57 protein-coding genes (2 of these 57 only partly in view) are annotated in these 55,859 nt (G+C 64.7%); 24 read left to right on the top strand and 33 right to left on the bottom strand.

The genetic code is table 11. The features are described from left to right. The 4 genes from EV669_RS04880 to EV669_RS04865 form a co-directional block, all read left to right on the top strand. Positions 1-285, top strand: the 3' portion of a protein-coding gene (locus EV669_RS04880) for a TonB-dependent receptor (protein ID WP_054285628.1). It extends 1,926 nt beyond the left edge of the window; only the last 285 of its 2,211 coding nucleotides appear in the window; its start codon lies off the left edge, out of view; the stop codon is at positions 283-285. Positions 286-411: 126 nt separating this feature from the next. Further along, positions 412-1,092, top strand: coding sequence for a Fe2+-dependent dioxygenase (locus tag EV669_RS04875; protein WP_054285627.1), 681 nt, complete (start codon positions 412-414; stop codon positions 1,090-1,092). A 139-nt stretch (positions 1,093-1,231) separates the two neighbouring features. Continuing rightward, positions 1,232-1,783, top strand: coding sequence for a PAS domain-containing protein (locus tag EV669_RS04870; RefSeq protein WP_132098031.1), 552 nt, complete (start codon positions 1,232-1,234; stop codon positions 1,781-1,783). Further along, a complete protein-coding gene (locus tag EV669_RS04865; protein ID WP_132098030.1) occupies positions 1,780-3,231 on the top strand; it encodes a methyl-accepting chemotaxis protein in 1,452 nt (483 codons plus the stop codon). The genes EV669_RS04870 and EV669_RS04865 overlap by 4 nt, the downstream gene beginning before the upstream one ends. An 813-nt stretch (positions 3,232-4,044) precedes the next feature. On the opposite strand, the gene EV669_RS04860 is transcribed toward EV669_RS04865, so the two are convergent. Genes EV669_RS04860 through EV669_RS04845 form a run of 4 tightly spaced genes read right to left on the bottom strand, consistent with a single transcriptional unit; the run spans position 4,045 to position 7,972 of the window. After that, a complete protein-coding gene (locus EV669_RS04860) occupies positions 4,045-5,121 on the bottom strand; it encodes a sulfate/molybdate ABC transporter ATP-binding protein (protein WP_132098029.1) in 1,077 nt (358 codons plus the stop codon). 48 nt (positions 5,122-5,169) lie between these two features. Further along, entirely contained in the window at positions 5,170-6,054 is an 885-nt protein-coding gene (gene cysW, locus EV669_RS04855; RefSeq protein WP_055433807.1) for a sulfate ABC transporter permease subunit CysW, read from the bottom strand. 22 nt (positions 6,055-6,076) lie between these two features. Further along, entirely contained in the window at positions 6,077-6,916 is an 840-nt protein-coding gene (gene cysT / locus EV669_RS04850; protein WP_132098028.1) for a sulfate ABC transporter permease subunit CysT, read from the bottom strand. 57 nt (positions 6,917-6,973) lie between these two features. After that, complete coding sequence (locus tag EV669_RS04845; RefSeq protein WP_054285621.1) at positions 6,974-7,972, bottom strand: sulfate ABC transporter substrate-binding protein; 999 nt, start codon at positions 7,970-7,972, stop codon at positions 6,974-6,976. A 183-nt stretch (positions 7,973-8,155) separates the two neighbouring features. On the opposite strand from EV669_RS04845, the gene EV669_RS04840 reads away from it, so the two are divergent. Continuing rightward, on the top strand, positions 8,156-9,454 hold the full coding sequence (locus tag EV669_RS04840) for a DUF3422 family protein (protein WP_132098027.1): 1,299 nt from the start codon (positions 8,156-8,158) through the stop codon (positions 9,452-9,454). Positions 9,455-9,484: 30 nt separating this feature from the next. Here EV669_RS04840 and EV669_RS04835 read toward each other — a convergent pair whose 3' ends face one another. After that, a complete protein-coding gene (locus tag EV669_RS04835) occupies positions 9,485-11,407 on the bottom strand; it encodes a propionate--CoA ligase (protein WP_132098026.1) in 1,923 nt (640 codons plus the stop codon). 273 nt (positions 11,408-11,680) lie between these two features. On the opposite strand from EV669_RS04835, the gene EV669_RS04830 reads away from it, so the two are divergent. Beyond that, the gene (locus tag EV669_RS04830) at positions 11,681-12,940 is read left to right on the top strand and encodes a glutamate-5-semialdehyde dehydrogenase (protein WP_132098025.1); all 1,260 of its coding nucleotides are present in this window, start codon (positions 11,681-11,683) and stop codon (positions 12,938-12,940) included. Between the two features lie 67 nt (positions 12,941-13,007). Here the strand turns inward: EV669_RS04830 and argH are convergent, their stop codons facing one another. Beyond that, complete coding sequence (gene argH, locus EV669_RS04825) at positions 13,008-14,390, bottom strand: argininosuccinate lyase (protein WP_132098024.1); 1,383 nt, start codon at positions 14,388-14,390, stop codon at positions 13,008-13,010. A gap of 149 nt (positions 14,391-14,539) precedes the next feature. On the opposite strand from argH, the gene EV669_RS04820 reads away from it, so the two are divergent. From EV669_RS04820 to EV669_RS04810, 3 genes are read left to right on the top strand one after another with little or no spacing between them, the layout of a single operon-like run. Further along, entirely contained in the window at positions 14,540-15,553 is a 1,014-nt protein-coding gene (locus EV669_RS04820) for a sensor histidine kinase (protein ID WP_132098023.1), read from the top strand. Positions 15,554-15,578: 25 nt separating this feature from the next. After that, positions 15,579-16,184 (top strand): molybdenum cofactor guanylyltransferase MobA, encoded by a 606-nt coding sequence (gene mobA / locus EV669_RS04815; RefSeq protein ID WP_132098022.1) that lies wholly within the window; start codon positions 15,579-15,581, stop codon positions 16,182-16,184. A 28-nt stretch (positions 16,185-16,212) separates the two neighbouring features. After that, positions 16,213-17,007: a TIGR00266 family protein gene (locus EV669_RS04810; RefSeq protein ID WP_054285615.1), complete on the top strand. Its 795-nt coding sequence runs from the start codon at positions 16,213-16,215 to the stop codon at positions 17,005-17,007. Between the two features lie 64 nt (positions 17,008-17,071). Here EV669_RS04810 and aroG read toward each other — a convergent pair whose 3' ends face one another. The 7 genes from aroG to EV669_RS04775 form a co-directional block, all read right to left on the bottom strand. Then, positions 17,072-18,139 (bottom strand): 3-deoxy-7-phosphoheptulonate synthase AroG, encoded by a 1,068-nt coding sequence (gene aroG / locus EV669_RS04805; protein WP_054285614.1) that lies wholly within the window; start codon positions 18,137-18,139, stop codon positions 17,072-17,074. Between the two features lie 139 nt (positions 18,140-18,278). Next, entirely contained in the window at positions 18,279-19,910 is a 1,632-nt protein-coding gene (locus EV669_RS04800; protein ID WP_132098021.1) for a methyl-accepting chemotaxis protein, read from the bottom strand. Between the two features lie 151 nt (positions 19,911-20,061). Beyond that, complete coding sequence (gene dksA, locus EV669_RS04795) at positions 20,062-20,472, bottom strand: RNA polymerase-binding protein DksA (protein ID WP_054285612.1); 411 nt, start codon at positions 20,470-20,472, stop codon at positions 20,062-20,064. Positions 20,473-20,669: 197 nt separating this feature from the next. After that, positions 20,670-20,975, bottom strand: a complete 306-nt coding sequence (locus tag EV669_RS04790) for a c-type cytochrome (RefSeq protein ID WP_054285611.1) — start codon at positions 20,973-20,975, stop codon at positions 20,670-20,672. 71 nt (positions 20,976-21,046) lie between these two features. Then, positions 21,047-21,628 (bottom strand): YggT family protein, encoded by a 582-nt coding sequence (locus EV669_RS04785; RefSeq protein ID WP_054285610.1) that lies wholly within the window; start codon positions 21,626-21,628, stop codon positions 21,047-21,049. A gap of 14 nt (positions 21,629-21,642) precedes the next feature. Further along, positions 21,643-22,485 (bottom strand): pyrroline-5-carboxylate reductase, encoded by an 843-nt coding sequence (gene proC, locus EV669_RS04780; RefSeq protein ID WP_281174906.1) that lies wholly within the window; start codon positions 22,483-22,485, stop codon positions 21,643-21,645. 4 nt (positions 22,486-22,489) lie between these two features. Next, on the bottom strand, positions 22,490-23,185 hold the full coding sequence (locus EV669_RS04775; protein ID WP_054285608.1) for a YggS family pyridoxal phosphate-dependent enzyme: 696 nt from the start codon (positions 23,183-23,185) through the stop codon (positions 22,490-22,492). Between the two features lie 132 nt (positions 23,186-23,317). Here EV669_RS04775 and EV669_RS04770 point away from each other — a divergent pair, with 132 nt between their 5' ends. Genes EV669_RS04770 through thpR form a run of 3 tightly spaced genes read left to right on the top strand, consistent with a single transcriptional unit; the run spans position 23,318 to position 26,083 of the window. Continuing rightward, positions 23,318-24,355, top strand: coding sequence for a type IV pilus twitching motility protein PilT (locus tag EV669_RS04770; protein ID WP_132098020.1), 1,038 nt, complete (start codon positions 23,318-23,320; stop codon positions 24,353-24,355). Between the two features lie 52 nt (positions 24,356-24,407). Then, positions 24,408-25,544 carry a PilT/PilU family type 4a pilus ATPase gene (locus EV669_RS04765; RefSeq protein WP_054285606.1) on the top strand — a complete coding sequence of 379 codons (1,137 nt, stop codon included), beginning with the start codon at positions 24,408-24,410 and terminating at the stop codon, positions 25,542-25,544. Between the two features lie 8 nt (positions 25,545-25,552). Further along, positions 25,553-26,083 carry an RNA 2',3'-cyclic phosphodiesterase gene (gene thpR / locus EV669_RS04760; RefSeq protein ID WP_132098019.1) on the top strand — a complete coding sequence of 177 codons (531 nt, stop codon included), beginning with the start codon at positions 25,553-25,555 and terminating at the stop codon, positions 26,081-26,083. 71 nt (positions 26,084-26,154) lie between these two features. Here thpR and EV669_RS04755 read toward each other — a convergent pair whose 3' ends face one another. The 10 genes from EV669_RS04755 to cyaY all read right to left on the bottom strand — a co-directional run bounded on the left by EV669_RS04755 (position 26,155) and on the right by cyaY (position 33,320). Next, complete coding sequence (locus tag EV669_RS04755) at positions 26,155-26,883, bottom strand: amino acid ABC transporter ATP-binding protein (protein ID WP_054285604.1); 729 nt, start codon at positions 26,881-26,883, stop codon at positions 26,155-26,157. Positions 26,884-26,888: 5 nt separating this feature from the next. Beyond that, complete coding sequence (locus EV669_RS04750) at positions 26,889-27,554, bottom strand: amino acid ABC transporter permease (RefSeq protein WP_054285603.1); 666 nt, start codon at positions 27,552-27,554, stop codon at positions 26,889-26,891. Next, positions 27,554-28,297 (bottom strand): amino acid ABC transporter permease, encoded by a 744-nt coding sequence (locus tag EV669_RS04745; protein WP_054285602.1) that lies wholly within the window; start codon positions 28,295-28,297, stop codon positions 27,554-27,556. The genes EV669_RS04750 and EV669_RS04745 overlap by 1 nt, the downstream gene beginning before the upstream one ends. A 59-nt stretch (positions 28,298-28,356) precedes the next feature. Next, positions 28,357-29,256: a transporter substrate-binding domain-containing protein gene (locus EV669_RS04740; RefSeq protein ID WP_054285601.1), complete on the bottom strand. Its 900-nt coding sequence runs from the start codon at positions 29,254-29,256 to the stop codon at positions 28,357-28,359. 292 nt (positions 29,257-29,548) lie between these two features. Beyond that, on the bottom strand, positions 29,549-30,454 hold the full coding sequence (locus tag EV669_RS04735) for a glutamate/aspartate ABC transporter substrate-binding protein (RefSeq protein ID WP_054285600.1): 906 nt from the start codon (positions 30,452-30,454) through the stop codon (positions 29,549-29,551). A 100-nt stretch (positions 30,455-30,554) separates the two neighbouring features. Then, a complete protein-coding gene (locus tag EV669_RS04730) occupies positions 30,555-31,289 on the bottom strand; it encodes an amino acid ABC transporter ATP-binding protein (RefSeq protein WP_054285599.1) in 735 nt (244 codons plus the stop codon). Between the two features lie 130 nt (positions 31,290-31,419). Beyond that, positions 31,420-32,214, bottom strand: coding sequence for a 16S rRNA (adenine(1518)-N(6)/adenine(1519)-N(6))-dimethyltransferase RsmA (gene rsmA, locus EV669_RS04725; protein WP_132098017.1), 795 nt, complete (start codon positions 32,212-32,214; stop codon positions 31,420-31,422). A gap of 116 nt (positions 32,215-32,330) precedes the next feature. Continuing rightward, a complete protein-coding gene (locus EV669_RS04720) occupies positions 32,331-32,732 on the bottom strand; it encodes a YqaA family protein (RefSeq protein ID WP_162838297.1) in 402 nt (133 codons plus the stop codon). A 26-nt stretch (positions 32,733-32,758) separates the two neighbouring features. Further along, entirely contained in the window at positions 32,759-32,965 is a 207-nt protein-coding gene (locus tag EV669_RS04715; RefSeq protein WP_132098016.1) for a hypothetical protein, read from the bottom strand. Positions 32,966-33,002: 37 nt separating this feature from the next. Then, positions 33,003-33,320: an iron donor protein CyaY gene (gene cyaY / locus EV669_RS04710; RefSeq protein ID WP_054285595.1), complete on the bottom strand. Its 318-nt coding sequence runs from the start codon at positions 33,318-33,320 to the stop codon at positions 33,003-33,005. Positions 33,321-33,414: 94 nt separating this feature from the next. Here cyaY and lptM point away from each other — a divergent pair, with 94 nt between their 5' ends. From lptM to EV669_RS04690, 4 genes are all read left to right on the top strand, one after another. Then, positions 33,415-33,543: an LPS translocon maturation chaperone LptM gene (gene lptM, locus EV669_RS04705; protein ID WP_132098015.1), complete on the top strand. Its 129-nt coding sequence runs from the start codon at positions 33,415-33,417 to the stop codon at positions 33,541-33,543. Next, positions 33,540-34,799 (top strand): diaminopimelate decarboxylase, encoded by a 1,260-nt coding sequence (gene lysA, locus EV669_RS04700; RefSeq protein WP_132098014.1) that lies wholly within the window; start codon positions 33,540-33,542, stop codon positions 34,797-34,799. The genes lptM and lysA overlap by 4 nt, the downstream gene beginning before the upstream one ends. Continuing rightward, complete coding sequence (locus EV669_RS04695; RefSeq protein WP_054285593.1) at positions 34,799-35,305, top strand: GNAT family N-acetyltransferase; 507 nt, start codon at positions 34,799-34,801, stop codon at positions 35,303-35,305. Before lysA ends, EV669_RS04695 begins: the two co-directional genes overlap by 1 nt. A 114-nt stretch (positions 35,306-35,419) precedes the next feature. Next, on the top strand, positions 35,420-36,517 hold the full coding sequence (locus EV669_RS04690) for an aminotransferase class I/II-fold pyridoxal phosphate-dependent enzyme (RefSeq protein ID WP_132098013.1): 1,098 nt from the start codon (positions 35,420-35,422) through the stop codon (positions 36,515-36,517). Between the two features lie 69 nt (positions 36,518-36,586). On the opposite strand, the gene EV669_RS14025 is transcribed toward EV669_RS04690, so the two are convergent. The 7 genes from EV669_RS14025 to tkt form a co-directional block, all read right to left on the bottom strand. Further along, positions 36,587-36,727: a hypothetical protein gene (locus EV669_RS14025; protein WP_162838296.1), complete on the bottom strand. Its 141-nt coding sequence runs from the start codon at positions 36,725-36,727 to the stop codon at positions 36,587-36,589. 147 nt (positions 36,728-36,874) lie between these two features. Further along, positions 36,875-37,939: a class II fructose-bisphosphate aldolase gene (fba, locus tag EV669_RS04685; RefSeq protein ID WP_054285591.1), complete on the bottom strand. Its 1,065-nt coding sequence runs from the start codon at positions 37,937-37,939 to the stop codon at positions 36,875-36,877. Between the two features lie 67 nt (positions 37,940-38,006). Continuing rightward, positions 38,007-38,645, bottom strand: a complete 639-nt coding sequence (locus EV669_RS04680) for a LysE family translocator (protein ID WP_054285590.1) — start codon at positions 38,643-38,645, stop codon at positions 38,007-38,009. Positions 38,646-38,718: 73 nt separating this feature from the next. After that, the gene (locus EV669_RS04675; protein ID WP_055433820.1) at positions 38,719-39,897 is read right to left on the bottom strand and encodes a phosphoglycerate kinase; all 1,179 of its coding nucleotides are present in this window, start codon (positions 39,895-39,897) and stop codon (positions 38,719-38,721) included. A 4-nt stretch (positions 39,898-39,901) separates the two neighbouring features. After that, entirely contained in the window at positions 39,902-40,231 is a 330-nt protein-coding gene (locus tag EV669_RS04670; protein WP_054285588.1) for a YkvA family protein, read from the bottom strand. 84 nt (positions 40,232-40,315) lie between these two features. Continuing rightward, positions 40,316-41,326, bottom strand: a complete 1,011-nt coding sequence (gene gap / locus EV669_RS04665; protein ID WP_055433821.1) for a type I glyceraldehyde-3-phosphate dehydrogenase — start codon at positions 41,324-41,326, stop codon at positions 40,316-40,318. Positions 41,327-41,430: 104 nt separating this feature from the next. Then, entirely contained in the window at positions 41,431-43,419 is a 1,989-nt protein-coding gene (tkt, locus tag EV669_RS04660) for a transketolase (RefSeq protein ID WP_054285586.1), read from the bottom strand. 200 nt (positions 43,420-43,619) lie between these two features. On the opposite strand from tkt, the gene EV669_RS04655 reads away from it, so the two are divergent. Next, the gene (locus tag EV669_RS04655) at positions 43,620-44,363 is read left to right on the top strand and encodes a BPSS1780 family membrane protein (RefSeq protein ID WP_054285585.1); all 744 of its coding nucleotides are present in this window, start codon (positions 43,620-43,622) and stop codon (positions 44,361-44,363) included. A 32-nt stretch (positions 44,364-44,395) separates the two neighbouring features. Here EV669_RS04655 and EV669_RS04650 read toward each other — a convergent pair whose 3' ends face one another. Further along, complete coding sequence (locus EV669_RS04650; protein WP_132098012.1) at positions 44,396-44,866, bottom strand: GNAT family N-acetyltransferase; 471 nt, start codon at positions 44,864-44,866, stop codon at positions 44,396-44,398. Positions 44,867-44,939: 73 nt separating this feature from the next. Between EV669_RS04650 and parC the strand changes: the two genes are divergently transcribed. The 4 genes from parC (at position 44,940) to EV669_RS04630 (ending at position 51,352) form a co-directional block, all read left to right on the top strand. Continuing rightward, positions 44,940-47,261: a DNA topoisomerase IV subunit A gene (gene parC / locus EV669_RS04645; protein ID WP_132098011.1), complete on the top strand. Its 2,322-nt coding sequence runs from the start codon at positions 44,940-44,942 to the stop codon at positions 47,259-47,261. Then, a complete protein-coding gene (locus EV669_RS04640; protein ID WP_318271317.1) occupies positions 47,258-48,799 on the top strand; it encodes a two-component system sensor histidine kinase NtrB in 1,542 nt (513 codons plus the stop codon). The genes parC and EV669_RS04640 overlap by 4 nt, the downstream gene beginning before the upstream one ends. Further along, positions 48,796-50,130, top strand: a complete 1,335-nt coding sequence (locus tag EV669_RS04635) for a sigma-54-dependent transcriptional regulator (RefSeq protein WP_132098010.1) — start codon at positions 48,796-48,798, stop codon at positions 50,128-50,130. The genes EV669_RS04640 and EV669_RS04635 overlap by 4 nt, the downstream gene beginning before the upstream one ends. A gap of 121 nt (positions 50,131-50,251) precedes the next feature. Then, on the top strand, positions 50,252-51,352 hold the full coding sequence (locus EV669_RS04630; protein WP_054285581.1) for an alpha-hydroxy acid oxidase: 1,101 nt from the start codon (positions 50,252-50,254) through the stop codon (positions 51,350-51,352). 3 nt (positions 51,353-51,355) lie between these two features. On the opposite strand, the gene pdxH is transcribed toward EV669_RS04630, so the two are convergent. After that, entirely contained in the window at positions 51,356-51,994 is a 639-nt protein-coding gene (gene pdxH, locus EV669_RS04625; protein ID WP_055433826.1) for a pyridoxamine 5'-phosphate oxidase, read from the bottom strand. Between the two features lie 106 nt (positions 51,995-52,100). Here pdxH and hemA point away from each other — a divergent pair, with 106 nt between their 5' ends. The 3 genes from hemA (at position 52,101) to EV669_RS04610 (ending at position 55,808) form a co-directional block, all read left to right on the top strand. After that, positions 52,101-53,357 (top strand): glutamyl-tRNA reductase, encoded by a 1,257-nt coding sequence (gene hemA / locus EV669_RS04620; RefSeq protein WP_054285579.1) that lies wholly within the window; start codon positions 52,101-52,103, stop codon positions 53,355-53,357. After that, entirely contained in the window at positions 53,354-54,430 is a 1,077-nt protein-coding gene (gene prfA, locus EV669_RS04615; protein WP_054285578.1) for a peptide chain release factor 1, read from the top strand. The genes hemA and prfA overlap by 4 nt, the downstream gene beginning before the upstream one ends. 163 nt (positions 54,431-54,593) lie before the next feature. Continuing rightward, complete coding sequence (locus tag EV669_RS04610; protein WP_054285577.1) at positions 54,594-55,808, top strand: HD-GYP domain-containing protein; 1,215 nt, start codon at positions 54,594-54,596, stop codon at positions 55,806-55,808. A 4-nt stretch (positions 55,809-55,812) separates the two neighbouring features. Here EV669_RS04610 and EV669_RS04605 read toward each other — a convergent pair whose 3' ends face one another. Beyond that, positions 55,813-55,859 carry the final stretch of a TIGR02450 family Trp-rich protein gene (locus EV669_RS04605; RefSeq protein ID WP_054285576.1) on the bottom strand. Its footprint extends 172 nt past the window's final position, so only the last 47 of its 219 coding nucleotides appear in the window; the start codon falls outside the window, past its right edge; the stop codon is at positions 55,813-55,815.

The following is a 55,859-nucleotide window of genomic DNA, read 5'->3' as shown; positions in this document are numbered from 1 at the left end:
CTGTGGACGACCTACAAGCTGACCGACAAGATCACGGCAGGGCTCGGTGCCTACTACACCGGCAAGCGTTACTCGGCCGACGGTGACCGCGACCAGTCCAAGACCCGCTACTTGCCCGGCTACGTCCGCATGGATGCGATGCTCTCCTACGAGGAGCGCAACTATGCGGTACGGCTGAACGTGAACAACCTGGCCAACAAGAAGTTCTACGACAGCCAGTACGGCGGCCACGCCGCAGCCGGCATCCCGCGTGAAGCCCAGCTGACCGTATCCTACAAGTATTGATGCACCCTGCCCGGCCCGTGCCGGGTCCTTCGGCCAACCTTCCGGGGTTGGCCGAAGGCTTGTCTTTCACCCGACCCGCTGCACCGACCGCCCCACCCGGCCGCGCCGCACCGAACCGGAGGCCCCATGCTTCTCCATATTCCCGAAGTGCTGACTGCCGACGAACTGGCCCACGGGCGCATGCTGCTCGAACACGCCGACTGGACTGACGGTCGGCTGACCGCAGGCAGCCAGTCCGCCGAAGTAAAACGCAACCTGCAACTGCCGCAGCACAGCGAGGTGGCACGCGAACTGTCGGCGCTGGTCGAACAGGCCCTGCGCCGCAACGCGCTGTTCTTTTCCGCCGCGCTGCCCAACAAGATCTTTCCGCCGATGTTCAACCGCTACGAAGGCGGCATGACCTTCGGCAATCATGTGGACAATGCCATTCGCACCGATCCGTTCACCGGCGCACTGGTGCGTACCGATGTTTCCTGCACCCTGTTCTTCACCAGCCCGGACGAATACGAGGGGGGCGAACTGATCATCGAGGATACGTATGGCCTGCATGAAGCCAAGCTGCCCGCCGGCGACATGATCCTCTACCCCTCCACCAGCCTGCACCGGGTGATGCCGGTCACGCGCGGAACGCGCCTGGCCTCGTTCTTCTGGACGCAGAGCATGATCCGCGATGATGGCAAGCGCGGCCTGCTGTTCGATATGGACATGGCCATTACCCGCCTGCGCCAGGAACAGGGGGAAACCGAACCGCTGGTCAGCCTGACGGCCAGCTACCACAACCTGTTGCGGATGTGGTCCGAAGTCTGATTGGAATCGCGCGGCCGCTGCCGCGCCCCCTTGCCCCCCAGGCCAGGAAAAATGTAGGAAACCCGCTTTACCGTCGGGGCTTTTCGTATATATCCTCTCAGCATCGCAATCGGGAGATTGCTTGCCCCAGGAGTGCCGCATGGCCCCCCCCAACCCAGCCCACAGCACCGAGGTCTCCCTGCAACCGGGAGAGCTCATCATCACCAAGGCCGACCCCAAGGGGCTGATCACTTACGCCAACCGGGTCTTCATGCGCATCTCCGGTTATGCCGAGCACCAGCTGCTCGGACAGCCGCACAACATCATCCGCCATCCCGACATGCCGCGCGGCGTGTACCGCATGATGTGGAAAGCCCTGCAGGCTGGTGAGGAGTTCTTCGGGGTGGTGAAGAACTACACCATCGACGGCAACTACTACTGGGTGCTGGCCAACATCACCCCCGACTACGACCGCAAGGGCCAGCTGCAGGGCTATTACTCGGTCCGGCGCCGTCCAAGCCGCGAAGCGGTCGAGGCAGCCAGCCGGCTGTACGCGGAAATGCGCGCCATCGAAGCCCGCACCAGCAAACCCGCCGCACCCGACGCCTCGGCCGCCTGGCTGACGGAGGAAGTGGCCCGGACCGGGCAGGACTACACCAGCTACATCCTTTCGCTGAACGCCGGCGCACTAGGCCGGGGAGAACGAGCATGAGTCAGCCACGTCACAAGTCCCCCTTCCTGCAAACCAAGCTGCTGATCTATCTGGCCGCGCTCAACGTACTGGTGCTTCTGGCCGGCATCGCCCACCCCCTGCTGCCTGACAGCTATGCCTGGATTACCGTGGTGGTGGGCATCGTCGTCACCCTTGCGCTTAGTCTGCTGGTGTGGCGGACTGCGGGCCGCGCCTTCCAGGTGCTGGCACTGATGGAGGACGTAATGGGTCGCGCCCGGCAGGGCGAACTGCACCACCGGGCACTGCGCACGCCCAACCTCGGCGAGGTGGGCAAGGTGGCCTGGGAGATGAACGACTTCCTCGACCTCGTGGAAACCTACTTCAAGGAAATCAATACCTGCTTTGCCCGAGTGAGCAAGGGTGACTACCGTCGCTTTCCGCTGGCCGAGGGGCTTCCGGGGGTGTTTGCGGTCTCGCTCACCAACATCGAGCGCGCCATCCGGGCGATGGAGGAGAACGACCACTTCGTCCGCCGCAACAGTCTGTCCTCGCAGCTCAACCAGCTCAACGCCCCGCACCTGCGGCAGAATCTGGCCGATAACCAGGCCGATCTGGCGCAGATCAGCCAGGCCATGACGCAGGTTTCCAGCGTCACCAGCGAGAATGCCGCCGGGGCGCGCGAAAGCCTGGACAGCGCCAACCGCCTCTCGGGCACGCTCGACACCATCGCCGAAAGCGTGAGCAGCATGAACCTGGCCGCCACCGCGCTCGGCAAGGAGTGGGGCGGTATCGAGAGCTCGCTGCAGGATATCTCGGCCATTGCCGACCAGACCAACCTGCTGGCGCTCAATGCCGCCATCGAAGCAGCCCGTGCCGGCGAGCAGGGCCGGGGCTTCGCGGTGGTGGCCGATGAGGTGCGCAAGTTGGCCGAACGCAGCAAGGATACCGCCAACCGGGTACAGACGGTGCTGTCCACACTCTCGAGCCGTATTGCGGACATGCAGGACAAGGCGGGCGAAGCTGGCACGGTGGCCGACGACGTGAAGGTGTCGGTGGAAGCCTTCCGTGGCCGCTTCGAGCGGTTGGCACAGACCTCGGACGAGGTGACCAGCGCCGTCGAGCGCGTGCGCGACCAGTCCCAAGTGTCACTCCTGAAGGTGGCGCATATCATGCAGAAGCAGCGCGCCTACCAGGCGATTGAGGAAGGGCAGGCTCCAGAAGGCGGGATTGCGGCCGGACTGGAACAGTGGCACGCCGGCGAAGGTGCCGAACATTTCGGCAACACCGGCGCCTACCGACAACTGGCCAGTCCGCTGCGCGACTTCGGGGAAGTGGTGGCCGCCGCCCTGGACGCCTCGCAACAGACGGGTACCCTAGACGAACAGCGCATTGTGGACCTGATGAAACAGGTGGAGCAGCGCAGCGATCAGCTGCTCGACCTGATCAGCCGCATGGTGGCTGAAAAGCATACCCAACCGGCCCTCTGACACCCTGTCGCCCCGGCCTCGAACCAAGCCCCGCCCTGCGGGGCTTTTTCATGAGCGCTTGGGGGAAAATCCATTCGGCACAGCTTGGCTGGGGATACAACCTAGCCCTTTGGCCGTAAAGGGGGCGGGGAAAAGACAGCCAGTTAAGCGGCACAGGTTCGAATGGATACGCCCGGGCGGGTAAAGGGACAGACCATGCCTAAAAAATTATTAAGAAATTGGTTTTAAATGTGGGAAATATCGTGCCGATTTAAAACACTTTCTTATAAAATAGGGATGGGGTGTAATAAATAATTTATGTATTTAATGTTTTTACACACAAAAACACTTGGGATCGATTTAATTTCTCTGCCACCCAAAGAAGCTGCCCAAAAATAAGCTGTTTAAGCGTGAAGCCTTGGGGGAACCTACCTGTGCCTTGCTGGAAACATGCAGCCCTTCCCAAGCCGTCTCCCCCTCCGTAGCCCGCCTTTCCAGAAGGTTGGTCTTTGAGCAAAAAGATAGAATTTCCCTAATTTAAACAACTACTTAGCATATCATTCCCGCTGAGAGGGCGGGGGGATTTATCTGGCCACCAAGGGCGGAGTTGGTCAGTCCTTCGTCCCAGCGCATGCAAGGAGCACGGACAGCCGCAACCAGCAGCCCTTTAACGCCGCGGCTTGAGTGGCCGACTTGGCCAGCCCACGCTTACCACAGGGAACCGCGTCAGCAAGAGGTGCGGCCAGCCTGCTGCCAATGGGACGAGAAAGGCATGAAAAAGACCGGCCGGGCAACGCCCAGGCCGGTCACAGGAGAAGAAGGGGACTACCGTCGCTAGATGACGTAGTCCTGTGCGTCCCCCGCCGGGAAAACGGACACCCGCGTCGGGCGGACATACACGCGGTCGCCCAGCATTAGCGCGAGCTCCCGATAGCGTTCCCGGGTAAGAACGGCCTCCAAAGGCTTGCCGCTGCTTTCGGCCGCCACTTCCACCCGTACGATCGGGCCTACAGCGTGGATGTGCTCCACCACCCCGTGGGCCAGCGCGCCTTCTGCGGCGCGGCTGATTTCCAGATCGTGCGGACGGACAAAGGCCACCGCTTGGCCGCCGGCGGCCGGGGCCTCGGCAAGCGGCTGGGCAAAGTCGCCCAGGGTGAAGTGGCCCTGGTCCACCCGGCCGTGGAACAGGTTGACGTCCCCGAGGAACTGCGTGACAAAGGGGGTGGCCGGCCGATCGTAGATCTCGTCGGGCGTGCCCACCTGTTCAATGTGGCCGTGATCCATCACCACCACCCGGTCGGACACTTCCAGCGCCTCTTCCTGGTCGTGCGTCACGAACACGCTGGTGATGTGCATGTCGTTGTGCAGGCTGCGCAGCCAGCGGCGCAGGTCCTTACGCACCTTGGCGTCCAATGCACCGAAGGGCTCGTCCAGCAGCAGCACTTTGGGCTCCACCGCAAGACTGCGCGCCAGCGCAATGCGCTGCCGCTGCCCGCCCGAGAGCTGGGCGGGATAGGCATCGGCCAGCCAGTCCAGTTGCACCAGCTTGAGAAGCCTCATCACCCGCTCGCGCACTTCCTCGCGGCCGGGGCGCACGCTGCGCGGACGCACGGTGAGGCCGAAGGCCACATTGTCGAACACCGTCATGTGCCGGAAGAGCGCGTAGTGCTGGAAGACGAAACCGACCTGACGCTCCGAGACATGGGTATGCGTCGCATCCTTGCCGGCGAACAGCACCTGCCCCGCATCCGGCGTCTCCAGCCCAGCGATGATGCGCAGCAGCGTCGTCTTGCCACAGCCGGAGGGGCCCAGCAGGGCAAGCAGCTCGCCGGACTCGACCGTGAGGCTGACGTTGTCCAGGGCGGTGAACTCCCCGAAACGCTTCTGGATGTTGCGGATCTCGATACTCATTTCATTCCTTCCGGCCGGCATTCGGCCAACCTTGCAATGACCCCGGGTTCAGGCGGCGGCCCGGGCTTCGGCGGTACGGGTACGGGCCGCGGCATGCTGACGCGTCATGCGCCACTCCACGAAAGTCTTGGCCGCGAGCGTCACCAGTGCCAGCAGGGCGAGGATGGATGCGCTGGCAAAGGCCCCGACGAAGTTGTACTCGTTGTAAAGAATCTCTACATGCAGCGGAATGGTGTTGGTCTCCCCGCGGATGTGCCCGGAGACCACGCTGACCGCGCCGAATTCGCCCATGGCGCGGGCATTGGTGAGGATCACGCCGTACAACAGCCCCCATTTGATGTTGGGTAGGGTCACACGCCGAAAGGTCTGCCAGCCGGAAGCGCCCAGCACCAGCGCGGCCTGTTCCTCGTCCGCCCCCTGCGCCTGCATCAGCGGAATCAGCTCCCGGGCCACGAAAGGGAAGGTGACGAACACCGTGGCCAGCACGATGCCGGGCACCGCGAAGATCACCTTGAAGCCGTTTGCGTCCAGCCAGGCCCCCACCGGCGTGTTAATGCCGAACAGCAGCACGTACATCATGCCGGCTACCACCGGCGACACCGAGAACGGCAGGTCGATCAGTGTGGTCAGCAGGCTTTTGCCGCGGAACTCGAAGCGGGCGATGGCCCAGGCCGCCGCCACACCGAACACCACGTTGAACGGGACGGCGATCAGCGCGGTCAGCAGCGTCAGGCGGATGGCAGACAGGGCCTCTGGCTCGACGAGGGCCTCACGGTAGAGCCCCCAGCCCTTGGAGAAGGCTTCCCAGAACACCGACACCAGCGGAATAACCAGAAACAGCACCACGAAGGCGAGCGCAAGCGCGGTCAGGGCATAGCGCACCGGACGCGATTCGGTGGTGGTGCGCAGCGAAGCGGGGTTGGCCGAAGACATGGAGGATACCTTGCGCCGGGGATCAGCGACCTGCGCCGTGGCGGCGGGCGGCCCACCATTGCAGCGCGTTGATCGCGAACAGGAAGAGAAAGGAGATCGCCAGCATCACTACGGCCACGGCGGTAGCGCCGGCCTGGTCGTACTGGTCGAGCTTGGAAATGATGATCAGCGGGGCGATCTCCGACACCAGCGGAATATTGCCAGCGATGAAGATCACCGAGCCGAACTCGCCGGTGGCCCGGGCAAACGCCATGGTGGCCCCGGTGATCAGAGCCGGCAGCACGGCGGGGAACAGCACGCGGCGGAAGATCTGCCAGCGGCCTGCGCCCAGGCAGGTGGCCGCCTCCTCCAGCTCCTGCTCCATGTCTTCCAGCACCGGCTGGACAGTACGCACCACGAAAGGCAGCCCGATGAATACCAGCGCCACCACGATGCCCAGCGGCGTGAAGGCCACCTTCAGCCCCAAGGGCTCAAGGAAGCGGCCGATCCAGCCGTTGGGCGCGTACAGCGTGGTCAGCGCGATGCCGGCCACCGCGGTGGGCAGCGCGAAGGGCAGGTCTACCAGTGCGTCCACGAAGCGACGGCCAGGGAAGGGATAGCGTACCAACACCCAGGCCAGCAGGAAGCCGAACACCGCATTGATCACCGAGGCGGCCGCGGCGGCCCCGAAGGAGAGACGGATCGACGCCACCACCCGCTCGGCGGTGACGGTGCCGACGAAGTCGGCCCAGCTCATGCCACCCGCGGTATACACCAGCGCGGCAAACGGCAGCAGCACGATCAGCCCCAGCCAGAATAGGCTGACGCCGAAGGCAAGGCCAAAGCCGGGCAGTACGCTATGTCGCTTGGAAATCAGATTCATTCGGCCAACCTTGCCGGCTGCGGGCCCTGCCCGCACCGGCGCAACGGAGAGAAACGGTTATTTCTTGGTGTAGATCTGGTCGAAGACGCCACCGTCGGCGAAGTGCGTCTTCATCGCGGCGCGCCACGAGCCGAACACCCCCTCGACGGTGAACGTCTTCACAGGTGGGAACTGACCGTTGAATTTCTGCGCGACCGCCTTGTCCTGCGGGCGCAGGTAGTTCTGGGCTGCGATCGTCTGGCCTTCCGGGCTCCACAGGTACTTGAGGTACTCCTCGGCCACCTTGCGCGAGCCCTTTTTGTCGACCACCTTGTCCACCACCGAGACCGGCGGCTCCACCAGCACGGTGGCGCTGGGGTACACCAGCTCGAAGCTGCCACGGCCAAACTCGCGCGCGATCATTTCCGCCTCGTTCTCGAAGGTCACCAGCACATCACCGATCTGGCGCTGCATGAAGGTGGTGGTAGCGGCCCGCCCGCCGGCGTCCAGCACCGGCACGTTGCGGAACAAGCGGGCCACATAGTCGCGTGCACGGGCATCGCTGCCGCCCGGCTGTGTCTTGGAAAAGCCCCAGGCGGCCAGATAGGTGTAGCGGCCGTTGCCGGTGGTCTTGGGGTTGGGAATGATCACCTGCACACCCGGCTTCACCAGGTCGTTCCAGTCGCGCACGCCCTTGGGGTTACCCTTGCGTACGATGAACACCGTGACCGAGGTGAACGGCGCACTGCGGTTGGCCAGACGCGTCTGCCAGTTGGCCGGCACCAGACCCTTGTCGGCCAGGAGATCGATGTCCGAGGCCTGGTTCATGGTGATCACGTCAGCCTCCAGGCCGTTCACCACCGAGAGCGCCTGCTTGCTGGAGCCGCCATGCGACTGCTGAATGGTGACCGTCTCGCCGGTACGCGCCTTGTAAGCCTTCTGGAAAGCCGGGTTGTAGTCCTTGTAGAAATCGCGCATCACGTCGTAGGAAACGTTCAGCAGCGACACATCCGCCCAAGCCGGAGCGGCCAGTGCAAACGCCACGGCAACTGCAGAGAAGGAAAGGGTTTTCTTCATGGCATGACTCCGGTGGAAGATACGATGGAGCCGACTATACGGAAAACCCTATATGACCAGAAATAATATTAAGAAATACATTTATTCTTTTTAGGCAATCTCGCACAATAATTACCCAAGCTTACTGCCGCGAGCGGTTTGACCGATGGCGCCATCGGTGAACCCGTTTTCGAGAAAGCCTTCATGCAACCCCTGCAATCCCATCCGCTCCGGCGCGTCCTCATCGACGAGGCACACGCCCGGCCCCATGCCGCCATCGCCACTCCGTCACGCATCACCTCGCTGTCGCTGGTCTTCGACCGCAACGGCGCCAGCGCCCAGTTCGATGCCCTCTGTCAGCTGGCCGCGGCACTGGGCCTGCCCCCACCGGAAGCCGGCTGTGCCTTCTACTGTGCCGAGCACGACGGGCTACAGGTGCGCTGGCTGCTGCACACCGAATTCGCCCGCTATACCTTCATTGTGGCCGGCCCGAGCGCCGATCCGTTCGAAATGCCGGCGCTGGCGCGCATCCCGGACGACTGGCTGGGCAGCCTGCCGGGCTCGCTGCTGACCGCGCTGCATGCCGCCGTGCTGGCCGGGCAGGACGATGAGGCGCCGGCCGCAGAGATCGCCCGTCGCTGGTTTGCCGGCAACGAACTGATCGGCGCCGAGATCGGGGAAGGCCAGGCGCTGGCCTATACCGATCTCAAGCTGCACCCCGACCCGAGGTTGGCCGAAGGCTTCTCCCGCTACCTGGTCATCAACCGTGGCATGGGCCCTAACCAGACCGGGCGGATGCTGCAGCGGCTGTTCGAGGTGGAAACCTACCGCATGCTGGCCCTGCTGGCGCTGCCGATCGCCAAGCGGCAGATGGGCGAGCTGGACACCCTCGGCACCGCGCTGCGCGGTATCACCGGCGAGATGGCAGGCGAAGGCGGACGCAGCGATGGTGCACTGCTGGGCGAACTGACCCGGCTGGCGATGCAGGTGGAGACACTGGTGGCCGAAAGCCAATACCGCTTTACCGCGGCGCGTGCCTACTACCAGCTGGTGGAGCGGCGGATCACCGAGCTGCGTGAGAGTCGGCTGCCCGGACTGCAGCCCTTCCGCGAGTTCATGGAGCGGCGGCTTGCGCCGGCCATGGCCACCTGCGACACGGTAGCGCAGCGGCAGGACCGGCTGACCGGCCGGCTACAACGCGCCACCCTGCTGCTGCGCACGCGGGTGGAAGTGCAGCACGAGGAGCAGAACCGTGCCCTGCTGGCCAGCATGGACCGGCGGGCCGGCCTGCAGCTACGACTGCAGGAAACGGTGGAAGGCCTCTCGGTCGGGGTGCTCACCTATTACCTGGTGGGCCTGCTGGGCTACCTGCTCAAGGCGGCCAAGGCGGCCGGCCTCCACCTCAACGTGGAACTGGCCACGGGGGTGGCCATTCCGGTGGTGGCGGTCGGCGTATGGTGGGGGGTGGAGCGGCTACGCCGCTCGCTGGCCGGCCACGGCTGAGCCTGGGGCACGACCGGTTCCGGTGCAGACTTAAGGCTGGGAAGCGGCCACGTCCGACAGCGCCTGACGGATCTGGTCAAGGCCGGCCGGGTCGTCCAGCGTAGTCAGGTCACCGGGATCCCGCCCTTCGGCCAAGGCCTGGATCGAGCGGCGCAGCACCTTGCCCGACCGGGTCTTCGGCAGCTGGCTGACAAAGTACACCCGCGCCGGGTTGGCAATCGCGCCCAGCTGTGCCGCTACCTGGGCCATGACCTCGGCCTCCAGCCGGGCGCGGCTGGCCGGGTCTGCCAGTACACTGGCGTCGCGAACCACGGCGAAGGCCTGTGGCACCTGGCCTTTGAGCGTGTCGGCCACCCCGACCACCGCCACCTCGGCAATCGCCCCGTGGCTGCTGACGGCCTCCTCGATCTCGCGTGTGCCCAGCCGGTGCCCCGCTACATTGATCACGTCGTCGGTACGGCCCAGGATGGTGAAGTAGCCGTCTTCGTCGCGGATGCCCCAGTCAAAGCTGGAGTACACCAGCCGATCGGGGAACAGGCTGAAATAGGTATCGAGGAAGCGCTGGTCCTGCCCCCATACGGTGCTCATGCAGCCGGGCGGCAGGGGCGGTAGCACGCCGATTACGCCCTTCTGCCCTGGCCCCACCTCCTCGCCAGTGCGCTCGTCGAAAAGCCGCACATCGTAACCGTAGACCGGCAGACCTGGGCTGCCGTACTTCACCGGCAGGTCGGCCACCCCGCGACAGAGGGTCAGCATCGGCCACCCGGTCTCGGTCTGCCAGTAGTTGTCGATCACCGGTACACCCAGCTCATCGGCGATCCAGCGGGCCGTGGGTTCGTCCAGCGGCTCGCCAGCGAGGAAGAGCGCACGCAGGCTGGAAAGGTCGTGGCGGTGCAGCCAGTCCGGGTCCTGCTTGCGGAGTACCCGCACCGCAGTGGGCGCGGAGAACATCACCGTCACCCGGTATCGTTCCACCAGCTGCCACCAAATGCCCGGGTCCGGCCGGGTGGGCAGCCCTTCGTACACCAGCGTGCTCATGCCGGCAATCAGCGGTCCATAAACGATGTAGGAATGCCCCACCACCCAGCCGATATCGGAGGTGGAGAAGAAGCATTCGCCGGGGCGCCCGCCATAGATGTATTCCATACTGGCGGCCAAAGCCACCGCATAGCCGCCGGTATCCCGCTCCACTCCCTTGGGCTTGCCAGTGGTGCCGGAGGTGTAAAGGATGTAACTCGGATGCGAGGATTCTACCCACTCCACGGCAGCCCGGTCGTCGAGGTGGGCCTGGCGCAGGGTGGCGTAGTCCAGATCCCGTCCCGGCTTCATCATCGGTGCTTCGGCCAACCCACGGTTGACCACGATGACCCGGGCGGGCGCCCGTGTCCCGGCCAGCCGTAGTGCCTCGTCCACCAGCGGCTTGTACGGGATGACCCGGCTGCCGCGCACGCCGGCATCGGCCGTCACCATTACCACTGGCGCAGCATCCTCGATGCGCGCGGCCAGGCTGGCGGAGGCAAAGCCACCGAACACCACCGAATGCACTGCACCAAGCCGCACCGTGGCCAGCATGGCAAACACCGCCTCCGGGAGCATCGGCATATAGATCAACACCCGGTCGCCTTTCTTCACCCCCTGTGCCTGCAGGATGGCGGCAAAGCGCGCCACCTCCTCATACAGCATGCGGTAGCTGTAAACCTGCTCGGCGCCGGTCTCGCTGGAGACATACACCAGCGCCGGCTGATCGGCACGGTTAGCCAAATGCCGGTCCACCGCGTTGTGGCAGAGGTTGGTGTGACCCCCGGCAAACCACTGGCGGAACGGAGGTGCCTCGTAGGCCAGTACACGTTCATAGGGAACATGCCAGTCGATGCGTGCGGCCTCCCGGCCCCAGAAGGTCTCAGGGGCCTCAATGGAGGCGCGGTGAAAGGCAGCATAGGCAGTATCGTTCATGAAGTCTCCTCCGGCGGCCCTGACGGGCTCTTGCATGACCAAGCATCTGCTTGTCGGACAAAGTTAGAGAGGGTTGAAGATGGGGTCAACCATGCAGGCCCACCGGATGGCGCCCAGTGCCGCGCACGTTGCAAAAAAGCTGTCGCAACAAATGCTTGGCACCGGTCGTGGGTGGCCCGCTCCGGCATCGGCTGGCGCGATACGCTGGCCGGCGGCGCGCCTATTGCGTTAACCTCGTGCGACCGATTCAGCCGTTTTGCACAGGATGCAGCCATGAACGTGAAGGAATATATGGAGCGGGTGGGCCGCCAGGCACGCAAGGCCAGCCGCGTGCTGGCCCGGGCCGACACCCGCAGCAAGAATGCCGCCCTGCAGGCCATGGCAGATGCCATCGAGCGCGACAGCGATGCCCTGATCGCGGCCAACATGGAAGACCTCAACGCCGCCCGCAAGGCAGGGTTGGCCGAAGCATTGATCGACCGGCTGACGCTGACCGGAAAGACCGTGCGCGGCATGGCCGACGGGCTACGCCAGATCGCGGCCCTGCCGGACCCGGTGGGCGAGATGGACGGATTCAGCTACCGCCCCTCGGGCATCCAGCTGGGCAAGATGCGGGTACCGCTGGGCGTGGTCGGTATCATCTACGAGGCGCGCCCCAACGTGACCGCGGATGCGGCCGGCTTGTGCCTGAAGTCGGGCAACGCCACCATCCTGCGTGGCGGGTCCGAGGCCTTCCACAGCAATCAGGCGATCGCCCGCTGCGTGCAGGAAGGGCTGCGCGCGGCAGGCTTGCCGGCCGAAGCCGTCCAAGTGGTGGAAACCACCGACCGGGCGGCCGTGGGCGAGCTGATCACCCTGACCGAACATGTGGACGTGGTGGTGCCGCGCGGCGGCAAGGGCCTGATCGAGCGCATCAGCCGCGAGGCGCGCGTGCCGGTGATCAAGCATCTGGACGGCAACTGCCATGTCTACATCGACGACACTGCCAACCCGGACAAGGCCTTCGATATCGCCCTCAACGCCAAGACCCACCGCTACGGCACCTGCAACACCATGGAGACTCTGCTGGTGCATGCTGCTTTTGCCGAGTTCATCCTGCCGCGCCTGGCCGAAGCCTACTGGGAAAAAGGAGTGGAACTGCGGGGGTGCGAACGCACCCGGGCCATCCTGGGGGACCGGGTGGTGCCGGCCACCGAGGACGACTGGGCCACCGAGTATCTGGCGCCCATCCTGGCCATCCGCGTGGTGAAGGACCTGGACGAAGCCATCGAGCACATCAATCAGTTCGGCAGCCACCACACCGACGCCATCGTCAGCGAGGACTACGGCCGCACGCGGCGCTTCCTGCGCGAGGTGGACTCGGCCAGCGTAATGGTCAACGCCAGCACCCGCTTCGCCGACGGCTTCGAGTATGGCCTGGGAGCCGAGATCGGCATCTCCACCGACAAGATCCATGCCCGTGGCCCGGTAGGACTCGAGGGTCTCACCAGCCAGAAGTGGATCGTGCTGGGCGATGGGCAGATCCGCAGCTGAGCTGCTCCACCCGCTTGGCGGCAACAAAAAACCGGCGCACGCGCCGGTTTTTCTTTAAGGACGGGGCTCAGCCAGCCAACCGAGCCCGGTGGCGGGCAATCTGCGCACGCACTTGGCTGGGCGCGGTGCCTCCCACATGGTCACGCTGGGCCAGGCTGCCTTCCGGTGTCAGCACGGCATACACCTCCTCGTCGATCAGCGGACTGAACTGACGCAGGGTCTCCAGTTCCAGATCGGCCAGATCCACGCCCTGGCTTTCGGCATGACGTACTGCCAGCGCCACCACTTCGTGGCTGTCGCGGAAGGGCACACCCTTTTTCACCAGGTAGTCGGCCAGGTCGGTGGCGGTGGCGAAACCCTGCAGCACCGCGGCACGCATCGCTTCGGGCTTTACCGTCACACCGCGCATCATGTCGGCGTAGATCCGCAGGGTGTCGATCAGTGTGTCGGCGGTATCGAACAGCGGCTCTTTGTCTTCCTGATTGTCCTTGTTGTAGGCCAGCGGCTGTGCCTTCATCAGGGTGACCAGCGCGATCAGGTGCCCCACCACACGGCCGGATTTGCCACGTACCAGCTCCGGCACGTCCGGGTTTTTCTTCTGCGGCATGATCGAGCTGCCGGTGCAGAAGCGGTCGGCGATGTCGATGAAGCCGACACGCGGGCTCATCCACAGGATCAGCTCTTCGGACAGCCGGCTCAAATGCACCATCACCAGGCTGGCGGCGGCGGTGAATTCGATGGCGAAGTCCCGGTCGGACACTGCGTCCAGCGAGTTGTGGCAAACGTCGTCAAAGCCCAGCAGCTGCGCGGTGTGGAAGCGGTCGATGGGGAAGGTGGTGCCTGCCAGCGCGGCGGCGCCCAGCGGCAGGCGATTCACGCGCTTGCGACAGTCGGTCATGCGCTCGGCGTCGCGGCCCAGCATTTCCACGTAGGCCAGCATGTGGTGGCCGAAGGTGACCGGCTGTGCCACCTGCAGGTGGGTGAAGCCTGGCATCACGGTGTCAGCGTGCTGCTCGGCCAGGTCCAGCAGGCTGGTTTGCAGCTCGGCAATCAGCGTCACGATGGCGTCGATCTGCGCGCGCAACCACAGGCGGATGTCGGTGGCCACCTGGTCGTTACGGCTGCGGCCGGTGTGCAGGCGCTTGCCGGCGTCGCCGATCTTGTCGGTGAGGCGGCGCTCGACGTTCATGTGCACGTCTTCCAGGTCCACGCTCCATTCGAAGCGCCCAGACCGGATATCCTCCAGCACCTCTGCCATGCCTCGGCGGATGGCCGCCACATCGTCGTCGGAGAGCACGCCCGCCTTGTTGAGCATGGTGGCGTGGGCCAGCGAGCCCTCGATGTCGAACTCGGCCAGTCGTTTGTCGAAGTCGACTGAGGCGGTATATTTCTTGACGAGCTCCGAAACCGGCTCGGAAAAGCGGCCGGACCAGGCATGTTGGTCTTGCATGGCGAGTGTTCCTGCTTGAAGCGTTGGGGAAGTCCCAACTATGCCACCGCACGTTGCGGGCGGCCAGTAGGGGTTTGCCTGCGCGGGGCACGCCGGCCGGCGGCAGTCTTGGTATGATGCCGTTCGTATAGTGCCCGGGCGTCCTGCCGATGAAACCTGCCCTGCTGCCCCCTGCCCCCGACCTGCGCAACCTGGGGGTGATGATGAAGATCCTGCTTGCCGTGGCGGCACTGGTGCTGGCCTCGCTGCTGGTGAGGACGGACGGGGCCGGCACCGTGGATACCCTGGCCGAAACGGCGGCCTGGAGCATCCCTGCCGCCTTCGCCACCTTGGCACTGGGGGCCGCCCTGCAGCCGTGGTGGAGCCGCGCCCGCTGGCCATCGGCCACGCTGGCCGCATTGGCGGCCGCGAGCACCGGCCTGCTTGCACCGCTGTTGCAGCACAATGCCGGCACCGCGCTCCGGCACACGCTGCTGGCGGCGGCCGTGTCCGGTCTGATCGCCCATTACTTTTCCCTGCGGGCGCGGGTGCTGTCACCAGTGCTGGCTGAGGCGCGGCTGACCGCTCTCAATGCCCGCATCCGCCCGCACTTCCTGTTCAACAGCCTCAATGCTGCCATCGCCCTGATGCGCAGCCAGCCCGAAGAGGCCGAACGGGTGCTGGAGAACCTGGCCCACCTCTTCCGCGCGCATCTGGCCGAGCCCCGGCGCTGGTCCACCTTGGCCGAAGAACGGGCGCTGGCACGGATGTATCTGGACATCGAACAGGCACGCCTGGGGGAGCGGCTGCAGGTGCAATGGCAGGACACTGCCCCGGAAGCGGCCCGGCTGCCCCCCCTGCTGCTGCAGCCCCTGGTGGAAAATGCGGTCCATCATGGCGTCGAACCCACACCGCATCCGGGGCCGCTGACCATCGCGTTGGGGACGTTGAAGGGACAGCTGCGGCTGGAAGTGCGCAATCCCCTGCCCCCACCCGGCACCCCACCACGGCCGGGGCTGGGCATCGCGCTGGACAACCTGCGGGAACGGCTGGCGCTGCTCTATGATGCCGAAGCCCGTCTGACGATCGAAGAGCGTGCGGACGAACGCATCACCTGCATCACCCTGCCGCTGGACACAGGCCCGGATGCGTCTGGCGCCACGCCGGCCCGGCCACCAAAGTGAACCCACGGCTTCCGGGAGACCCATCATGACCACGACCGAATACACTGCGCTGATCCTTGCCGGCGGCGAGGGGCGGCGCATGGGCGGCGTCGACAAGGGCTGGGTAATGCTGGAGGGCCGGCCGCTGGTGCAGCATGTGCTGGCGGCCCTGTCCACACAGTCGCACCCCCCGTCCGGCATCCTGATTTCGGCCAACCGCACGCTGGAGGCATACCGGGCCTTGGGCCATCCGGTACTGTGTGACGCAGGACGTGATGCGATCGGCCCGCTGGCCGGGCTGGAGCGGGGCTTGGCCGAGGCGGCGGGTCGGCCTCTGCTGATGGTACCTTGCGATGCGGTCAGCCTTCCGCCGGACTTGGCCACCCGGTTGCTCGCGCCGCTGTCCGAAGGCTGGGATGTGGCCAGCGCCGAGGACACCCAGGGCTGGCAACCTGCCTTCCTCGCCGTGCGCCCTGGGCTGCACGCCAGCCTGGTCCGCTATCTTGAAAACGGCGGCCGTTCGATCCGTGGGTGGCTGGAGGGCCTGCGCCATTGCCGTGTGGCGGTCAGCCCGCCACTACCCAACCTCAACACCCCGGAGGCCTTGGCCGCCCATGAGCGCGCCCGTCAGGCTTCCGACCAATCACCTTGAACCGGCAGATACACCTAGGAGCAACACGATGGGAATGGATGTCATCGATTACGAAATCTTCGGCGACGACATGCAGTATGTGGAAGTCGAACTCGACCCGGGCGAAGCAGCCGTGGGCGAGGCCGGCGCGATGTACTACATGGAAGACGGCATCAGCATGGATACGGTCTTCGGGGATGGGTCGAACAGCGGCGGCGGGCTGATGGGTAAGTTGCTGGGCGCCGGCAAGCGGCTGGTGACCGGCGAGTCGCTGTTCACCACGGTCTTCGTCAACCAGGCGCGCGGCAAGCGGCGCGTAGCCTTTGCAGCCTCCTATCCTGGCAAGATCGTGCCGGTGCACCTTCTGGAACTGGGAGGCACCCTGTACGCGCAGAAGGACAGCTTTCTGGCGGCCGCCAAGGGCGTCAGCCTCGGCATCGCCTTCCAACGCAAGATCGGCACCGGCCTGTTCGGCGGTGAGGGCTTTATCATGCAAAAGCTGGAAGGGGACGGCTACGCCTTCCTGCATGCGGGCGGCACGCTCACCAGCCGGCAGCTGGCGCCCGGCGAAGTGCTGCGGGTGGACACCGGCTGCGTCGTGGCTTACCAGCCGACGGTGGACTTCGACATCGAATACGTGGGCAAGCTCAAGAGCGCGCTCTTCGGCGGAGAGGGCTTGTTCTTCGCCAAACTGACCGGACCGGGCCATGTATGGCTGCAGTCGCTGCCGCTCTCCCGGCTGGCCGACCGCATCGTGGCCGCCAGCCCGCGCGCAGGGGGCGGTTCGAGCGAACAGGGCTCGGTGCTCGGCTCGCTGGGCAACCTGCTCGACGGACGGGACTGAGCCGTGCCCGAATGCACAACGCCCGGTCTGGCCGGGCGTTGTGTCAGGAGCGGGGTAACTCGCTTCAGGCGGCACCGCTGCGCGCGCGTCGCGCCTTCACCGCTTCGGCCAAGGTAGCCAGGGCATCGAGTGTGGCATCCCAGCCGATGCAGGCGTCGGTGATGCTCTGGCCGTAGGCCAGTGCCGCACCGGGCTTCAGATCCTGCCGGCCCTCGACCAGGTGGCTCTCGATCATCACGCCGAAAATGGAAGTATCGCCCCCCGCGATCTGGCCGGCCACGTCGGTGGTAACCTCCATCTGGCGTCGGTAGTCTTTGCGGCTGTTGGCGTGACTGAAATCCACCATCACCTTGGGCGCCAGCCCCACCGAGGTCAGCTCGGCAGCAGCAGCCTTCACGTGTTCGGCCGAGTAGTTGGGCTCCTTGCCGCCGCGCAGGATGACGTGACAGTCCGGGTTGCCGCCCGTGGCCACGATCGCCGAATGTCCGGTCTTGGTCACCGACAGGAAGTGGTGGGGCTGGCTGGCTGCGCGGATCGCGTCCACGGCAATCTTCAGGTTGCCATCCGTACCGTTCTTGAACCCGACCGGGCAGGACAGGCCCGAGGCCAACTCGCGATGCACCTGGCTTTCGGTAGTGCGCGCGCCGATTGCGCCCCACGAGATCAGGTCGGCAAAGTACTGCGGCGTGATCATGTCCAGAAATTCGGTGGCTGCCGGCACGCCCAGCGTATTGAGCGACAGCAGCAGGCGCCGCGCCATACGCAGCCCGGCATTGATGTCGTAGCTCTCGTTCAGGTGCGGATCGTTGATCAGGCCCTTCCAGCCGACCGTAGTGCGCGGCTTCTCAAAGTACACACGCATCACCACCACCAGTTCGCCGGCATGGCGCTGCCGTTCGGCCAGCAGGCGCCGCGCATACTCTTCCGCCGCCGCCGGATCGTGAATCGAACAGGGGCCCACCACCACCAGCAGGCGGTCGTCTTCCCCATGCAACAGGGCCGAGATGTCGCGGCGGGTGCTGTAGATCAGTTCGGAGGCGGCCTCGTTGATCGGCAGTTCGTAGAGGTGGGCAATCGGGGGCAAGAGTTCTTTGATTTCCCGGATGCGTACGTCGTCGGTCTGGCGCTGCATGGCGAATCGTCCTGTCGTTTTCGGTTTTGGCGTCCGGTCTAGACTAACCGCATTGAAGCGCATGCGACAAGCCCTGCTGTGGCGCAGCAAAAACGCCCTCGCAGGAGGGCGTTGGCAGGGTCAGGGTTGGCCGAAGCACTCAGACGCGGAACTGCGACACCGCCTCCTGCAAGCGCCCCGCCAGTTCGGTCTGCCGCTTGGCGGCCGCGAGGGCGCCGTCCACCGTGGAGGCGTTCTCCTCGGCCATGTTGGCGATCTGCTCGACGTTGGCGGCGATCACCGTGCTGGCTTCCGACTGCTCACGCAGGGCGACGGTGATGTCGTTCACCATGCGCACCACCTCCAGTGCACTCTGCTGGATGGAGTCCACCGCGCGCTGCGCCTTGTGGGCCTGCTCCACGTCCTCGTTCACCAACGCCACTTCGCTGCCCATGCGCTCCACCACCGAGCGGGTGAGCGTCTGGATCTGGGTGATCATGCCAGCAATGTCAGCCGTGGAAGCGGCGGTGCGCTCGGCCAGCTTGCGCACCTCGTCGGCCACCACCGCGAAGCCCCGGCCCTGCTCGCCGGCCCGTGCAGCCTCAATGGCGGCATTGAGCGCCAGCAGGTTGGTCTGGTCTGCGATGTCGCGGATCACCCCCACCACCGAGGAGATGCGCTGCGACTGCGCGCTGAGCGTCTCGATCTCGCCTGCGGCACCCTTTACCGCCTCGGCCACCCGCAGAATGCCGCTAACCGCATGGCCGATCACCTCGCCGCTCTCACGCGACAGCTCGCCGGAGTGTTGCGACACCTGCTGCGCCTGGGTGGCATTGTCCGACACATGGGTGATGCTGACGGTGACTTCCTCCACCGAGGCCGCCATCGACGAGGCCGCCCGCGATTGGGTGTCGCTGGCACGCACGATGTCCTCTGCGGTGCGGGTAATCTCATGCGAGGCTTGGCTGATCTCGCCTGCGGACTGCTGGATGGCATGCACCATCGACGACAGGCGCTGCTGCATGGTGGCGAACGCCCCCAGCACCGCGCCGATCTCGTCATCCTGCCCCCGCTCCACCTGCACGCGCAGGTTGCCTGCGGCCACTTCTTCGGCCAACTGCACGGTATAGTGCAGCCGCGCCGCGATCTTGCGTCCCAGCAGGGTGGCGATCACCAGGCCCAGGACCGCAGCCAGCAGGCCGCCCCCCAGAAGTACCATTTGCGTACGCTGCTGCTGGGCATCGGCCGCGGCCTGGCGCGCCTCCAGCAGACGCTGCTCTTCTGAAACGATCTTCGCGAACAGGGCGCGCATGCCGTCCACCTTGGCCTTGCCATGTCCCTGGTTGATGATTTCCTGCAGTGCCGGCAGCGTCACCGCTTCGGCTGGCAGTGCACGCCGGGCGGCGATCGACTGCTTGATGGAGTTTTCAAGCCAGTCGCGGTAGGCATTGTCCACCTGTTGCAGGTAGCCCTGCACTGTAGGGTTGTCTGCGGTCAGCGTACGGGCGCGGTCGGAAAAGAGCTGGAAGTTCTTTTGACCGTTCTCGAAGGGCTCCAGATAGGTATCCTGCCCTTGCAGCAGGAAGCCGCGCTGGCCGGTCTCGATGTTGACGATGGCTTCCAGCATGCCATCGATGGTGGTGATTACCTGGTAGGAATGGATGTTCTGCCCGTTGGCGGCGTTCTGCTCGCGCAGGGCGGTCCAGCTGGACATCACCATGGCCGCCACCACCAGTAGCACCAGGACAAAGCCCAGATACAGCCGTGCAACGATCGATAGCCCTGTTCTCATTATGTCTCCCTCTTGCCCACGTATTCATGCGAAGTGAAGACGCTATATTACTCGGACAAAAGGGGGAAGAGCCGCCGGCAACCTGAATGTTTTCTCCAAAAGCGAACGCCCCGCAAGCGGGGCGTCCTCAGGTGTGGGAAGCGGATGCGGATCAGTCTGCGTACTGGCGCTTCATCCGTTCCCGGCGCTCCTGCGCTTCCACCGACAGGGTGGCCGTCGGGCGGGCGAGAAGACGCTTAAGGCCGATCGGCTCGCCAGTGTCCTCGCAGTAGCCGTAGCTGCCGTCCTCGATCTGGCGCAGGGAGGCCTGAATCTTCTGCAAAAGCTTGCGCTCACGGTCGCGCGTACGCAGTTCCAGTGCGTATTCTTCTTCAAGGGTGGCACGGTCGGCCGGGTCCGGGGTCGCCTCCTGCTCCTGCAGGTGGTTGGCGGTGGCGTCGGCATTACTCAGCAACTCTTGCTGCATTTGCAACAACCGTTCCTTGAAGAATTCAAGGTGGTCGGCGCTCATGTAGTCGTCGCCTTCCCAGTTGATGATGTCTTGTTCGGTCAGCTTGGCCATGGGGTGCTTCCAGCATAGAGTTGGCAACAGGCGGAGAAGATTACCGACGGCCCCGCCTTTACGCAACTGTATTGCGCAGGGCCCGTAAATCCTTGCCGTTCGGGTTGCAAAAAACCTGTAACGAACGATAGCAAGCCCGATGCCCATCCGCAAAAAAGGGCGGCCAGAAGCCGCCCCGTCTCACTGCCATCCGGTGCTTACTTCAGCGACAGGACCCACTTCACCAAGGTGTGCAGGTCGGCATCGCTCACTTGCGGGTTCGGCGGCATCGGGATGGCACCCCAGTTGCCCGAACCACCGGCTTTCACCTTGGCCACCAGCTTGGCTTCGGCGCCCTTGTCACCCGCATATTTCTTGGCAACATCCTTGTAGGCCGGGCCGACCAGTTTCTTGTCCACGGCGTGACAGGTCGTACAGTTGTACTTCTGTGCCAGTTGCAGGTTGGCCATGGCCGGGGCGGTGGCCAGGCCCAGCAGCAGTGCGGCGAGCAGGGTTTTTTTCATCAGGTTTCTCCTAGTGGCAAAATTTGTCTGCCCGGTCAGGCAGGCAAAACCGTGAAACATAAACACCTTTGTTACAGCGACACCTTGAGTTGGGTCAAGAAAGTCGCTTCCAGCATCCGCACAGGCAGCATCAGGATCACCTGCACGATCAGGAACAGCACCAGCGGCGCCAGATCCACCTGCCCCACCTGGAAGCGGCGGAACGGGCGCAGGAAGGGCCGGGTCAGCACGTCGAGGATGGGCGCCAGCGGATTGTACGGGTTCACCCAGCTCATCACCGCCTGTACGATGACGGCGCCCAGCAGCAGATAGAGCGATTGGCGGAAGACATCCAATACCGCCAGCAATGCCAGTGCCAGCCAGGTTTCCACCGCCACGAAGTTGTAAGGCAGCGGGTTGAGCGCCAAGAGGAGCGCATCGGCCACCAGCGAAACCAGCCAGGCCAGCGTCAACGTAGCCATGTCGTAGCCGCGCGCGGCGGGCACCAGGCGGCGCATCGGTATCACGGCAAAGTTGGTGACCGCGATCACGAACTGGCACAGCGGGTGTTTGAACGGGGCCCGGGCCACTTGCAGGTAGAACCGTAGCAGAAGCGTCAGCACGAACAGGTCGGCCAGCGTCTTAACGAGGAACCCCAGGGTTTCGGCAAACATGTTGATTCCTTCGGTCAGTCGCGGCTCAGGGTTTCACCCATTTCCATCGAGCGGTCCCGGCAGTCCATCGCACCGGCCACAATGGCTTCCCGAACGCCCTCGGCATCGAAGCGGGCAATGGCGCGTTCGGTGGTACCCCCCTTGGAGGTGACGTTGGCGCGCAGGGTGCCTACCTCGGTGTCGGTGGCGGCAGCCAAGGCCACCGCGCCTTCGAAGGTGCCCACCACCAGCTTGCGTGCGGTCATGGGGTCGAACCCGGCCTGCTTCGCAGCCGCGATCATCGCTTCCATGAAATAGAAGACATAGGCCGGGCCGCTGCCGGAAACGCAGGTGATGTCGTCGATGCCACCCTCTTCGGCCAAGGCCACCACCTCGCCTACGGCCCGCATCACGTCAGCGGCGGACGCGGCGTCAGCCACCGACACCCCGGGCGGGGCATATACACCGGAGATACCCTTGCCTACCATGGCCGGTGTGTTGGGCATCACCCGGACGATACGCTCGCTGCCCAGCCAGCGGGACAGCGCCGCCACCCGAACGCCGGCCGCAATCGACACCGTCAGCGCTCCCTGCAGACGGGGCGCCAGTTCCACGCACACCTCTTTGAGCTGCTGCGGCTTGACCGCCAGAACCACCACCTCGTCCGGGCCGAAGGCCTCGGGCTGGGCCGTTGACGCCTCCACGCCGTACTCGCTGCGCAGCTGGGCGCAGCGGGCTTCGGTACGCTCGATGACGCGGATCTGGTGTCCGCCCTCGCGGACCAGCCCGCCAATGATGGCGGCGGCCATGTTGCCTCCGCCGATGAACGTAATCTGCATTGCCTCTCCTTTTGGTGCCGCACGCCGGGCGCACGGCAAAAACTTATTGCCCCGGATAATGCCGGGCCCCGAAGATGGCACTGCCCACCCGCACCAGCGTAGCCCCCTCGGCCACGGCCAGCGTCATGTCGGCCGACATGCCCATCGATAGGGTGTCCACCGCCAGCCCGGCTGCACGCAGGGTGCAGGCCAAGGCAGAGAGTATGGCGAACTGACTGGCCAGCCGGGCCTCGTCTTCGGTGGGTTCGGGGATGCACATCAGGCCGCGCAACTCAAGCCGGGGCAACGGAGCTACCCCCCGGGCCAGCGCCAGCACTTCATCCGGCACACAGCCGCTCTTGCTGGCCTCGCCGGACACGTTCACCTGCAGGCATACCTGCAGGGGGGGCAGATGCTCGGGACGCTGGTCGGACAGGCGCTGGGCGATCTTGAGGCGGTCGATACTGTGTACCCAGTGGGCACGTTCGGCCACCGGCCGGGTCTTGTTCGATTGCAGCGGACCGATAAAGTGCCACTCGATGTCCAGATCGGCCAAGGCGGCCGTCTTGTCCACCAGCTCCTGCACATAGTTCTCGCCGAAAGCGCGCTGTCCGGCAGCATAGGCGGCACGCAGCGCTTCGGGCGGAAAGGTCTTGCTGACGGCCACCAGGCCGACGCTGCCGGCCGGCCGGCCCGCGGCGGCTTCGGCCTTGCGCAGGGCTTGGCGCACCGCATCAAGCTGCTGGGCGATCTGGGTCATGGATGTCTTTCGCTAAGGCATGCGCAGCACGCATTTTTCGGGGGAGGCCGTATCATCGCGGCGCCCGGACCCGTACAATCTTCACGGCCCATGCCGTACGAGCCGGCACGGCCATGCAACGGGAGATTATAGATGGAAATTTCCGAGCTCTTGGCTTTCACGGTCAAGAACAAGGCCTCCGACCTGCACCTGTCGGCCGGCCTGCCGCCGATGATCCGCGTGCACGGGGACGTGCGGCGCATCAACCTGCCGCCCCTGGCCCACCATGACGTGCACGACATGGTGTACGACATCATGAACGACTACCAGCGCAAGATCTTCGAGGACACGCTCGAATGCGACTTCTCGTTCGAACTGCCCGGCATTGCGCGCTTCCGGGTCAACGCCTTCATGCAGAACCGTGGCATGGGTGCGGTGTTCCGGGTGATTCCGTCCAAGGTGCTGACACTGGAGCAACTGGGCGCGCCCAAAATCTTCGAGGATATCGCCAAGTTTCCCCGTGGCCTGGTCTTGGTGACGGGTCCGACGGGCTCGGGCAAGTCCACCACGCTGGCAGCGATGATCGACTACATCAACGACAACCAGTACGCGCACATCCTGACGGTGGAAGACCCGATCGAATTCGTCCACGAGAGCAAGAAGTGCCTGATTAACCAGCGCGAGCTCGGCCTGCAGACACACAGCTTCGCCAATGCGCTGCGTTCGGCGCTGCGTGAAGACCCGGACGTGATCCTGATCGGCGAAATGCGCGATCTGGAAACGATCCGCCTGGCGATGACCGCGGCGGAAACCGGCCACCTCGTCTTCGGCACGCTGCACACCAGCACGTCCGCCAAAACGATCGACCGGATCGTCGACGTGTTCCCTGCAGGCGAGAAGGAAATGGTGCGCTCGATGCTGTCCGAGTCGATCCGGGCGGTGATCTCCCAGACGCTTCTCAAGACCAAGGACGGCAGTGGCCGGGTGGCAGCGCACGAGATCATGCTCGGCACACCGGCGGTGCGCAACCTGATCCGCGAGAACAAGATTGCCCAGATCAACAGCATGATCCAGACCGGCCAGCAACATGGCATGCAGACGCTGGACCAGTGTCTGCAGGAGCTGGTGCGCCGCAATGTGGTCTCGCCTATCGAAGCCCGGCAGAAGGCCAGCAGCAAGGACGCTTTCTAAGATCCCCACCCCGAACCGGCAGGCCCGGCCTGCCGCCTGAAGGAGCCCCGCCATGGAGAAGGACCAGGCGTCAAAGTTCATCCACGACCTGCTCAAGCATGCCATCGCCAAGAGTGCGTCGGACATCTTCATCTCGGCCGACTTCCCGCCGGCGATGAAGATCGACGGCAAGATCACTCCGGTGGCTCCGCAGGCGCTGACGTCCCAGCACACCAAGGAACTGGTACGCTCGGTGATGAACGATCGCCAGACCGAGGAGTTCGAGTCCCACAACGAAGCCAACTTCGCGATCAGCCCGCCGGGCATCGGCCGCTTCCGTGTCAGCGCTTTCATGCAACAGGGTGCGGCGGGGATGGTGCTGCGCCGGATCAATACCGAAATCCCCACTATCGACGGACTGGGCCTGCCCGAGGTGCTGAAAGACATCGCCATGATCAAGCGCGGTCTGGTGATCTTCGTGGGCGGGACCGGTTCGGGCAAGTCCACCTCGCTGGCTTCGCTGGTGGACTGGCGCAACAGCCACGCGCAGGACCATATCATCACCATTGAGGACCCGATCGAGTACGTACACCCGCACAAGAAGTGCATCGTCACGCAGCGTGAGGTGGGAGTAGATACCGACGACTGGGATGTAGCACTCAAGAACACCCTGCGGCAGGCGCCGGATGTGATCCTGATGGGCGAGATCCGCGATCGGGAAACGATGGGCTACGCCCTACAGTTTGCCGAGACCGGCCATCTGTGCCTGGCCACGCTGCATGCCAACAACGCCAACCAAGCGCTGGACCGCATCCTTAACTTCTTCCCTGAGGAGCGGCACCAGCAGGTGCTGATGGATCTGTCGCTCAACATGCGCTCGATCATTTCGCAGCGTCTCATTCCGCGCAAGGGTGAGCGCGGCCGGGTGGCGGCGGTGGAGATTCTGCTCAACAGCCCGCTGGTGGCTGACATGATCTTCAAGGGCGAGGTGGCTTCGCTCAAGGACGTGATGGCCCGTTCTCGCGAGGGCGGCATGCAAACCTTCGACCAAGCGCTCTTCGACCTCTATGAGAACGGTCTGATCAGCTACGAGGACGCGCTGCGCAATGCGGACTCGGTAAACGATCTCCGGCTCAAGATCAAGCTCTACAGTGAGAGTGGCAAGGGGGCCGGTGCGCTGGACAGCATCGACCATCTGGACATCCTGTAGGCAGACCCATGCGTCTTTTCTTCGCCGTCTTGCCCGATGCTGCCCTGCGAAAAGCCCTCACCCGGTGGGTGCAGCCGGCTTTGCTGCAGGACGCGGGCGGACGCGGCAGCGCTTCGGCCAACCTGCACCTGACCCTGGCCTTTCTCGGGGAAATCGCGGCGACGCGGCTGCCGGTACTGCAGACGCTGGCGCAACGGGTGGCGGAAGCCGCCACTGCGCACGACTGGCTGCTCGATCACACCTCGGTGTGGAAAAACGGCATCGGCCTGGTAGCCGGCCCCTGCCCCACAGCGCTGGCAAGGTTGGCCGAAGGGTTGAAACAGGCACTTTCGGACGCCGGCTTTGCCATCGAAGCGCGCCGCTATAGACCGCACATCACCCTGCTGCGGCAAGGCCGTCCACAGCCGTACCAGGCCCTGGAGTCCCGGCTATGCCTGAGGGTGGATCACCTGGCGCTGGTGGTGTCGGAAAACGGCCCGCAAGGCGTGCGCTACCGAACGCTCTTCCAAGTGGCCTTCCCACCCGGCCCCGCAGCGTAGTCCATGAAAAACGCCGCCCCGAGAGGCGGCGTTTCACGTGGAACCCTGTCCAGGCAGGTTCTGCGTGGCGGTCAATGCTGCAGGATCTTGGACAGGAACTGCTGGGCACGCTCAGAGCGCGGGCTGCCAAAGAAGGATTCCTTGTCGCAGTCCTCTACGATGTGGCCCTTGTCCATAAAGATGACGCGATGCGCCACACGGCGTGCAAAGCCCATCTCGTGCGTCACGCACATCATCGTCATGCCTTCCTGTGCCAGTTCGGTCATCACGTCCAGCACCTCGTTGATCATCTCCGGGTCGAGCGCCGAGGTCGGTTCGTCGAACAGCATGGCCACCGGGTCCATGGCCAGGGCACGGGCGATTGCCACACGCTGCTGCTGCCCGCCGGAAAGCTGACCGGGGTGCTTGTGGGCATGCGCCTTCAGACCGACGCGGTCCAGATACATCAGGCCCTTCTCCATGGCTTCCTCCTTGGAGCGGCCAAGCACCTTGGTCTGGGCAATCGTCAGATTGTCGGTGATGGTCAGGTGCGGAAAAAGCTCGAAGTGCTGGAAAACCATGCCCACGCGCGCGCGCAACTTGGGCAGGTTGGTCTTGGGGGCGCCCACCGAGATGCCGTCGACGATGATCTCGCCTTTCTGGAAAGGCTCGAGCGCGTTGACGCACTTGATCAACGTGGACTTGCCCGAACCCGACGGGCCGCACACCACCACCACTTCACCCTTGGCCACCTGCGTGCTGCAATCGGTCAGCACCTGAAAGTCGCCATACCACTTGTTGACGTTCTGGATCGAAATCATTGCGCTCATACCACCAACCTCTTCTGCAGGCGCTTCACGATGTACGAAGCGCAGTAACTGATCACGAAATAAACGGCCCCGGCAAAAATCAGGAACTCATGCGGCTGGCCGAGGATGTCCCCGCGCGAGCGGGCGCTATTGAGAAAATCCATCAGGCCGACGGCGTACACCAGCGAGGTGTCCTGGAACAGGATGATGCTCTGCTGCAGGAGCAGGGGCAGCATCTTGCGGAAGGCCTGTGGCAGGATGACCAGACGCATGGCCTGACCGTAAGTCATGCCCAGCGCGTAGGCGGCATTGACTTGGCCGCGCGAGATCGCCTGAATGCCGGCACGCACGATCTCGGCATAGTAGGCCGCCTCGAACATCATGAAGGCTACCAGGCACGAAGCGAACGCGCCCACCGGAACAAAATCACCGGTGATCCAGTTGAGCAGCATCGGCACCGCCAAGTAGAACCAGATGATGACCAGCAGCAGCGGGATGGAGCGGAAGTAGTTGACGTATGCCTTGGCCAGGCCCGAGAGGAAGGCGTTGCTCGACAGACGGCCCAGGGCGATGAAGGTGCCCAGTACCACGCCGCCTAGGACGGCCATCACCAGTAGCTTGAGGGTGACGACCATGCCCTCCATCAGGGCAGGCAAGGCCGGAACGATCTGACTGAAGTCCATCACTTGCCTCCTACCATCAGGCCGGGCACCCGTACACGGCGCTCAACCCAGCCCATGAACACCATCAGGCTCATGTTGAGCACGAAATAGATCAGCGTCGCCAAGGTGAAGGCCTCGAAGATGTTGGCCGAAAACTCTGCCGTCTGGCGGGTCTGGGCCAAGAGTTCCATCAGGCCAATCAGCGAGGCTACCGACGAGTTCTTGAAGACGTTGAGGAACTCGCTGGTCAGCGGAGGGATGATGATGCGGAAAGCTTGCGGCAGCAGCACGTGACGATACACCTGCACCAGGTTGAAACCGACCGCCAGGCCGGCATACGCCTGGCCACGCGGCAGCGCCTGAATGCCGGTGCGCACCTGCTCGCAGACGCGGGCAGCGGTAAAGAGCCCCAGGCATACCACCACCGACACATAGGCGGACGTGGCCGGGCTCAGGTCCTGCTTGAACCAGGTCTGCAGCCCTTCAGGCAGGTAGTCGGGTACCAGGAAGTACCAGATGAACAGCTGCACCAGCAGCGGTACGTTACGGAACAGCTCGACGTAGGCGGTGGCAATGCCAGCGACCAGACGGTTGGGCACCGTCCGCATCACGCCCAGCACCGCACCCAGGATGAGTGCGATGATCCATGCTACCAGGGCGACGGCAATCGTCCATCCCAGACCGGAAACGAACCAGTCCAGGTAGATCTCCTGCCCCACTCCGGTGGACTTGAAGAAAACACCCCAGTCCCAGTTGTAATTCATTCCTCTCTCCACATGAAAGGGGGCGAGTGCCGCCCCCTTCTGACCCGCTCACTCGCCGTTCAGCGCCCGGCCGGCTGATCGTTCGGCTTCCGGATGAGCGCCCGCCATTCAGGCGACATCGGGAAATTCATGTTAAGCCCTTTGGGCGGAATCGGCTGCATGAACCACTTCTGGTAGATGCGTTCTATTTCACCCGAGGCATACACGGCCTTCAGCGCCTTGTCGACCACGGCCTTGAAGGCCGTGTCGCCCTTGCGCACCATGCAACCGTAAACCTCACGCGACTGTGGAGTGCCCGTGACGATCCAGTCTGTCGGTACCCGCGCCTTGGCGCGTTCACCGTACAGCATGGCATCGTCCGACATGAAGGCGGCCACCCGTTGGGTCTCCAGCATCAGGAAGGCTTCACCGTTGTCCTTGGCGGACACGATGTTGAGCCCCATGTTGGCGTCGGCATTCATCTTGCGCAGGATGCGCTCGGATGTGGTGCCGGCCGCTACCACAACGTTCTTGCCCTTCAGGTCGGCAAAGTCGCGGATGCCGGAGGCCTTGTGCGTCATCAGGCGGGTGCCGATCGAGAAGATCCCGACCGAAAAGTCCACCTGCTGGGCGCGCTCGGCATTGTTGGTGGTGGCGCCGCACTCCAGGTCGATGGTGCCATTGACCAGAAGCGGAATCCGTGTCTGGCCGGTCACCAGCGCGTAACGGACGGCGATGTTGGGTCGTCCCAGTTCCTTGCGTACGGCCTCGACCACCTTGCCTGCAAGGTCGATCGAATAACCGGCCGGCTTGCTGCCGTCGGCAAGATAGGCAAAGGGGATTGCGGAATCCCGGTGACCGATGACGATCGTTCCGGAGTCGGCAATTTTCTTGAGCGTGCCGGTCGGGGCGGCAGCCCCTGCTGGCGTGGCGATCGCGGCTGCCAGACAGGCAGCCAGACAGAGCTTGGGTGAGCGCATAAGGCATACTCCGTAACAAGGCACAACACAATGCAGGGCGCCGGCTGGCGTCCTGCCGCTTGCTTCGGAATGGCTGGGTTCCCCGCCCTTTTGTCCGTGGTGCGGAACAGGGTTTATTGTGGGAACGCTTCTCCTTGTGCGTCGCTTCCTCTTGGCCACCGGCAAGGGTGGCGGTGCAACAGTCTGATCGAGTTTCGCTCAAAAACCCTCTACCGGCTTTTGACCTGACGCAAAGTCTATGGCCCGGCACGGCCTTAACCGTACCGGGCCAAGTGTCTGGCCGTCCGGCGCCTTACATCTGCTCGGCAGACTTGTCGGTCGGCTTGGCCACCAGCTGCTTGAACTCCTCGGACATCGGGAAGTTCAGGTTCAGCCCCTTGGGCGGAACCGGGCTCATGAACCACTTGTTGTAGATCTTGTTGATCTCGCCGGACTTGTAGACCGCCTTGATGGCATCGTCCACCGCCTTCTTGAACTGGGCATCCCCCTTGCGCACCATGCAGCCGTAGATCTCGAACGATTGCGGCTTGCCAGTCACCACCCAGTTGGCCGGGTTCTTGGCCTTGGCCATTTCACCGTACAGCAGGGCATCGTCCATCATGAAGGCAGCGGCGCGGCCGGACTCCAGCATCAGGAAGGATTCGCCGTGGTCCTTGGCCGAGATGATATTCATGCCCATCTGCTTCTCGGCGTTCATGGCCTTGAGCAGGCGCTCGGAAGTGGTGCCCGCGGTGGTCACCACATTCTTGCCCTTCAGGTCCGGGAAGTCCTTGATGCCCGAGGTCTTGGCGGTGAGCAGGCGCGTGCCGATCTCGAAGATGCCCACGGAGAAATCCACCTGCTTCTGGCGTTCCAGGTTATTGGTGGTGGAACCGCACTCGAGATCGACGGTACCGTTCTGCACCAGCGGGATGCGGGTCTGCGAGGTGACCAGGTTGTACTTCACCTGCAGGTTCGGCATCTTCAGGTCTTTTTTGAGCTTCTCCACCACCTTCAGCTGCAGGTCGTGCGAATAGCCGATCGGCGCCTCGCTGCCAGCCAGGTACGAGAACGGGATCGACGCATCGCGGTGTCCCAGCACGATGGTGCCGGAATCCTTGATCTTCTTGAGGGTGCCGGTCAGTTCCTCGGCCATGGCCGGAGCTGCGATCAGTGCGCCGAGTGTTGCAGCGGCGATCAGTCGAGTGTGAAAACGCATGGGGGTTTCTCCTTGTGGGTCTTGCTGGTTGGCCGGCACTGCACGCACCGGCCGGCTTGCTACGGTATTTCCTGTTATTCGGTATCGGTCCTGCAGGGCCTCAGTTCATCGGGGTCAGCAGCTGGCGCAGGAACTGCTGCGCACGCTCGTGCTGCGGCCGCATGAAGAACTCTTCCGGCGGAGCTTCCTCGAGGATGCGCCCGTGATCGACGAAGACCACACGGTCGGCCACCTCGCGGGCAAAGCCCATCTCGTGCGTGACTACCATCATGGTCATCCCGCTTTCGGCCAGGTCCTTCATCACCTTGAGCACTTCACCGATCATTTCCGGGTCGAGCGCCGAGGTGGGTTCGTCGAACAGCATCACCTGCGGCTGCATCGCCAGACCACGGGCGATAGCCACGCGCTGCTGCTGCCCGCCGGAGAGCTGCGCCGGGAAGGCGTCCTTCTTGTGCGCCAGCCCTACGCGCTCAAGGAGCTCCTCGGCCCGTTTCTCGGCGGCCACCCGCTCCATTTTCTTCACCCGCATCGGCGAGAGGGTGATGTTGTCCAACACCGACAGATGCGGGTACAGGTTGAAATGCTGGAACACGAAGCCGACCTCGGCGCGCAGCGCGTTCAGGTCGGTCTTGGGGTCGGTGACGTTCTTGCCGTCCACCCAGATTTCGCCCTCGTTGATGCTTTCGAGCTGGTTCACGGTACGGATCAGCGTGGACTTGCCCGAACCGGACGGGCCGCAGACCACCACCACCTCGCCCTGCGCTACCTGCAGGTCGATGCCGTTGAGCACGTGCAGGTCCTTGAACCATTTATGCACATTGATGAAACGAATCATGCCGATCTCTCGCAGGTTGGGTCAGCGCGGCGGCTCGTGCGCCGCGTTCGTCTGGTCAATGCCGACCCTAAGGCCGGCCAGAAACGGAGTGTGCAAACATTCGCCACCGGAGGCAAGGCGCAGTGCACCATCAAGCCCCTGATTTACCGTGTTTTTTGCCCAAGTGGTTGGAGAGGCGCACATAGTCCTCCACGGGCAGGTTCTCGGGCCGCAGACCCGGGTCGATGCCCAGCGCGGCAAAGTCGGCCTCGTCGGCCAAGCCCTTGAGGTTGTTGCGCAGCGTCTTGCGCCGCTGGGCGAAGGCGCGGCTGACGGTGTCCTCCAGCCTCGCCTCGTCGTCGGCCACGCCAGCACGGCCCGGCAGCGGGATCATCCGCACCACGGCCGAATCCACCTTGGGCGGCGGCCAGAAGGCATCCGGCGGCACGGCCAGAATCTCCTCCATCTCGAATCGATACTGCAGCATCACCGATAGCCGGCTGTAATCCGCGCTGGAGGGTGCCGCCACCATGCGGTCCACTACTTCCTTCTGGAGCATGAAGTGCATGTCGGTGACACGTTGGCCGAAGCCCGCCAGATGGAAAAGCAGGGGCGTAGAGATGTTATAGGGCAGGTTGCCCACGATCTTGAGCGGACCCGGCCCCACGCTGGCGAAATCGAACGCGAGCGCGTCGCCGGCATGGATGGTGAGCCGCTCGGGCGGGAATTCCGAACGCAGCCGCTCAATGATGTCACGGTCGATTTCCACCACGTGCAAGTGGTCGAGCCGGTCCAGCAGGGGGCGGGTGATGGCGCCGAGGCCCGGGCCGATCTCGATGACGGTGTCGGCGCGCTCGGGACGCACCGCACGCACGATGTCCTCGATCACCCGCGTGTCCTGGAGGAAATTCTGGCCGAACCGTTTGCGGGGAATATGCTGGGTCATATAAAGAAGCAGGGTTTTTGGCGGATTGTAAACCCCGGCAAAGGGTTTTTACCAATCGGGCGGACGCCAGAAGGTTGGCCGAAGCATGATCCGCCCCACGCAGGCTTAAGGCCGCATTATTGCCACGCTTCCACCAGCCGGATCAGCACGAAATAGCGCACACCCTTGCCCAGCAGGATCCACACCGCAGACGAGAGCCATGGCAGGCGCAGCCACCCTGCCGCCAGTGGCAAGGCGTCGCCGATGAAGGGCACCCAGGCCAGGAACAACACCGAAGGGCCGAAACGCCGGAAAGCCTGGGCGGTGCGTGCCGGCAGGGGGCGGGGGGGCACCATGCGGCCCATACCGTAGCTGACGAGGCTGCCAGCGCCGTTGGCCAGCGTGGCCACGAGCCAGGCCGACCACATCCAGGCGGGCCAAGCATGCACAAAGGCCCCCAGCGCGATTTCGGAGTTTCCGGGCAGAAGGGTGGCGGAGACGAAAGCCGACAGCGCCACCCCTGCAAGGGCGGCCGGGATCGGATCCAAGCGCGGGCGTCCTCCGGTCAGCGCTCGTCGTCACCGAGCTGGTGGACGACGGTCAGGGTAAGGGTGGAAGCAATGAAGAACAGGCCGATGGTCATGAAGGCTTTCCACGCGAGCGCGGAATCCTGCACCACGTCCCAGATCATGGCCAGGCCCAGCAACAGGCCGACCACGATGCTGACGATGCAGATCGTGAAACACACAGAACGCACACTGGCGAGCTTCATCATTGAGAATCTTTCCTGAGGCGGGACGGACGGCCGTTCAGCGTTCGAAGGCAATCTCCTCGCCGGAGGCCTCCTCTACCAGCAGGGTCAGCGTTTCCCAGAAATCGCTGCCGCCGCGGGTGTTGCGCCATGCCGTGCCATCGTGGGCAAAATGAAAACCGCCGCTCCGGGCCGCCAGCCACATTTCCTGGTTGGGGCCGTGCCGGTTGACGACGATGTGCTGGCCGTTGTCGAAGGCAATGTCGAGCACCCCGCCGTTGAGGGTGTAGTCGGCATCCAGACCAGCCTCGTCGATGGCGTTCTGGATGGTCTCGAGCATGCGGTCGGTAAGGTCGAGAAATTCGCTTTCGGTCATCGGTGCTCCTGCCGGGTGGAATGCGGGACAAGCCGGTGGGCGCTGGCTTCCGGCTTTGCTAGTATGGGGATTTTGCCATACTCGGTACCATACCATGCGACGCCTTGCCCTCTTCGCCCTGCTTGCCACCCTTCTTGCCGGGTGTGGCTACAAGGGCCCGCTCTACCTCCCCGACACCACCCCCAACGCCTCGGCTGCCGGCCAGAAAGCGCCGACGCCATGAGCCAGCTGGATTACCACAACGACACCCTCACGTTCGGCGGACAAGCGCTCACCGCAATTGCCGAACGCTTCGGCACGCCGTGCTACGTCTACGCAGAGCGCGTGCTTACCGAGGCGTACACGGCCTACCGGGACGCCTTTGCCTCGCTCGACCCCCTGATCTGCTATGCAGTCAAGGCCAACGGCAACCTGTCGATCCTGCAGCATTTTGCGCGCCTGGGGGCCGGCTTCGACATCGTTTCAGGGGGCGAATTGGCCCGCGTGTTGGCCGCAGGGGCTGATGCGGCGAAGGTGGTGTTCTCCGGGGTGGGCAAGACAGCGGACGAGATGCGTATGGGCCTGGAGGCGGGCATCCACTGCTTCAACGTGGAATCGGTCAACGAGCTGGTGCGTCTCAACCAGGTAGCCGGCGAGATGGGACGCCGCGCCCCGGTCAGCCTGCGGGTGAACCCGGATGTGGACGCGCAGACGCATCCTTACATCTCCACCGGCCTGAAGGACAACAAGTTCGGCATCGCCTTCGACACCGCCTTCGACGTATACCGCGAGGCCGCCGCCCTACCGCACCTGGACGTGGTGGGCATCGATTGCCATATCGGCTCGCAACTGACCGACGTCACCCCTCTGATCGATGCGCTGGACCGGCTGCTGGCACTGGTGGACCGGCTGGCCGAGGCTGGCATCGTGCTGCGCCACCTGGACATCGGCGGTGGCGTGGGCATCCGCTACACCGACGAAACCCCACCCGATCTGCAAGGCTACGCCGATGCCGTGGCACAACGCTTGGCCGGGCGTCCCCTGCGGCTGGTGATGGAACCGGGCCGCTCACTGGTGGGCAATGCGGGCGTACTGCTGACGCGGGTGGAGTATCTCAAGCTCGGCGAAGCCAAGAACTTCGCCATCGTGGACGCGGCCATGAACGACCTGTTGCGCCCGTCTCTCTACGCCGCTTATCACCAGATCGTACCGGTGGTGCGCCATGCCCATCTGCCACCGATGAAGGTGGATGTGGTGGGCCCGGTGTGCGAATCGAGTGATTTCCTCGGCAAGGACCGCACGCTGGCGGTGAAGGAAGGCGATCTGCTGGCAGTGCTGTCGGCCGGAGCCTACGGCTCCACCATGGCCAGCAACTACAACACGCGCCCCCGTGCGGCCGAAGTGCTGATTGGTATCGACGGACAACCGCGTCTGGTGCGGGCCCGGGAAACGCTGGAGGCACTGCTGGCCAACGAACGCGCCCTCCTGGAGACGCACTGATGACCGCCCTGCCCGCTTCGGCCAACCTTGGGCTCGTCGTGCGACGGCTCGACCCCGCCAGCGAGTCCGACCGCGCCCATCTGGTAGCCCTGACCGATGCCTACGCCCGCGATCCCATGGGCGGTGGCGACGGCCTTTCGGAGCATGCCCGGGCACACCTTGCGGAGGCGTTCGCCGCGCATCCTGCCACCTTCGCCCTGCTGGCCGAGCGCAACGGCGAGCCGGTGGGGCTGGCATTGTGCGTTCTCGGCTTTTCCAGCTTTTACGCGGCACCCACGGTGAACCTGCACGACATCTCGGTGACGCCTCAGGCACGTGGTACCGGCGTGGGCCGGGCCCTTCTTGCCGCGGTGGAAGCCGAAGGCAGCGCACGCGGCTGCGCCAAGGTCACGCTGGAGGTCCGGCCCGACAATCGTGTCGGCCGGCAGCTCTACGAAAGCCAGGGCTTCGAGCTGTCGGCTCTGGGCGGGGCCGCGTACCTGATGATGGAAAAGAAGCTGGTCTGAAGTGAGCGGCCCCGGCCGCTTGCCGGCCGGGCATAACCTTAGTGCCGCAAGGTCGGGTCCGGCGTGCGAGGCTTGGTTAGAATCGGAAGTCCCTTCCGCTGCCTGGTGCTCCCCATGTCCCGCTTCGCTTCTCATTTGGCCGACCACACCATCGTCAACCCCTTCCCCGGCCTGGTCCGGCTGGAACAGACCATCGGGCGTCCCGTCACGGTCCGCATCGGCTCCAACGAGAGCGTCGCCGAACCGACCAGCCCGCTGGCAGCACGCTTCGGCCCGGCCTTGGCCGAACTGGCCCGCACCTACCCCGACCCTTACGCCCAGGTGCTGCGGGCTCGCCTGGCGGCACTGGCAGGCGTGGCACCGGAGGAAGTGCTGGTGGATACGGGCGCCGACAGCCTCATCCTGCTGGCGCTGCGACTTTTCTGTGCGCCGGGCGATACCGTTGTCACCAGTGCCGGCACCTACCCTACTTTCCGCTATTTTGCCGAGGGCTGCGGCACCCGGATCGAGGAAGTGCCGTATCACGAGGCACAGGGACTGCGTCGCCCCGACCTGGCGGGTCTGGCCGAGCGCGCCCGAGTCCGACAGGCACGCCTGGTGTACCTGGCCAACCCCGACAACCCCACCGGCTGGAACGCCTCGGGCGATGCTATCCGTACGCTGGTCGAGGCGCTGCCCGAGGACTGCACGCTGCTGCTGGACGAGGCGTACAGCGACTTCTGCATAGAGACAGCTGACCGACCGCTGGCCGGTGTACTGCCAGGCGCCTTCCGCCTGCGTACGCTGTCCAAGGCCTACGCCTTGGCGGGCCTGCGCGTGGGATACGCCGTGGCGCCGGCAGGCTGGATCGGCAAGGCCGATGAGATCCGCCCACAGTTTGCGGTGTCATCGGTGGCACAGGCGGCCGCGGCCGCCGTGCTGGACGAGCCGACGTATTCGGCACGCCTGGTGAGCAACACCGTACAATTGCGCCAGACCCTGGAGCGGGTCCTGTCGGACCGGGGCCTGCAGGTACTGCCTTCGTGGACCAACTTCGTCGCCATCCGTTACGACAGTGCCGCCACTGCGGCTGCCCGGCAGCAGGCCCTCTGGGCAGCGGGCGTGGCAGTGCATAGGCCACCTCATCCGGCCATGCAGGATCTCCTGCGGGTTACGGTCCATCCCGATGCGCTGCAGACCAGCATCCTGGACGGCCTTTGCCCGACGCGCTGAAACGGCCCGGTCCGCAGGGTTGGCCGAAGCGACGGCTACGGTGAGGCTCTGTATGCAGGGGTCAAGGGCTCACGGGGCTTGTTCGTCGTTCTGGTCCCGTTTGCCGTGGCCGATAAACATAATCCACAGATGGAAACCCAGCCCGGCCAGCGGTACCACCGCCAGCAGGACGACAAAGAACCATTCGAGGGGAGAAAGAAGTTCGCTCATGGGCAGAGTGTAAGCGCCCCGTGAAAGGCACGCCAAGACGGGTACAGACCTGCCTGGATGCCAAGACGCAAAAAGCCGCCTACTGGCGGCTTTTTCACACCCCAACCCTTGCGCCCCGTCCAGGCAGCGAAGCGGCCCTGAGGCTTGTTATTTCACGATCTGCGCCAGTTCGCCCTTGGCATAGCGGTTGGCCATGGTATCCAGGTTGATCGGCTTGATCTTGCTGGCCATGCCGGCGGCGCCGAAGGCCTCATAGCGGGCAATGCAGATGTCACGCATCGCATCGGTGGATACCTTCAGGAATTTGCGTGGGTCAAACTCCTTGGGGTTCTGGGCCAGGAAGCGGCGCACCGCTCCGGTGGAGGCCAGGCGCAGGTCGGTATCGATATTCACCTTGCGCACGCCGTGCTTGATGCCTTCGACGATCTCTTCCACCGGCACACCGTAGGTCTCGCCAAGGTCACCGCCGAATTCGTTGATGATCTGCAACCATTCCTGCGGCACGCTCGACGAGCCGTGCATCACCAGATGGGTGTTGGGAATGCGCGCATGGATTTCCCGGATACGGTCGATGCGCAGCACATCGCCAGTGGGACGCTTGGTGAACTTGTAGGCGCCGTGGCTGGTGCCGATGGCGATGGCCAAGGCATCTACACCGGTATCCTTCACGAAACGGGCAGCTTCTTCCGGGTCGGTCAGCAGCTGGCTGTGATCCAGCGTGCCCTCGGCCCCGATGCCATCCTCCTCGCCAGCCTTGCCGGTTTCCAAGCTGCCCAGGCAGCCGATCTCACCCTCGACGGACACGCCGCAGGCATGGGCAAAGTTGACCACGGTGCGGGTGACATCGACGTTGTAGTCGTAGTCGGCAGGTGTTTTGCCGTCGGACTTGAGCGAGCCATCCATCATCACCGAGGAGAAGCCCAGCTGGATCGAGCGCTGGCACACGTCCGGGCTGGTACCGTGATCCTGGTGCATCACCACCGGAATGTGCGGAAACTCCTCGACCGCTGCCAGAATGAGGTGGCGCAGGAAGGGGGCGCCGGCGTATTTACGGGCACCGGCCGAAGCCTGCACGATCACCGGAGCATCGACCTTGTCGGCCGCTTCCATGATGGCGCGCATCTGTTCCAGGTTGTTGACGTTGAACGCCGGCAGGCCATAACCGAATTCGGCGGCATGATCCAGCAGTTGGCGCATCGAAACGAGTGCCATGCTTAACTCTCCAGTCACAAGAAATGCGCCGCCCGCAGGCGACGCATGATAACGAACGGGTTGGGGGTCAGGCGCGGCTGACGGTGGTCAGCGCTACGCCTGCGGCGGTAAACGAGCCGCCGGCAAAACGGTTCATCAGTCGCAGCCGCACCGGGCTGTTCAGCCAGCCACGCAGGCGGGCGCCACCGGCGGCATAGGCAAACTGCCAGCTGGACTCGATGACGTAAAAGGTGCCGGCCAGCACCAGCAGTTGCGGCATTTGCGGGGCCTGCGGGTTCATGAACTGCGGAAAGAGCGCAGTGAAGAACACGAAGGCCTTCGGGTTGCTCATGGCGACCAAGAAACCGGTGCGGAAGCGCTGCCAGCCAGTGCCTGCCTCAGCCACGGCGGCCTCGCTGTCCTCTGGTCCGGACAGGGGTGTGGGCGGCGCGCGCCAGGTCTTGATGCCCAGCCAGACCAGATAGGCCGCCCCGGCATACTTGATCACCGAGAACAGCAGTTCGGAGGCAGCCAGCACAGCCCCGAGCCCAGCCGCCGAGCCACCCATAATCAGGCCCAGGGCAGTCAGCAGGCCAGCGATCGTAGGCAAGGTGCGGCGCACCCCGAAGCGGATGCCGTGCGTCATGGCAAGCAGCATGTTCGGGCCGGGGGTGGCCGAAACGAAAAACACCGTCACCACGAACACAAGCCAGGTATTGAGCGACACGGCACCCTCCTTGAGGGGGACAAGGCCCCAGTCTATGTCAGCGGCCGGGCAGGCGCCAGAAGGCGCCAGCGCCTCAGCCGGCTGCGCGCTCCGCCAGGATGGCCACGGCCGGCAGCTCCTTGCCTTCCAGGAATTCCAGGAAGGCACCGCCACCGGTCGAGATGTAGCTGATCTTCTCGGTGACGCCGAACTTGGCGATTGCCGATAAGGTGTCGCCCCCGCCGGCAATCGAGAAGGCTTGCGACTGGGCAATCGCTTCGGCCAAGGTGCGGGTACCGCTGGCGAACTGCTCGAATTCGAACACCCCCACCGGGCCGTTCCACACCACCGTGCCGGCCTGGGCAACGATCTCGGCAAGCGCACGGGCGGACTCCGGGCCGATGTCCAGAATCATGTCGTCGCGCGTCACCGCGCCGACCGGCTTGAGCGTGTCTTCGGCGTTTTCCGAGAATTCGGGTGCCACCACCACATCGGTGGGGAGGGGCACGTCCCCACCGCGGGCGCGGATCTTCTCGATCACCTTCTTGGCCTCCCCGACCAGTTCCGGCTCGGCCAGGCTCTTGCCGATGCCGTGGCCTTCAGCCAAGAGGAAGGTATTGGCAATGCCACCGCCCACGATCAGCTGGTCGACCTTGTCGGCCAGGCTTTCGAGGATAGTGAGCTTGGTCGAGACCTTGGAGCCGGCGACGATGGCCACCAGCGGGCGGGCGGGTGCTTCCAGCGCCTTGCCCAGTGCATCGAGCTCGGCAGCCAGCAACACGCCTGCGCAGGCCACCGGTGCGAAGCGAGCCACCGCATGGGTGGAGGCCTCGGCCCGGTGGGCGGTACCGAAAGCATCGTTCACGAATACGTCGCACAGGCCGGCATAGGCGCGGCCCAGTTCCTCGCTGTTTTTCTTTTCGCCCTTGTTGAGGCGAACATTCTCCAGCATCACCACATCACCCGCTGCCAGCGACAGCCCGGACTGCCAGGCGTCCACCACACGCACCGGCTGCGCCAGAAGCTGGGCCAGGCGCTCGGCCACCGGGGCCAGGCTGTCCTCGGGCTTGGGTTCGCCTTCGGTCGGTCGGCCCAGGTGCGTCATGAGAATCACGCTGGCACCTGCCTTCAGGCAGTGCAGGATGGACGGCAGGCTGGCGCGGATGCGGGTGTCGTCACCGATCACACCGTTCTTGACCGGCACGTTCATGTCCACGCGGATCAGCACGCGCTTTCCGGCCAGATCTTGTTCAACCAGTTTCTTGAATTGCACGGAATCACTCTCCAAACCAACGGCGCAGCGTCTCGTCCGCTCGGGCCCTGACGCTGTCGTCGATGTACATCGCCACCATTCCCACGGCAGCGGCCAGGGCACCCAGGTCATCGCTGTAGCCGGCCAGCGGCACCACATCCGGGATGGCATCGGCCGGGAAGATGAAATAACCGAGAGCACCGATGATGACGGTGCGGGCCCATACCGGGAGCCTGGGCTGCTGCAGTGCGTAGAAGAGCCAGAGGGCCTTTTCCACCACCTCACGACCGGCCACCCGCGCGAAACGGGTGAGTTTGTCCCAGAAGCCTTCTTCCGAATAGTGCTTTTCGCTCATCGTATCTTCCCGGAACACAACGGAAAACGGGCCGGCCTTAGGCCGATCCCGCCTGGCGCGGGCCTGCACAGCAGGCCCGTCGGATCACACCTGGAACATGGCGCGCGCGGTACGCAGCATCTGCTGGCAGAAACCCCACTCGTTGTCGTACCACGCCAGGACCTTGACCATGTTGCCGTTGGACACCTTGGTCAGGGTGGCATCGAAGACCGAGCCCTCGGTGCTGTGGTTGAAGTCGGTAGAAACCAGCGGCAGGGTGTTGTAGCCCAGGATACCCTTCATCTTGCCTTCGGCCGCTTCCTTGACGATGGCGTTGACCTCGTCGACGGTGGTATCGCGACCGGCTTCGAAGGTGAGGTCCACCAGCGAGACGTTGATCGTCGGCACACGCACTGCGAAACCGTCAAGTTTGCCCTTCAGTTCGGGCAGCACCAGACCCACAGCCTTGGCCGCGCCGGTCTTGGTGGGGATCATGTTCTCGGTGGCCGAGCGGGCGCGGCGCAGGTCCTTGTGGCGTACGTCGGTCAGTACCTGGTCGTTGGTGAAGGCGTGAATGGTGGTCATCAGGCCCTTCTTGATGCCCAGCGCGTCGTTGAGTGCCTTGGCCACCGGAGCCAGGCAGTTGGTGGTGCACGAAGCGTTGGAGACCACGGTCATGGCAGCGGTCAGGGTGTCGTGGTTCACGCCGTAAACGATCGTGGCATCCACATCGTCACCGCCCGGGGCGGAGATCAGCACCTTCTTGGCGCCAGCATCGATATGGGCCTGGCACTTCTCCTTGCTGGTAAACGCGCCGGTACACTCCAGTACCAGGTCAACGTTCAGCGCTTTCCACGGCAGTTCGGCCGGGTTGCGGGTGGAGAAGAACGGGATCACGTCGCCGTTGATGATCAGGTTCTTGTCATCGTGACTGACTTCCGCAGCGAAACGGCCGTGCACGGTGTCGAACTTGGTCAGGTGTGCGTTGGTGGCCAGGTCGCCCGAGGCGTTGACGGCCACGATCTCGAAGTCGCCCCGCAGGTTGTATTCGTAGATGGAACGCAGGGCCTGACGGCCGATACGGCCGTAGCCGTTGATAGCGACGCGAATGGTCATGTGCTTCTTCTCCCGGTGAGGCAGGGCACCGGCTGCTGCCGGTGCGATCTTTCAGAATGCGAGGTAAAGGTGTTGCAAGACCCGCGCGGAGGCGGGTCTTCGTTTCAGGCGAGGAGCGCGCGGGTGCGGGCGACCACGTTTTCGACGGTAAAGCCAAACTCGCGGAACAGCACCGGTGCCGGGGCGGATTCGCCAAAGTGGTCGATGCCCACCACGTCGCCTTCCAGTCCGACATACTTGCGCCAGAAGTCGGTGACGCCGGCTTCGATCGCCAGGCGCGGCACGCCCAGGGGCAGCACTTCGGCCTGATAGGCCTTATCCTGCCGGTCGAAGACGGTGGTGGCCGGCATGGAGACCACACGCACCGCAACGCCTTCGGCGGCCAGGGCTTCCTGGGCTTTGAGAGCCAGCTCCACTTCAGAACCGGTGGCGATCAGCACGGCCTGTGGCGTGGTCACGTCCCGCAGCACGTAGCCGCCCCTACGGATGCCTTCCAGCTGGGCGGCATCACGGGTGACAAAGGGCAGATTCTGGCGGCTGAAGATCAGGCAGCTGGGGTGATCCTTGGCCGAAAGCGCCTCGGCCCAGGCCACCAGAGACTCCACCGTGTCGCAGGGGCGCCATACCGCCATGTTCGGAATCATGCGCAGCGTGGCGATCTGTTCGATCGGCTGATGGGTGGGGCCATCCTCGCCCAGGCCGATGGAGTCATGGGTGAAGACGAAGACCGGGTTGATCTTCATCAGCGCGGCCATGCGCAGGGCGTTGCGGGCGTATTCGCTGAACATCAGGAAAGTGGCACCGAACGGCTTCAGGCCACCATGCAGTGCCAGGCCGTTCATGATGGCGGCCATGCCAAACTCACGCACACCGTAATGGATGTAGTTGCCCCCTGTTTCACGTGAAACAGGTTTGGCAGTGGGCCAGTTGGTGAGGTTGGACGGTGTCAGGTCGGCCGAACCGCCCACCAGCTCGGGCAGGATCTCGGCAAAGGCAGCGATGGCGTTCTGCGAGGCCTTGCGGGTGGCAATGGTCTCGGCCTTCTCGTTGACCTGGGCAATCTTGGCGGCCACATGCTCGGCCCAGCGCGGGGGCAGCTCGCCCTGCATGCGGCGGGTGAACTCGGCAGCGAGTTCCGGATACGCTTGCGCATAGGCCCCGAACAGCGTAGTCCAGGCGCTTTCCTCGTTGAGACCGCGCGGGCGGCAGTCCCAGGCGGCGTAGATCTCGTCGGAGATCACGAACGGCTCGTGCAGCCACTTGAGATGGCCGCGAGCGGCCTCGATTTCGAGCGCGCCCAGCGGTGCGCCATGCACGTCGTGTCCGCCCTGCTTGTTGGGCGCACCGTGGCCAATGACGGTCTTGCAGCAGATCAGTGTGGGTCGGTCGGTGCTTTTCTTCGCAGTTTCGATGGCAGTGGCGATCTCGACCGGGTCGTGCCCGTTGACGTTGCGGATCACCTGCCAGCCATAGGCCTCGAAGCGGGCCGGGGTGTCGTCGGTGAACCAGCCCTCCACGTCGCCGTCGATGGAAATGCCATTGTCGTCGTAGAATGCGACCAGCTTGTTGAGGCCCCAAGTCCCCGCAAGCGAACACGCCTCGTGGCTGATGCCCTCCATCAGGCAGCCATCACCCAGAAACACCCAGGTGCGATGGTCGACGACGGTGTAGCCGTCACGGTTGAACTCGGCCGCCAGAATCTTCTCGGCCAGCGCCATCCCCACAGCATTGGTGATACCCTGGCCCAGCGGTCCGGTGGTGGTCTCCACGCCAGGCGCGTAACCGTATTCGGGGTGGCCCGGCGTGCGCGAGTGCCACTGGCGAAAGGCTTTCAGGTCCTCGATGGTCAGGTCGTAGCCGGAGAGGTGCAAGAGGCTGTAGAGCAGCATCGAACCATGGCCGTTGGAGAGCACGAAACGGTCGCGGTTGGGCCAGCGGGGGTTGGACGGATTGTGCTTCAGGTGATCGCGCCAGAGCACTTCGGCGATGTCCGCCATGCCCATGGGTGCGCCGGGGTGGCCGGATTTGGCTTTTTCCACCGCATCCATCGACAGGAAACGGATCGCGTTGGCAAGCTCGGTTCGGGTGACCATGTCGGGGAAAACCTCAGATTGTGAAGAACCGGAAGCGGGAGCTGGAGCACCGGCCCCAACCCTCGAAAAATCAGCCGATTATCGCCGATTTTGCCCCTCGCCGGCAACCGAGCCGGGGCATGCCCCCTTGACGCCGGGCACGCTTTCGGCCAACGCTCTGCAGTTTTCGCCCATCGTCCGCTCCGCGAGGTTCCACCCCCATGGCCGCACCCTTTGCCGATCCCCTGCCCGTTCACCAGCACGTTCCCGCCCGTCACGGCTGGCGCTGGATCGTACAGGCCTTCTATCTGGTCCGCGAGCAGCCGGTCACCTGGGCGATGTTCGCGCTTGCCTACATCGCCCTGCAGGTGGTGTTGAGCATGGTGCCGGCCCTGGGGATGGCCGGCATGCTGCTCGCACCGGTGTTCGGCGGCAGCTTCGTGCTGGCGGCCCAGAAGACCGAGCGTGGCGAGCCCTTGCGCCGCGCCGACTTCCTGACAGGGCTGCGCCAGCATGGCCTGTCCTTGGCTGCGGTTGGCGCGCTCTACAGTGTGCTGCTGATGCTGGGACTGGTGGCCCTAGAACTGCTGCTGACGCTGGCCGCCCCCGGCTTGGTGGAGCGCCTGGCGGCAGAGGATGCCGCCACGCTAGCCGCGAGCGACCTCATCCCGGTAATGATCGGGGCCACCGTGGTGGTGTTCGTGGTCAACCTGGCCTACTGGTTTGCCCCCGCTGCAGTGGTACTGGCGCGGCTGAACGCCTTCCAGGCACTACGGGTGAGCTTTCGTGCCGGGCTGACCAACTGGCTGGCCATCCTCGTCTACAGCGTGATGCTGTCGCTGTTGCTGTTCCTGGCCCTGCTGCCACTCCTGCTGGGTCTGCTACTGTGGTTCCCGGTGCTGTATGCCAGTGGCTACACTGCCTGGCGCGACGTGTTCGGCAACGGGCTGCCCCAGCGCTGCTGAGGAACGCAGCCCGACGGGGTCCGCGCCCCCGGTCAGGCCCTGCCGGCGGAGCGCAGCATGTCCTCGTGGAGGATGCCGCCGTCGTCGTAGGGTTCGGACACCCTCCTGAAGCCGAAACTCTCATAGAAGCTCCGGGCATTCACCTGCGCCGAAAGGCCGATCTCCACTCCTGGCCAGGCCGACTCGGCCGCCTCCAGGGCCTGCTGCATTAGCAGCCGACCCAGCCCGGTGCCGCGCACCGAAGCATCCACCACCACGCGGCCGATAGCGACGGCCCGGTCCAGCTTGATGCCAGGCGGCAGAAGCCGTGCATAGGCAAGCAAGTGCCCTTCGGGGCTGCGGCCGCTCAGGTGCAGGGCCTGCTGGTCCAAGCCGTCCAGGTCGCCATAGATCGATTGCTGCTCCACCACGAACACCCGGTCCCGCAGGGCCAGCACTTCGTAGAGGGCCTGTGGGGTAAAACCGTCGAACGGGTGGCAGGCCCACGCAAGGGGTTGCCCCATAGTAGAATTCCCTCATCTGTGATCGAACGAACATAACACGTCACGCCCTCCGGCGGACCGAATCCCCCTCTTTATGAACAGCGAAGACCTTTTCAGCGACGAAAGCAACGACCCGCAGGGTGGGCATGGCGAGTGGATTGCGCTCGACCAGTACGCCGAGCGCGCCTATCTCGAATACGCGATGAGCGTGGTCAAGGGCCGCGCCCTGCCGGAAGTATCGGATGGCCAGAAGCCGGTCCAGCGGCGCATCCTGTACGCGATGCGCGACATGGGCCTGACAGCGGGCGCCAAGCCGGTGAAGTCGGCGCGCGTGGTGGGTGAGATTCTCGGCAAGTACCATCCGCACGGCGACAGCTCGGCCTACGAGGCGCTGGTGCGTATGGCACAGGATTTCACCCTGCGTTATCCGCTGATCGACGGCCAGGGCAACTTCGGCAGCCGTGACGGCGACGGTGCAGCGGCCATGCGCTACACCGAAGCCCGGCTCACCCCGATTGCCGAGTTGCTGCTGTCGGAAATCGACATGGGCACGGTGGACTTCGTGCCCAACTACGACGGGGCTTTCCAGGAGCCGCAGCGTCTGCCTGCACGCTTGCCGATGGTGCTGCTCAACGGTGCCTCGGGCATTGCCGTGGGGCTGGCCACCGAGATTCCGCCGCACAACCTCGGTGAAGTGGCCTCGGCATGTATCGCTCTCTTGGACAACCCCGAACTGACCACCGCCGAGCTGATGGCCCACGTGCCCGGACCCGACTTCCCGGGCGGCGGCCAGATCATCACGCCACCCGAGGATATCCGGCTGGCCTACGAGGGCGGACGCGGCTCGGTCCGCGTACGGGCACGCTGGGAGGTGGAAAAGCTGGCCCGCGGACAGTGGCGTGCGATTGTGACGGAAATGCCCCCGGGGGCCAGCGCACAGAAGGTGCTGGCAGAGATCGAGGAAGCCACCAATCCCAAGGTCCGCCCCGGCAAGAAGGCGCTCAGCACCGAGCAGCAGAATCTCAAGAGCCTGATGCTTTCCATTCTCGACCGGGTGCGGGATGAATCGGACGGCGAGCATCCGGTACGGCTGGTGTTCGAACCGAAGTCCAGTCGTCAGGACCCGGACGAGTTCATGAACGTGCTGCTTGCGCAGACCAGCCTCGAAAGCAACGTGCCGATGAACCTGGTGATGATCGGTCTGGACGGCCGACCCGGGCAGAAGGGGCTGAAGGCCATCCTTCAGGAGTGGCTGGAATTCCGCCATATCACCGTCACCCGCCGGCTGGAGCACCGATTGGGCCAGGTGGGACGCCGCATCCACATCCTCGAAGGGCGGATGATCGTCTTCATCCACATCGACGAGGTGATCCGCGTCATCCGCGAGTCGGACGAACCCAAGCCAGAGCTGATGAAGGCTTTCGGCCTGACTGACCTTCAGGCCGAAGACATCCTGGAGATCCGGCTGCGGCAGCTGGCGCGGCTGGAAGGCTTCAAGCTGGAGAAGGAGCTGTCGGAGCTGCGCGACGAGCGCGAGAAGCTGCAGGCCACACTCGACAGCCCCGCCGCCCGGCGCCGCCTGATCATCCGCGAACTGAAGGCAGACGCGCAGAAATACGGGGACGTGCGACGCACCGAGATTCGCCCGGCTGAACGTGCCGTGCTGACCCAGACCGTGGCCGACGAGCCGATCACCGTCATCCTGTCGCAGAAAGGCTGGATCCGCGCCCGCATGGGCCACCACATCGACACCGCTACGTTATCGTTCAAGGACGGTGACGCACTGGCCAGCGTGGTGGAAACACGAACCGTGTGGCCCGTGATCGTCCTCGACACCCACGGCCGGGCCTACACCGTGGACAGTGCCGACGTCCCCACCGGGCGGGGTGATGGTGTGCCGGTCGCTTCCCTGATAGGCCTGCAGGACGGTGGCAAACCGCTACATCTGCTCAGCGGGCCGGACAGCGCACGCTTTGTGGTGGCGGGCAGTGCCGGTTACGGTTTTGTCGCCCGCATCGGTGATATGGCCGGTCGGGTGAAGGCCGGCAAGGCCTTCCTCGCACTGGACGAAGGCGAGACGCTGCTGCCACCGGTCGCGGTGCCCGCTTCGGCCAACCCTGACAGCCTGCGACTGGTCACCGCCAGCTCCGCGGCGAAGGTGGTGGCCTGGCCGCTGTCCGAGCTCAAGGAGATGGCCAAGGGGCGTGGCCTGCTGCTGATGGCGCTTGAGACCGGCGAAACGCTGTCTGCCGTGGGCGTGGTCAGCGGTGAGAAAGCTGTGCTGGACACCACCTCACCACGCGGCAAGAGTGCGGAGGAAAAGCTGGCGCTGAACGACTATCTTGGCAAGCGCGGCAAGAAGGGCAAGCCCCTACCCCGCAAGCTGACAGTGCACGCCATCCGTCAACCTGAATGATGGTCTCCCTCCGCCGCGTCCGCAGCCCGTCTCTAGACGTATACAACGCCTTCCGCGCCGCCACCGTGGGCGTGCTGGTAGCGATGTCGTTGCTGCGTGGCGGAGACAACCAGCCGCTGGTGTCGGGCGGCAATGCGCTCTACGGTTGGGCGGCGGGCTATCTGGTGGCGATCGCCGCTTCATTCGGACTGGGCCGCAGCCGACTGGCGCAGCCATTGCAGCTGACGCTGGCCGTGGCCACCGATGTGGGCATGCTGACCGGGCTGATTGCCCTCAACGGTGGAGTACGCAGCGGCTACGGCGTGCTGTTGCTGCCCTTCCTGGCCATCAGTGGCCTGCTGTCGTCGGGCCGGCACGCGCTGTTCTACGCGGCGCTGGCCACGGTGGCGCTGCTGGGCTACACCGGCTACGAGCTGGTGCGGGACCTGGCCACTCCGGCGGAACTCTTTCAGAGCGGCTTGCTGGCCCTGGCGGGCTTCGTGGTCAGCGTGGTCACCTACCAGTTGGGCCGGGTGGCACGCGAGTCCGAAGCGCTGGCCCAGCGCCAGGGCAACGAGATCGTGCAACTCAACCGGCTCAACGCCTTGGTGCTGGAAACACTGCGTGAAGCAGTGTTGGTGCTGGACGACCAGGGACAGGTCTGCCAGTTCAACCATGTGGCGGCCAACTTCCTGCCCGAGTTGGGTCGCGGGCAGCGTCGGCCGGAGCTGGTGGCGCTGGTGGAACGCTGGCAGCGCAGCCCGGACCCTTCGGCCAACCTTGCCGTCGAGCGCCTGGTGCGCGGACGGCAACTGGTGGGTGAGCTCATCCCCATCGTGCAGGACAACAACCGGCGACTAGTGCTGTTCCTGCGCGACCAAGCGGACCAGGCCAAGGAAGCGCGCCGCGTAAAGCTGGCCGCCTTAGGCCGCCTGACGGCCAACATCGCTCACGAAATCCGCAACCCCTTGGCAGCGATCAGCCATGCAGGCGAGCTCTTGGCCGAAACCGCCGACGATGCCGGCAGCGCCCGGCTGACGCGCATCGTGCGCGACAATGCCCTGCGCATCGACACGCTGGTGGAGGAAGTACTGGCACTTAACCGGCGAGACCGGCTGCGGCCCGAGGCCATCGCGCTTGCCCCTTTCCTGACCGGTCTTGTCGACGAATTCGGCGTGGCACAGCCGGACGCTGCCGGGGCCATCGTGGTGGAAGTGCCTGACACCCCGGTGGCGGTCGCCTTTGATCGCGGCCATCTCACCCAGATCCTTTTCAACCTGCTGCGCAACGCTTGGCGGCACGGCAGCCGGCAAACCGGCGCCGTCCGCCTGCGGGTAGAGGCCGAACCGGACCGTGCCCACCTGTCGGTACTCGATAACGGGCCAGGCGTGAGCGAGGACGCCCAGTTGCACCTGTTCGAACCCTTCTTTACCACCGACAGCCAGGGCACAGGCCTTGGCCTCTACATCGCCCGCGAGTTGGCCGAAGCCAACGAAGCCTGGCTGGACTACGTGCCGCCCAGCGGCCATTTTCGACTCACCTGCCGGTACGCCCCATGAAACGCACGGCCTCCCAACGCGTACTCGTCGTCGATGACGAGGCTGACATCCGCGAACTGCTGGACCTGACACTCACCCGCATGGGGCTGGTGGTGACCACCGCCGGTAGTGTGGCCGAGGCCCTCGCAGCGCTCGATGGAGCCGGCCCCTTCGACCTGGCGCTGACCGACATGCGCCTGCCGGATGGGGAAGGCCTCGCCGTGGTAGAAGCCATCACCCGGCGCAATCTGGACATCCCGGTGGCGGTGATCACCGCGCACGGCAGCACGGAAAACGCGGTGGCCGCCATGAAGGCCGGTGCCTTCGACTACCTGCAGAAGCCGGTCAGCCTGGCCCATCTGCGCGCACTGGTCGGGGGCGTGCTGCGGGTGGAGCGCCCAGCACGCACCGAAGGCGGTGCCCGGCTGTACGGCGAGTCGCCCGCGATGCTGGAGATACGGGCGCTGATCGAACGGGTGGCGCGTACCCAGGCGCCGGTGTACATCCGCGGCGAGTCGGGCACCGGCAAGGAACAGGCCGCACGGCTGATCCACGCCTCCGGTCCGCGCGCCGCTGGACCGTTCGTGCCGGTGAACTGTGGCGCGATCCCCGACAGCCTGATGGAGAGCGAATTCTTCGGCACGCGGCGTGGCGCGTTCACCGGCGCCGACCGCGACCGGGAAGGATTTTTCCAGCAGGCTTCGGGCGGCACGCTGTTCCTCGACGAAGTGGCCGACCTGCCGCTGTCCATGCAGGTGAAGCTATTGCGTGCCCTGCAGGAAAAGAAAGTGCGCCGGCTGGGCGCCACCAGCGAGGAAGCCACCGACGTGCGCATCCTGTGTGCAACACACAAAGACCTGGCCGCGCAGGTGAGCGGTGGTGCGTTCCGCCAGGACCTTTACTACCGGCTGAACGTCATCAGCCTGACGATGCCGCCACTGCGCGAACTGCGGGAGGATCTGCCGCGCTTCGTCGACATGCTGCTGGAGCGCTATGGGGTGTCAGGGCCCCGGCCACGGCTGACGCCGGCCGCGCTGCAGCTGCTGCTGGGATACAACTACCCCGGTAACTTCCGCGAGCTGGAAAACATCATCGAACGCGCCGTGGCGCTGGCCACCGGCCCGGAGATCGGCCCGGACGCACTGCAGCTCCTGCCGGTGGAGGACGATGTCCCCTCGCCTCCCGCCCTGGCCGGCGGCGAAAGCCTGCAGGACTATCTGGACCGGGTGGAACGTGAAGTTCTCCTCAAGGCGCTGGACACCACCCGCTACAACCGCACCCAGGCGGCCAAACGGCTGGGTATCAGCTTCCGCTCGCTGCGCTACCGGCTGGAACGCCTCGGCATCAAGTAAGCCGCCTGACCGGTTCGCCCCGCGCGTCACGCTGACGCAGGTCAAACACGGTTCCGTTTATTTGCGAATGGTTCGCATTATTGTGTAATGTAGCGTCCGTTCCCATCCTTCCAACATTGCCATGCCGCTGCCTCCGCTTGCCCAGTTGCCCACTGACCTCGTTGCCGCCTGCGACTACGAACGCTATGCCCGTGAACGGATGACCGAGGCCACCTGGGCGTATGTCAGTGGTGGCGTGGGCGATGAACATACGCTTTCGGCCAACCCTGCTGCATGGCAGCAGCTGCCCCTGCACACCCGGGTGCTGGCCGACCTGAAGGAAGGCCACACGCGAACCGTGCTCTTCGGTCAGAGCATGGCACACCCCATCCTGCTGGCGCCGGTGGCCTACCAGACGCTGCTGCATCCGGAAGGCGAACGCGCCAGCGCCTACGCCGCCGGAGCCATGGGTGCGGGCTTTGTCGCCAGCACACTCTCCGGCGTGCCGCTCGAGGCGATTGCCGCCGCCACCACGGGGCCCCTGTGGTTCCAGCTCTACTTCCAGCCGGACCGGGCCGTAACCGCCGACCTGGTGCGTCGCGCCGAGGCGGCCGGTTACCAAGTACTGGTGGTGACGGTGGATGTCCCGGTCAACGGTGTGCGCAACCGGGAGCGCCGCGCCGGCTTCAGCCTGCCGCCCGCAGTGCAGGCCGCCAACCTGGAGCCTTATCCGCTTCCGGCGCCCCCCGTCCTGTCCGACTGGGAAAGCCCAGTGTTCCAGCACCTGATGGCCCAGGCCCCCACGTGGCGCGACATTGAATGGCTGCAAGCACAGACACGCCTGCCGATCGTACTCAAAGGCATCACCTCGGTCACCGATGCGCGCGAGGCGGCCAACCGCCAGCTTGCGGGTGTGGTGGTATCCAACCACGGCGGACGCTCGCTCGACACACTCCCGGCCACCGCCCGTCTACTGCCCGACATCGCCGAGGCGGTGGGGACACGGATGACGGTACTGGTGGATGGCGGCATCCGCCGGGGCACGGATGTGCTCAAGGCACTGGCGCTGGGGGCGGATGCGGTGATGGTGGGCCGGCCACAGGCCCATGCGCTGGCCACCGCAGGCGCCTTGGGCGTGGCCCACCTGCTCAAGTTGCTGCATGAGGAACTGGAAATGGCGATGGCGCTGACTGGCTGCGCCACAGTGGAGGCGGTGGGCCCGCAGGTGCTGGCCCACCGGTAAGGTTCAGGGCGCAAGCCGGCTGCGCTGCCAGCCGGCTTCGGTCAGACGGTAGTCCACCCGGTCGTGCAACCGGCTGGGACGGCCCTGCCAGAATTCCACGCGTTCCGGCGTGACGGCAAACCCACCCCAGTGCGGCGGTCGCGGCACATTGAGCGGATACTTGGCACCGAAGAGCGCGGCACGTTTCACCAGTACCGACTTGCCGTCGATCTCGCGGCTCTGCTCGCTGGCCCAGGCACCGATGCGGCTGGCGTAGGGTCGGCTGGCAAAGTAGGCGTCGGACACCTCCGGATCGACACGCTGCACCCGTCCTTCGATGCGCACCTGACGCTCCAGTTCGGGCCAGAAAAAGGTGAGCGCGACATAGGGGTTGGCCGAAAGCTGGCTGCCCTTGCGGCTGTCGTAGTTGGTGTAGAACACGAAGCACCCCGCCTCGATGCCCTTGAGCAGCACCATGCGTGCACTGGGCCGACCCTGCGCATCGACGGTGGCGATGTTCATCGCGGTGGGCTCGGGCACGGCGGCGCTGATCGCCTCATTGAGCCAGACTTCGAACTGCGCCACCGGGTCCGGCAGGCAGTCGTCGGGGGAGAGTTCCTTCTTTGCGTAATCCTTGCGGATGTCGGCCAGATTCAGCGTCATAGCATCCTTCCTCGGGTAAGCGGCAGGCAGCCTCGGCCAGAGAGGCGCGCCCGCCCGGCACCAGTTTGGGCTAGAATACCCCATTTGATTTGCGGTCGCTCCGCCCATGCACCTGGTCGCCATCGGACTCAACCACCAAACAGCCCCGCTATCGGTGCGCGAAAAGCTCGCTTTTCCGGCTGAAACGCTGCCCGGAGCGCTGGAAAGCCTGGTGAACTCCCGTGCCGCCACGGAAGCCGCCATCGTTTCGACCTGCAACCGCACAGAGCTTTACTGTGCCAGCCCGGACCCGGCCGCGCCCACGCGCTGGCTGTCGGCATTCCATGGGCTGGCGCCGGAAGAGATCGCTCCCTACCTCTACCGGCTGGAGGCCCCCGAGGCCGCCCGCCATGCTTTCCGTGTTGCCTCCGGCCTCGACTCCATGGTGCTGGGTGAAACCCAGATCCTGGGCCAGATCAAGGATGCGGTGCGCACCGCCGAACGCGTGGGTACCCTCGGCTCGCTGCTCAACGGCCTGTTCCAGAAGACTTTTGCCGTGGCCAAGGAAGTGCGCAGCCGCACTGCTGTGGGCGCAAGCTCGGTGTCGATGTCGGCTGCGGCGGTCAAGCTGGCCGAACAGATTTTCCCCACCATCGGCGAGCTGAATGTCCTCTTCATCGGCGCTGGCGAGATGATCGAACTGGTAGCCACACACTTCGCCGCGCGCCAGCCCGCCTGTATCACGATTGCCAACCGCACGCTGGAGCGGGGGCAAAAGTTGGCCGAACGTTTCGGTGGCGAGGCCGTCACGCTGTCGGAGCTGCCCGATCAGCTGCAACGTTTCGACGTGGTGGTCAGTTCCACTGCCAGCCAGTTGCCCATCATCGGCAAGGGGCTGGTGGAACGCGCCATCAAGGCTCGTCGCCACCGGCCAATGTTCATGCTGGACCTGGCCGTGCCGCGCGACATCGAGGCCGAAGTGGACGGACTGGACGATGTCTTCCTGTACACGGTGGACGACATCGCCGGCATCGTGGAAGTGGGGCGCGAAGCGCGGCAGCTGGCCGCCGAGGAAGCCGAGACCATCATCCAGGCACGGGTGACGGAGTTTTCCGAATGGCTGAAGAAGCGCGAGGCCGCGCCACTGATCCGCACGCTGCGCGACAAGGCCGAGGCCACCCGCCAGGCGGCGCTAGAGGCGGCCCTCAAGCAGCTGGCGCGGGGTCTGCCACCGGAGAAGGTGCTCGAGCAGTTGTCGGTGCAGTTGACCAACAAGCTGATGCATCCGCCCACCGAGGCCCTGTCCGGGCGCGGCGGCAGCGGTCATGAGGGCTTGGCCGAAGCGGTCGCACGCCTTTACCGCCTGACTACGGAAACCGAATGAAAGCCTCGATCGCAGCCAGGCTCGGACAGCTGACCGAGCGTCTTGAAGAAGTCACCCAGCTCTTGGCACAGGAAAACGCCACGCGCGACATGGATCTGTTCCGCAAGCTGACGCGCGAACACGCCGAACTCACCCCGGTGGTGGAGGCCTTCGCGGCCTACCGCCAGTGCGAGAACGACCTCGCTACCGCCGAGGAGATGCTCGCCGATCCGGACATGAAGGAGTTCGCCCAGGCAGAGATCGACGCCGGACGTACGCGCCTGGCCGAGCTCGATCTCGCGCTGCAGAAGCTCCTGTTACCCAAGGACCCCAACGACGAGAAGAACATCTTCCTGGAAATCCGCGCCGGTACCGGCGGAGACGAGGCCGCGCTGTTCGCCGGCGACCTGCTGCGCATGTACACCCGCTATGCCGAGCGCAACCGCTGGCAGGTGGAGATCGTTTCGGCCAGCGAATCCGACCTGGGCGGCTACAAGGAAGTGATCGTGCGCCTGATCGGTCTGGGAGCGTATTCACGGCTCAAGTTCGAATCGGGTGGCCACCGGGTGCAGCGGGTGCCCGCCACCGAAACCCAAGGACGCATCCATACCTCTGCCTGCACGGTGGCGGTGATGCCCGAGGCGGAGGAGATCGCCGAGGTGGTGCTCAACCCGGCCGACCTGCGCATCGATACCTTCCGCGCCAGCGGGGCCGGTGGCCAGCACATCAACAAGACCGACTCCGCGGTACGCATCACTCACCTGCCCACCGGCATCGTAGCCGAGTGCCAGGACGGGCGCTCGCAGCATGCCAACAAGGCCAGCGCCATGCAGGTGCTGGCGGCCCGCATCTACGACATCCAACTGCGCGAGAAGCAGCAGAAGGAAGCGGCCGAACGCAAGAGCCTGATCGGTTCAGGCGACCGCTCGGAGCGCATCCGTACCTACAACTATCCTCAGGGCCGGATCACCGACCACCGCATCAACCTCACCCTCTACAAGCTCGATCAGGTGATGGACGGTGACCTGGCCGAACTGACCGACGCGCTGATTGCCGAGCACCAGGCCGAACAGCTGGCCCAACTGGGCGACTGAGCGCCGACGGTAGGCGCGCCATGCAACGGGGCAGTCCTTCGGGCTGCCCCGTCCGCTTTGCCTGCGCCAGCGCAAGGGTTGGCCGAAACGGCCGCGACAGCACCTGGTCCGCGCCGTTAGAATTTCTGCAGTGTTGTTCCACCGGCGCAGACCGGAGCCAGGCATGATCAAGCGCATCGAGATTTCCGACCTGAGGGTCGGCATGTACATCCACGACCTCAACTGCGACTGGATGAGTCATCCCTTTCTGCGCAACCGCTTCCTGCTGGAAGACGAAAGCGACATCCGCCGCATTGCCGATGCCGGCATCTACGAAATCTACATTGATACCAGCCGCGGATTGGATCTGGTGCATGCGCCCACCGTCCAGGAGGTTGAATGCCAGCTCGACAGCGAGATCCGCGCCTTTGCGACCGAAGCACCGCCTGCAGCGGCCCGACGCGAGGCCGGGGAGGAAATCGGGCGGGCGCGGCAAGTGCACCACGAAGCCAGCCGCATCATGCACAGTGTGATGAACGACGTGCGGCTGGGGCGCCAAGTGCAGGTGGCTCAGGTGGAGCCGGTGGTGGAGCGCATGACCGGCTCGCTGCTGGCCAACCCCGGTGCACTGCTGTCGCTGTGCCGCATCAAGGACAAGGACGACTACACCTTTCTGCACTCGGTGAGCGTGGGCGCCCTGATGGTGAGCTTCTGCAACGCCCGGCAGATGGGCGCCGAACGCATCTTCCACGCTGGTCTGGGAGGCATGCTGCACGATATCGGCAAGATGCGCATTGACGATGCCATCCTCAACAAGCCAGGCCGGCTGACCGAGCAGGAGTTCGCGGTGATGAAATGCCACGTTGTGGAAAGCCGCCGTATCCTGGAGGCCACCCCCGGCATCACCGCCATGGCCATCGAGGTGGCCGCGCAGCACCATGAGCGGCACGATGGCAGCGGCTATCCGCTCGGACTGAAAGGCGACCAGATTTCCGAACTTGGCCAGATGGCCGCGATCGTCGACGTGTACGACGCCCTCACCTCGGACCGCTGCTATCACCAGGGCATGGCGCCCACCGACGCGCTGCGCAAGCTGTATGAATGGTCGCGGCATCACTTCAACCCGGCCTTGGTGCAGGCTTTCATGCGCGCCACCGGCATCTATCCGGTCGGAACACTGGTACGGCTGGAAAGCGGCCGGCTGGGCGTGGTGGTGGAACAGAACGAGAAGAGCCTGATCGCGCCCAAGGTGAAGGTGTTCTTCAGTCTGCGCAGCAACAGCCACATCCCGCCCGAAGTGGTAGACCTGTCGCGGCCGCTGGGTTTTGGCGGCGGTGACAGCATCGTGCGCCACGAAGCGCCGGAAAAGTGGAAGGTGGACCCGCTGCGCTTTCTCTAGCAGCCTAGAGCCAGCCGGCGCGCCATGAGGCCGAATCGCCCAGATCGCGCC

Origin of the sequence: Gulbenkiania mobilis, assembly GCA_004346645.1 — a bacterium.
Classification (GTDB): domain Bacteria; phylum Pseudomonadota; class Gammaproteobacteria; order Burkholderiales; family Chromobacteriaceae; genus Gulbenkiania; species Gulbenkiania mobilis.
Note: the sequence above shows the minus strand (reverse complement) of the source record. Positions and strands in the feature narration are given on the sequence as shown.

Coding starts and splice junctions, on each gene's coding strand:
- EV669_RS04875 (WP_054285627.1), top strand. CDS start 412: ATGCTTCTCCATATTCCCGAAGTGCTGACTGCCGACGAACTGGCCCAC.
- EV669_RS04870 (WP_132098031.1), top strand. CDS start 1,232: ATGGCCCCCCCCAACCCAGCCCACAGCACCGAGGTCTCCCTGCAACCG.
- EV669_RS04865 (WP_132098030.1), top strand. CDS start 1,780: ATGAGTCAGCCACGTCACAAGTCCCCCTTCCTGCAAACCAAGCTGCTG.
- EV669_RS04860 (WP_132098029.1), bottom strand. CDS start 5,121: ATGAGTATCGAGATCCGCAACATCCAGAAGCGTTTCGGGGAGTTCACC.
- cysW (WP_055433807.1), bottom strand. CDS start 6,054: ATGTCTTCGGCCAACCCCGCTTCGCTGCGCACCACCACCGAATCGCGT.
- cysT (WP_132098028.1), bottom strand. CDS start 6,916: ATGAATCTGATTTCCAAGCGACATAGCGTACTGCCCGGCTTTGGCCTT.
- EV669_RS04845 (WP_054285621.1), bottom strand. CDS start 7,972: ATGAAGAAAACCCTTTCCTTCTCTGCAGTTGCCGTGGCGTTTGCACTG.
- EV669_RS04840 (WP_132098027.1), top strand. CDS start 8,156: ATGCAACCCCTGCAATCCCATCCGCTCCGGCGCGTCCTCATCGACGAG.
- EV669_RS04835 (WP_132098026.1), bottom strand. CDS start 11,407: ATGAACGATACTGCCTATGCTGCCTTTCACCGCGCCTCCATTGAGGCC.
- EV669_RS04830 (WP_132098025.1), top strand. CDS start 11,681: ATGAACGTGAAGGAATATATGGAGCGGGTGGGCCGCCAGGCACGCAAG.
- argH (WP_132098024.1), bottom strand. CDS start 14,390: ATGCAAGACCAACATGCCTGGTCCGGCCGCTTTTCCGAGCCGGTTTCG.
- EV669_RS04820 (WP_132098023.1), top strand. CDS start 14,540: ATGAAACCTGCCCTGCTGCCCCCTGCCCCCGACCTGCGCAACCTGGGG.
- mobA (WP_132098022.1), top strand. CDS start 15,579: ATGACCACGACCGAATACACTGCGCTGATCCTTGCCGGCGGCGAGGGG.
- EV669_RS04810 (WP_054285615.1), top strand. CDS start 16,213: ATGGGAATGGATGTCATCGATTACGAAATCTTCGGCGACGACATGCAG.
- aroG (WP_054285614.1), bottom strand. CDS start 18,139: ATGCAGCGCCAGACCGACGACGTACGCATCCGGGAAATCAAAGAACTC.
- EV669_RS04800 (WP_132098021.1), bottom strand. CDS start 19,910: ATGAGAACAGGGCTATCGATCGTTGCACGGCTGTATCTGGGCTTTGTC.
- dksA (WP_054285612.1), bottom strand. CDS start 20,472: ATGGCCAAGCTGACCGAACAAGACATCATCAACTGGGAAGGCGACGAC.
- EV669_RS04790 (WP_054285611.1), bottom strand. CDS start 20,975: ATGAAAAAAACCCTGCTCGCCGCACTGCTGCTGGGCCTGGCCACCGCC.
- EV669_RS04785 (WP_054285610.1), bottom strand. CDS start 21,628: ATGTTTGCCGAAACCCTGGGGTTCCTCGTTAAGACGCTGGCCGACCTG.
- EV669_RS04775 (WP_054285608.1), bottom strand. CDS start 23,185: ATGACCCAGATCGCCCAGCAGCTTGATGCGGTGCGCCAAGCCCTGCGC.
- EV669_RS04770 (WP_132098020.1), top strand. CDS start 23,318: ATGGAAATTTCCGAGCTCTTGGCTTTCACGGTCAAGAACAAGGCCTCC.
- EV669_RS04765 (WP_054285606.1), top strand. CDS start 24,408: ATGGAGAAGGACCAGGCGTCAAAGTTCATCCACGACCTGCTCAAGCAT.
- thpR (WP_132098019.1), top strand. CDS start 25,553: ATGCGTCTTTTCTTCGCCGTCTTGCCCGATGCTGCCCTGCGAAAAGCC.
- EV669_RS04755 (WP_054285604.1), bottom strand. CDS start 26,883: ATGATTTCGATCCAGAACGTCAACAAGTGGTATGGCGACTTTCAGGTG.
- EV669_RS04750 (WP_054285603.1), bottom strand. CDS start 27,554: ATGGACTTCAGTCAGATCGTTCCGGCCTTGCCTGCCCTGATGGAGGGC.
- EV669_RS04745 (WP_054285602.1), bottom strand. CDS start 28,297: ATGAATTACAACTGGGACTGGGGTGTTTTCTTCAAGTCCACCGGAGTG.
- EV669_RS04740 (WP_054285601.1), bottom strand. CDS start 29,256: ATGCGCTCACCCAAGCTCTGTCTGGCTGCCTGTCTGGCAGCCGCGATC.
- EV669_RS04735 (WP_054285600.1), bottom strand. CDS start 30,454: ATGCGTTTTCACACTCGACTGATCGCCGCTGCAACACTCGGCGCACTG.
- EV669_RS04730 (WP_054285599.1), bottom strand. CDS start 31,289: ATGATTCGTTTCATCAATGTGCATAAATGGTTCAAGGACCTGCACGTG.
- rsmA (WP_132098017.1), bottom strand. CDS start 32,214: ATGACCCAGCATATTCCCCGCAAACGGTTCGGCCAGAATTTCCTCCAG.
- EV669_RS04715 (WP_132098016.1), bottom strand. CDS start 32,965: ATGAAGCTCGCCAGTGTGCGTTCTGTGTGTTTCACGATCTGCATCGTC.
- cyaY (WP_054285595.1), bottom strand. CDS start 33,320: ATGACCGAAAGCGAATTTCTCGACCTTACCGACCGCATGCTCGAGACC.
- lptM (WP_132098015.1), top strand. CDS start 33,415: ATGCGACGCCTTGCCCTCTTCGCCCTGCTTGCCACCCTTCTTGCCGGG.
- lysA (WP_132098014.1), top strand. CDS start 33,540: ATGAGCCAGCTGGATTACCACAACGACACCCTCACGTTCGGCGGACAA.
- EV669_RS04695 (WP_054285593.1), top strand. CDS start 34,799: ATGACCGCCCTGCCCGCTTCGGCCAACCTTGGGCTCGTCGTGCGACGG.
- EV669_RS04690 (WP_132098013.1), top strand. CDS start 35,420: ATGTCCCGCTTCGCTTCTCATTTGGCCGACCACACCATCGTCAACCCC.
- EV669_RS14025 (WP_162838296.1), bottom strand. CDS start 36,727: ATGAGCGAACTTCTTTCTCCCCTCGAATGGTTCTTTGTCGTCCTGCTG.
- fba (WP_054285591.1), bottom strand. CDS start 37,939: ATGGCACTCGTTTCGATGCGCCAACTGCTGGATCATGCCGCCGAATTC.
- EV669_RS04670 (WP_054285588.1), bottom strand. CDS start 40,231: ATGAGCGAAAAGCACTATTCGGAAGAAGGCTTCTGGGACAAACTCACC.
- gap (WP_055433821.1), bottom strand. CDS start 41,326: ATGACCATTCGCGTCGCTATCAACGGCTACGGCCGTATCGGCCGTCAG.
- tkt (WP_054285586.1), bottom strand. CDS start 43,419: ATGGTCACCCGAACCGAGCTTGCCAACGCGATCCGTTTCCTGTCGATG.
- EV669_RS04655 (WP_054285585.1), top strand. CDS start 43,620: ATGGCCGCACCCTTTGCCGATCCCCTGCCCGTTCACCAGCACGTTCCC.
- EV669_RS04650 (WP_132098012.1), bottom strand. CDS start 44,866: ATGGGGCAACCCCTTGCGTGGGCCTGCCACCCGTTCGACGGTTTTACC.
- parC (WP_132098011.1), top strand. CDS start 44,940: ATGAACAGCGAAGACCTTTTCAGCGACGAAAGCAACGACCCGCAGGGT.
- EV669_RS04640 (WP_318271317.1), top strand. CDS start 47,258: ATGATGGTCTCCCTCCGCCGCGTCCGCAGCCCGTCTCTAGACGTATAC.
- EV669_RS04635 (WP_132098010.1), top strand. CDS start 48,796: ATGAAACGCACGGCCTCCCAACGCGTACTCGTCGTCGATGACGAGGCT.
- EV669_RS04630 (WP_054285581.1), top strand. CDS start 50,252: ATGCCGCTGCCTCCGCTTGCCCAGTTGCCCACTGACCTCGTTGCCGCC.
- pdxH (WP_055433826.1), bottom strand. CDS start 51,994: ATGACGCTGAATCTGGCCGACATCCGCAAGGATTACGCAAAGAAGGAA.
- hemA (WP_054285579.1), top strand. CDS start 52,101: ATGCACCTGGTCGCCATCGGACTCAACCACCAAACAGCCCCGCTATCG.
- prfA (WP_054285578.1), top strand. CDS start 53,354: ATGAAAGCCTCGATCGCAGCCAGGCTCGGACAGCTGACCGAGCGTCTT.
- EV669_RS04610 (WP_054285577.1), top strand. CDS start 54,594: ATGATCAAGCGCATCGAGATTTCCGACCTGAGGGTCGGCATGTACATC.